The organism is Halomonas sp. NCCP-2165, from assembly GCF_023708045.1.
Taxonomy (GTDB): Bacteria; Pseudomonadota; Gammaproteobacteria; order Pseudomonadales; family Halomonadaceae; genus Bisbaumannia; species Bisbaumannia pacifica.
Genome location: NZ_BRCY01000023.1, coordinates 1 through 50911, shown reverse-complemented (window position 1 = coordinate 50911; position 50911 = coordinate 1). Strand labels below are relative to the sequence as shown.

Annotated in this window: 46 protein-coding genes; 30 read left to right on the top strand and 16 right to left on the bottom strand. The window is 67.7% G+C overall.

What is annotated here, in order from left to right; genetic code table 11:
• Positions 1–289 precede the first annotated feature (289 nt).
• Complete coding sequence (locus tag NFU04_RS12400; protein WP_251309762.1) at positions 290–1858, top strand: BCCT family transporter; 1569 nt, start codon at positions 290–292, stop codon at positions 1856–1858.
• A gap of 155 nt (positions 1859–2013) precedes the next feature.
• Here the strand turns inward: NFU04_RS12400 and gdhA are convergent, their stop codons facing one another.
• Positions 2014–3366, bottom strand: a complete 1353-nt coding sequence (gdhA, locus tag NFU04_RS12395; RefSeq protein ID WP_251309761.1) for an NADP-specific glutamate dehydrogenase — start codon at positions 3364–3366, stop codon at positions 2014–2016.
• Between the two features lie 291 nt (positions 3367–3657).
• On the opposite strand from gdhA, the gene NFU04_RS12390 reads away from it, so the two are divergent.
• Positions 3658–4068: a DUF2721 domain-containing protein gene (locus NFU04_RS12390; protein ID WP_251309760.1), complete on the top strand. Its 411-nt coding sequence runs from the start codon at positions 3658–3660 to the stop codon at positions 4066–4068.
• Between the two features lie 51 nt (positions 4069–4119).
• Complete coding sequence (gene rlmM / locus NFU04_RS12385) at positions 4120–5193, top strand: 23S rRNA (cytidine(2498)-2'-O)-methyltransferase RlmM (RefSeq protein WP_459382089.1); 1074 nt, start codon at positions 4120–4122, stop codon at positions 5191–5193.
• 24 nt (positions 5194–5217) lie between these two features.
• Here rlmM and NFU04_RS12380 read toward each other — a convergent pair whose 3' ends face one another.
• Positions 5218–5502, bottom strand: coding sequence for an antibiotic biosynthesis monooxygenase family protein (locus tag NFU04_RS12380; protein ID WP_251309758.1), 285 nt, complete (start codon positions 5500–5502; stop codon positions 5218–5220).
• A 53-nt stretch (positions 5503–5555) separates the two neighbouring features.
• Between NFU04_RS12380 and tusA the strand changes: the two genes are divergently transcribed.
• Positions 5556–5807: a sulfurtransferase TusA gene (gene tusA / locus NFU04_RS12375; protein ID WP_146802836.1), complete on the top strand. Its 252-nt coding sequence runs from the start codon at positions 5556–5558 to the stop codon at positions 5805–5807.
• 37 nt (positions 5808–5844) lie between these two features.
• Here tusA and NFU04_RS12370 read toward each other — a convergent pair whose 3' ends face one another.
• The 3 genes from NFU04_RS12370 to NFU04_RS12360 all read right to left on the bottom strand — a co-directional run bounded on the left by NFU04_RS12370 (position 5845) and on the right by NFU04_RS12360 (position 9109).
• Positions 5845–6534, bottom strand: a complete 690-nt coding sequence (locus tag NFU04_RS12370) for a hypothetical protein (RefSeq protein WP_251309757.1) — start codon at positions 6532–6534, stop codon at positions 5845–5847.
• A gap of 99 nt (positions 6535–6633) precedes the next feature.
• Complete coding sequence (locus NFU04_RS12365) at positions 6634–7677, bottom strand: DUF3080 family protein (RefSeq protein WP_251309756.1); 1044 nt, start codon at positions 7675–7677, stop codon at positions 6634–6636.
• Entirely contained in the window at positions 7658–9109 is a 1452-nt protein-coding gene (locus NFU04_RS12360; RefSeq protein ID WP_251309755.1) for an MATE family efflux transporter, read from the bottom strand. The genes NFU04_RS12365 and NFU04_RS12360 overlap by 20 nt, the downstream gene beginning before the upstream one ends.
• A gap of 138 nt (positions 9110–9247) precedes the next feature.
• Between NFU04_RS12360 and NFU04_RS12355 the strand changes: the two genes are divergently transcribed.
• Entirely contained in the window at positions 9248–9808 is a 561-nt protein-coding gene (locus tag NFU04_RS12355) for an elongation factor P hydroxylase (RefSeq protein ID WP_251309754.1), read from the top strand.
• A 126-nt stretch (positions 9809–9934) separates the two neighbouring features.
• On the opposite strand, the gene NFU04_RS12350 is transcribed toward NFU04_RS12355, so the two are convergent.
• Positions 9935–10414: a hypothetical protein gene (locus NFU04_RS12350; RefSeq protein WP_251309753.1), complete on the bottom strand. Its 480-nt coding sequence runs from the start codon at positions 10412–10414 to the stop codon at positions 9935–9937.
• Between the two features lie 2 nt (positions 10415–10416).
• Positions 10417–11277, bottom strand: coding sequence for a TatD family hydrolase (locus NFU04_RS12345; RefSeq protein ID WP_251309765.1), 861 nt, complete (start codon positions 11275–11277; stop codon positions 10417–10419).
• Between the two features lie 96 nt (positions 11278–11373).
• Between NFU04_RS12345 and NFU04_RS12340 the strand changes: the two genes are divergently transcribed.
• Positions 11374–13293, top strand: coding sequence for an ATP-binding cassette domain-containing protein (locus tag NFU04_RS12340; protein ID WP_251309752.1), 1920 nt, complete (start codon positions 11374–11376; stop codon positions 13291–13293).
• Positions 13294–13371: 78 nt separating this feature from the next.
• Here NFU04_RS12340 and NFU04_RS12335 read toward each other — a convergent pair whose 3' ends face one another.
• Positions 13372–13830 carry a universal stress protein gene (locus tag NFU04_RS12335; RefSeq protein WP_251309750.1) on the bottom strand — a complete coding sequence of 153 codons (459 nt, stop codon included), beginning with the start codon at positions 13828–13830 and terminating at the stop codon, positions 13372–13374.
• A 109-nt stretch (positions 13831–13939) separates the two neighbouring features.
• Here NFU04_RS12335 and NFU04_RS12330 point away from each other — a divergent pair, with 109 nt between their 5' ends.
• A complete protein-coding gene (locus NFU04_RS12330) occupies positions 13940–14455 on the top strand; it encodes a preprotein translocase subunit YajC (RefSeq protein WP_251309749.1) in 516 nt (171 codons plus the stop codon).
• A gap of 70 nt (positions 14456–14525) precedes the next feature.
• Here NFU04_RS12330 and slyA read toward each other — a convergent pair whose 3' ends face one another.
• Together slyA and NFU04_RS12320 are read right to left on the bottom strand one after the other, a co-directional pair.
• Positions 14526–14969: a transcriptional regulator SlyA gene (slyA, locus tag NFU04_RS12325; RefSeq protein ID WP_251309747.1), complete on the bottom strand. Its 444-nt coding sequence runs from the start codon at positions 14967–14969 to the stop codon at positions 14526–14528.
• Between the two features lie 111 nt (positions 14970–15080).
• Positions 15081–16229 (bottom strand): DUF5924 family protein, encoded by a 1149-nt coding sequence (locus tag NFU04_RS12320; protein ID WP_251309741.1) that lies wholly within the window; start codon positions 16227–16229, stop codon positions 15081–15083.
• Between the two features lie 228 nt (positions 16230–16457).
• Here NFU04_RS12320 and fadB point away from each other — a divergent pair, with 228 nt between their 5' ends.
• The 8 genes from fadB (at position 16458) to NFU04_RS12280 (ending at position 27175) form a co-directional block, all read left to right on the top strand.
• Positions 16458–18629 carry a fatty acid oxidation complex subunit alpha FadB gene (gene fadB / locus NFU04_RS12315; RefSeq protein ID WP_251309740.1) on the top strand — a complete coding sequence of 724 codons (2172 nt, stop codon included), beginning with the start codon at positions 16458–16460 and terminating at the stop codon, positions 18627–18629.
• Between the two features lie 24 nt (positions 18630–18653).
• Positions 18654–19832, top strand: coding sequence for an acetyl-CoA C-acyltransferase FadA (gene fadA / locus NFU04_RS12310; RefSeq protein ID WP_251309733.1), 1179 nt, complete (start codon positions 18654–18656; stop codon positions 19830–19832).
• Between the two features lie 290 nt (positions 19833–20122).
• Positions 20123–21694 carry a quinohemoprotein amine dehydrogenase subunit alpha gene (gene peaA / locus NFU04_RS12305; protein ID WP_251309730.1) on the top strand — a complete coding sequence of 524 codons (1572 nt, stop codon included), beginning with the start codon at positions 20123–20125 and terminating at the stop codon, positions 21692–21694.
• A gap of 21 nt (positions 21695–21715) precedes the next feature.
• Positions 21716–23143, top strand: coding sequence for a quinohemoprotein amine dehydrogenase maturation protein (gene peaB, locus NFU04_RS12300; protein ID WP_251309727.1), 1428 nt, complete (start codon positions 21716–21718; stop codon positions 23141–23143).
• Positions 23140–23502, top strand: coding sequence for a quinohemoprotein amine dehydrogenase subunit gamma (gene qhpC, locus NFU04_RS12295; RefSeq protein WP_251309725.1), 363 nt, complete (start codon positions 23140–23142; stop codon positions 23500–23502). The genes peaB and qhpC overlap by 4 nt, the downstream gene beginning before the upstream one ends.
• A gap of 14 nt (positions 23503–23516) precedes the next feature.
• Positions 23517–24611, top strand: coding sequence for a quinohemoprotein amine dehydrogenase subunit beta (gene peaD, locus NFU04_RS12290; protein WP_251309723.1), 1095 nt, complete (start codon positions 23517–23519; stop codon positions 24609–24611).
• Between the two features lie 117 nt (positions 24612–24728).
• Positions 24729–26438: an ATP-binding cassette domain-containing protein gene (locus tag NFU04_RS12285; RefSeq protein ID WP_251309722.1), complete on the top strand. Its 1710-nt coding sequence runs from the start codon at positions 24729–24731 to the stop codon at positions 26436–26438.
• Positions 26429–27175, top strand: a complete 747-nt coding sequence (locus NFU04_RS12280) for a S8/S53 family peptidase (RefSeq protein ID WP_251309721.1) — start codon at positions 26429–26431, stop codon at positions 27173–27175. Before NFU04_RS12285 ends, NFU04_RS12280 begins: the two co-directional genes overlap by 10 nt.
• On the opposite strand, the gene qhpG is transcribed toward NFU04_RS12280, so the two are convergent.
• Genes qhpG through NFU04_RS12260 form a run of 3 tightly spaced genes read right to left on the bottom strand, consistent with a single transcriptional unit; the run spans position 27170 to position 31388 of the window.
• Positions 27170–28543, bottom strand: a complete 1374-nt coding sequence (gene qhpG, locus NFU04_RS16390) for a flavin-dependent monooxygenase QhpG (protein WP_285835150.1) — start codon at positions 28541–28543, stop codon at positions 27170–27172. The genes NFU04_RS12280 and qhpG overlap by 6 nt on opposite strands.
• A complete protein-coding gene (locus tag NFU04_RS12265) occupies positions 28543–29850 on the bottom strand; it encodes a hypothetical protein (protein WP_251309720.1) in 1308 nt (435 codons plus the stop codon). Before NFU04_RS12265 ends, qhpG begins: the two co-directional genes overlap by 1 nt.
• Before the next feature lie 53 nt (positions 29851–29903).
• Positions 29904–31388 carry an aldehyde dehydrogenase family protein gene (locus NFU04_RS12260; RefSeq protein WP_251309719.1) on the bottom strand — a complete coding sequence of 495 codons (1485 nt, stop codon included), beginning with the start codon at positions 31386–31388 and terminating at the stop codon, positions 29904–29906.
• Between the two features lie 224 nt (positions 31389–31612).
• On the opposite strand from NFU04_RS12260, the gene NFU04_RS12255 reads away from it, so the two are divergent.
• Positions 31613–33583 (top strand): sigma-54-dependent Fis family transcriptional regulator, encoded by a 1971-nt coding sequence (locus NFU04_RS12255; protein WP_251309717.1) that lies wholly within the window; start codon positions 31613–31615, stop codon positions 33581–33583.
• Here the strand turns inward: NFU04_RS12255 and NFU04_RS12250 are convergent.
• From NFU04_RS12250 to NFU04_RS12240, 3 genes are all read right to left on the bottom strand, one after another.
• Positions 33546–34568: a TAXI family TRAP transporter solute-binding subunit gene (locus NFU04_RS12250; RefSeq protein ID WP_251309715.1), complete on the bottom strand. Its 1023-nt coding sequence runs from the start codon at positions 34566–34568 to the stop codon at positions 33546–33548. The two genes, NFU04_RS12255 and NFU04_RS12250, sit on opposite strands and share 38 nt — an antisense overlap.
• Before the next feature lie 194 nt (positions 34569–34762).
• Positions 34763–35227: a flavodoxin family protein gene (locus tag NFU04_RS12245; RefSeq protein ID WP_251309714.1), complete on the bottom strand. Its 465-nt coding sequence runs from the start codon at positions 35225–35227 to the stop codon at positions 34763–34765.
• Positions 35228–35245: 18 nt separating this feature from the next.
• Positions 35246–36607 carry a GGDEF domain-containing protein gene (locus tag NFU04_RS12240; RefSeq protein ID WP_251309712.1) on the bottom strand — a complete coding sequence of 454 codons (1362 nt, stop codon included), beginning with the start codon at positions 36605–36607 and terminating at the stop codon, positions 35246–35248.
• A gap of 306 nt (positions 36608–36913) precedes the next feature.
• Here NFU04_RS12240 and NFU04_RS12235 point away from each other — a divergent pair, with 306 nt between their 5' ends.
• The 14 genes from NFU04_RS12235 to NFU04_RS12170 all read left to right on the top strand — a co-directional run bounded on the left by NFU04_RS12235 (position 36914) and on the right by NFU04_RS12170 (position 50899).
• Entirely contained in the window at positions 36914–37678 is a 765-nt protein-coding gene (locus NFU04_RS12235; RefSeq protein WP_309296794.1) for an FCD domain-containing protein, read from the top strand.
• Positions 37668–38426 carry a cache domain-containing protein gene (locus tag NFU04_RS12230; protein WP_251309708.1) on the top strand — a complete coding sequence of 253 codons (759 nt, stop codon included), beginning with the start codon at positions 37668–37670 and terminating at the stop codon, positions 38424–38426. Before NFU04_RS12235 ends, NFU04_RS12230 begins: the two co-directional genes overlap by 11 nt.
• 368 nt (positions 38427–38794) lie before the next feature.
• Positions 38795–40003 carry an MFS transporter gene (locus tag NFU04_RS12225; RefSeq protein WP_251309706.1) on the top strand — a complete coding sequence of 403 codons (1209 nt, stop codon included), beginning with the start codon at positions 38795–38797 and terminating at the stop codon, positions 40001–40003.
• A gap of 231 nt (positions 40004–40234) precedes the next feature.
• On the top strand, positions 40235–41455 hold the full coding sequence (locus NFU04_RS12220) for a cytochrome P450 (protein ID WP_251309704.1): 1221 nt from the start codon (positions 40235–40237) through the stop codon (positions 41453–41455).
• Positions 41452–42738 (top strand): FAD-dependent oxidoreductase, encoded by a 1287-nt coding sequence (locus NFU04_RS12215; protein WP_251309702.1) that lies wholly within the window; start codon positions 41452–41454, stop codon positions 42736–42738. The genes NFU04_RS12220 and NFU04_RS12215 overlap by 4 nt, the downstream gene beginning before the upstream one ends.
• A 1-nt stretch (position 42739) precedes the next feature.
• The gene (locus tag NFU04_RS12210) at positions 42740–43225 is read left to right on the top strand and encodes a flavodoxin domain-containing protein (RefSeq protein ID WP_251309700.1); all 486 of its coding nucleotides are present in this window, start codon (positions 42740–42742) and stop codon (positions 43223–43225) included.
• Positions 43222–43986, top strand: a complete 765-nt coding sequence (locus NFU04_RS12205) for a type 1 glutamine amidotransferase (RefSeq protein WP_251309699.1) — start codon at positions 43222–43224, stop codon at positions 43984–43986. Before NFU04_RS12210 ends, NFU04_RS12205 begins: the two co-directional genes overlap by 4 nt.
• Positions 43987–44093: 107 nt before the next feature.
• The gene (locus tag NFU04_RS12200) at positions 44094–45536 is read left to right on the top strand and encodes a glutamine synthetase family protein (RefSeq protein WP_251309698.1); all 1443 of its coding nucleotides are present in this window, start codon (positions 44094–44096) and stop codon (positions 45534–45536) included.
• Positions 45533–46240, top strand: coding sequence for a substrate-binding periplasmic protein (locus NFU04_RS12195; protein ID WP_251309697.1), 708 nt, complete (start codon positions 45533–45535; stop codon positions 46238–46240). Before NFU04_RS12200 ends, NFU04_RS12195 begins: the two co-directional genes overlap by 4 nt.
• A gap of 61 nt (positions 46241–46301) precedes the next feature.
• Positions 46302–47006, top strand: a complete 705-nt coding sequence (locus tag NFU04_RS12190; RefSeq protein WP_251309696.1) for a type 1 glutamine amidotransferase — start codon at positions 46302–46304, stop codon at positions 47004–47006.
• Positions 47007–47282: 276 nt separating this feature from the next.
• Entirely contained in the window at positions 47283–48638 is a 1356-nt protein-coding gene (locus NFU04_RS12185) for an NAD-dependent succinate-semialdehyde dehydrogenase (protein ID WP_251309695.1), read from the top strand.
• A gap of 356 nt (positions 48639–48994) precedes the next feature.
• The gene (locus tag NFU04_RS12180; RefSeq protein WP_251309694.1) at positions 48995–49249 is read left to right on the top strand and encodes a hypothetical protein; all 255 of its coding nucleotides are present in this window, start codon (positions 48995–48997) and stop codon (positions 49247–49249) included.
• Positions 49250–49273: 24 nt separating this feature from the next.
• On the top strand, positions 49274–49669 hold the full coding sequence (locus NFU04_RS12175; RefSeq protein ID WP_251309693.1) for a GFA family protein: 396 nt from the start codon (positions 49274–49276) through the stop codon (positions 49667–49669).
• 501 nt (positions 49670–50170) lie between these two features.
• On the top strand, positions 50171–50899 hold the full coding sequence (locus NFU04_RS12170) for a hypothetical protein (RefSeq protein WP_251309692.1): 729 nt from the start codon (positions 50171–50173) through the stop codon (positions 50897–50899).
• The last annotated feature ends 12 nt before the right edge of the window (positions 50900–50911 follow it).

The following is a 50911-nucleotide window of genomic DNA, read 5'->3' as shown; positions in this document are numbered from 1 at the left end:
AGCAGTGAAACCGCTCAGCGCCGATGGTAGTGTGGGGTCTCCCCATGCGAGAGTAGGTCATCGTCAGGCACTTCTTCAGAAACCCCAGCCGTTGGCTGGGGTTTCGTCGTTTAGGGGCCTCCCGTTAGAGTCCCGGAGCCCGGCGCGATTATCGTCAGGCACCTCTTCAGAAACTCCTGCTGTCCAAGTCGGCCCGATCCCGTATCGACACGTTTTATCGAAAGCAACCCAGCTCTAACGAGGCTGGGTTTTTTTATGGCTTCCCAACCTGATGGAGAAAACCGACGGCATGTCCCGTTCAAAAATCGAAACTTCCTCTTCCGCGGAGAGCGGTAGTCGCCCGTCCCTCGGAGATCCCCTGGTACTCGGCCTGAGTATTGGCTTTATTGTGCTCTTCGTCGGTGCTTCCCTCTACGATATCGAGGGAGTGGCCGGTGCTATCTCATCTGGCTTCGCCTGGACGGCGAGGGTGCTGGGCTCCTATTTCCAACTTCTGCTGCTGGCGACCTTCTTCGTGGCGATCGGAGTAGCACTCTCGCCGGCGGCCCGTGCCCGGGTGGGAAATCTCGACACTCCGGAGATGAGTACCTTCAAGTGGCTCTCGATCATCATGTGTACCCTGCTGGCCGGGGGAGGGGTATTCTTCGCTGCCGGTGAGCCCGTCTATCACTTCGTGGTCACGCCACCGGCCTTCGACAGCGAAGCGGGCAGCGCCGAAGCGGTAAGTGGTGCCCTGGCACAATCCTTTATGCACTGGGGCTTCCTGGCCTGGGCGGTGCTGGGATCCTTGACCGCGGTGGTACTGGCCCATGCTCACTATGTTCGCGGGCTTCCGCTGCAGCCGCGCACCCTGCTGGTACCCGTCCTCGGCGAGCGCCTGATGCGTGGCCCCCTGGGCGGGGTGGTGGATGCCTGCTGCGTGATCGCCGTGGTGGCGGGGACCGTGGGGCCGATCGGCTTCCTGGCAACGCAAGTCAGTTTCGGCTTGCATGAGCTGGTGGGGGTCTCCCAGGGGTATGGCACCCAGTTGCTTATCCTCGCCGTGCTGGCCAGTATCTATGTGGCGTCGGCGATGAGTGGCATTCAGCGTGGGATTCAGCTATTGAGCCGCTTCAATGTCCTCCTGGCCCTGGCGATTGCCCTGGTGATCTTCCTGTTCGGGCCGACGCTGTTCCTGATCAATGCCTATACCCAGAGCCTGGGGGCCTATGTCACCTCCTTCTTCACCATGGCCACCATGACCGCGGAGACGGCGCCGGCTTGGTGGATGCAGTGGTGGACGGTGTTTTTCTTCGCCTGGTTTATCGGCTACGGGCCGCTGATGGCGATCTTCGTGGCGCGTATCTCCCGGGGGCGCACCATTCGCCAGATGATCCTGGCCGTGGCGGTGTTGGCCCCTATCGCCACCACCGTCTGGTTCACCTTGCTGGGGGGCTCGGGCATTCACTATCAACTGAGTGGCGCCATCGATCTCACCGAGGCCTTGAATAACTTCCAGTTCGATGTGGCGACCCTGACCGTGGCCCAGGCCTTGCCCGGGGGCACCGGGATGGCCCTGGCGATCCTGCTGCTGACCTCCATCTTCGTGGCCACCACCGGTGATTCCATGAGCTATTCGATCTCGGTCGTAGCCACCGGCCATGATGCGCCGAGTCCGCTGGTGCGCGCCTTCTGGGGCATCGCCATGGCGCTGATGGCGGCGATCCTGCTCTACATGGGGGCCGGCCAGATCGGTGCCCTGCAGCAGTTTATCGTGATCACCGCCATTCCGGTCTCCCTGGTGCTGCTGCCGTCACTCTGGACCGGGCCCCAGGCGGCCCTGGCCATGGCTCGTGAGCAGGGCATCCTGCGCGATTAAAGCGAGCGAATAGGCAACGCAACACGCCCGGCCATTGGCCGGGCGTGTTGCGTTGGGAGGAGCGTTTTGGTCAGCCCACGCCCTGGTCGATCCTGGCGTCGGCGACCGTGCGGAAACCGGTGCAGCTCAATAGGGCGCCCAGCACGGGGTAAGGGTTAGCCCACACCCTGGTCGATCATGGCGTCGGCGACCTTGCGGAACCCCGCAATATTTGCCCCCAACACCAGGTTATGGGGCTGGCCGAACTCCTTGGCGGTGTCGGCGCAACGCTGATAGATGTCCGCCATGATGGACTGCAGCTTCTCGTCCACCTTCTCGAGGCTCCACTGCTGCATGCTGCTGTTCTGGGCCATCTCCAGCTGGCTGGTGGCCACGCCGCCGGCATTGGCGGCCTTGCCGGGGCCGTAGTCGATGCGGGCGTCGAGGAAGCGATCCACGGCGCCGGCGGTGGAGGCCATGTTGGAGCCTTCGCTGATGGCGCGAACGCCATTGGCCAGCATCGCCTCGGCATCCGCTTCGGTCACCTCATTCTGGGTGGCCGAGGGGAAGGCGATCTCGCCCGGAATGCGCCATACCGCGTGACCGTCGGATGGGTAGTCGCGGGCATCGATATAGGTGGCATCCGGGTGATGCTCGACGTACTCGCGCAGGGAGGTGCGCTTGACCTCCTTGAGCAGCTTGAGGGTCTCGAGCTTGATGCCGGCGGGATCATGGAGGCTGCCCTGAGAGTCGGAGCAGGTCACCGGCAGGGCGCCCAGTTGATAGAGCTTCTCGATGGTGTAGATGGCCACGTTGCCGGCGCCCGACACCAGGCAGGTCTTGCCGTTCAGGGTGTCGCCGCGGGCCGCTAGCATGTTCTGGGCGAAGTAGACCGCGCCGTAGCCGGTGGCTTCCTTGCGTCCCAGGGAGCCGCCCCAGTCGAGGCCCTTGCCGGTCAGTACGCCCTCATAGCGGCCGGTCAGGCGCTTGTACTGGCCGAACAGGTAGCCGATCTCGCGACCGCCGACGCCGATGTCCCCGGCGGGCACGTCGGTGGTCGGGCCGATATGGCGATGCAGTTCGGTCATGAAGGCCTGGCAGAAGCGCATGATCTCGGCGTCGGACTTGCCCTTGGGATCGAAGTCCGATCCGCCCTTGCCGCCGCCGATGGGCAGGCCGGTCAGGGCATTCTTGAAGATCTGCTCGAAGCCCAGGAACTTGATGATGCCGGCGTTGACGCTGGGGTGGAAGCGCAGGCCGCCCTTGTAAGGCCCCAGGGCGGAGTTGAACTGGATGCGATAGCCCTTGTTCACGCGCACCTTGCCGCTGTCGTCCTGCCAGCAGACCCGGAACATGATCTGGCGCTCGGGCTCGACGATGCGCTCGATGATGCTGTGATCATGGTAGTGGGGGACCTGGTCGAGCAGGGGGCGCAGGCTGTCGAGAACCTCCTCGGCGGCCTGGTAGAACTCGGTCTGGGCGGGGCTGGTGCGCTTCAGGCGCTCCAGGGTGTCGTGTACATAGGGCATGGGGGTGTCCTGTCGATGGCGCTAAAAAGTGCGACCGCATGGGGCCGCTATCGTTATGAAAAATCCTTCCACATGGCGCACCAATATAATGCAATGCACCCTTATGCAGCAACTGCATGGGTTATACGGAAAAAGGTCGTGAATATGAGGCAAAATCACTTCAAATTGGCGAGCTTTTCTGCACTCATGTGGGGCATTAAGGATAATTCATAGACGTTTATTTAACGAAGAGCCTCGAGTGAATCATGTTTGATAGACTATGGTCGCCACTCGTCGGCGTTGGAGACCCCCGTGACCCTGACTACCCCGGCCCTGTTGTTTCCGGCCATTTCGCTGCTGCTGCTCGCCTATACCAATCGCTTCCTGACCCTGGCGCAGCTGATCCGCAAGTTGGCCGACGAGGAGCGAGACCAGCACCATGAGGTGGCGGCGCGTCAGATTCTGATGCTGCGTCAGCGCATCAGCCTCACCAAGCGCATGCAACTGGCCGGGGTGCTGAGCTTTCTGCTCTGCACCCTGTCGATGTTCGCGCTCTTTCTCTCCCTGGAGATGCTCGGCATGGTGCTGTTCGGCATCAGCTTGCTGAGCCTGTCGGTCTCGCTGATCTACTCCCTGTGGGAGGTCACCATCTCGACCAATGCCCTGAACGTGCAGCTGCAGGATATCGAAGCGCTCAAGCAGTCCCGCGCCCCGCGGGAATGATCTCGACGCGGTGGCGGTGGGCGCTTAGACTTGGCGGCCCCAAAACAGGAGATCAACGTGATTCCCCAGCACCTGCTGCTCTTGTGTCGTCCCGGTTTCGAGCATGATCTGGCCGCCGAGGTTAGTGACAAGGCCGCCGCCCTGGGGTGGGGCGGTGATGCCGCCTTCGTTGCCAATGGTGGCGTGGTCGATTTTCGCGTTGCCGGCGAGGCGCCGGTCAATGGGTTGCATCGTGACCTGCCCCTGGCCCATCTGGTCTTCGCCCGCCAGTCCCTGGTGGCGTTGCCGCCTTTGGTGGGGCTCTCGCGGGAGGATCGTCTATCGCCGATCCTCGAGCAGGTCCAGGCCAGTGGCTGGAGCTTCGAGTCGATCTGGCACGAGACACCGGATACCAACGATGGCAAGGCCCTGGTGGGGCTTAGCAAGGCGCTGGATCGTCCCCTGACGTCGCTGCTCAAAAAGCGCGGCGCCTTGCGGCGCAAGGCCGGCGGGCGGCGCCTGCACTTGTTGTGGACGGCGGGGGATGCGGTGCAACTGGGAATCAGCTTTCCCGGCAATCGCAGCGAGCACCCCGGCGGCATCGTGCGGTTGCGTTTCCCCAAGGCGGCACCGAGTCGCTCGACCCTCAAGCTGGAAGAGGCCTGGCACTGTTTCGTGCCCCGGGACGCGTGGCCGGCGCGGCTCCATGAGGGCATGCAGGCGGCGGATCTGGGTGCCGCCCCCGGCGGCTGGACCTATCAACTGGTGGCCCGCGGCATGCATGTCTATGCCATCGATAACGGCCCCATGGACAAGGCATTGATGGCCAGCGGCCAGGTGGAGCACCTGCGTGAGGACGGTTTCGTCTGGGAGCCACCGGGACGGCTGGACTGGCTGGTCTGCGATATCGTCGACAAGCCGGCCCGGGTCATGGCGATGATCGAGCGTTGGCTGGTGCGGCGCTGGTGTCGCGAGGCGGTGTTCAATCTCAAGCTGCCGATGAAGCGGCGCTGGCAGGAGGTGGCGCGCTGCCTGGCACATCTCGAGGCGAGTCTCGGCGAGGCCGGGGTAAGGGCCGAGCTGCGGTGTCGTCACCTCTACCATGATCGGGAAGAGGTGACGGTACATGTCCGGTTGCTGGACTGAGGTCGTGGCCGCGGAGAGCCGGCTTCAGTAATGCTCGTAGACGCGAATATGCTCGTCTTCGGTGAGCAGCGGCAGGATATGCTGCATCACGCGTTCACGTTCGGTGCTGTTCTGCCAGTCGCGCCAGGCGCTCAGGTCGCGCCACTGGGTGATCAGCAGGCGATGCTCCGGGTGGCGGCGTTCGCGTAGGCTCTCCCCGGCGATAAAGCCGCGGGCATTGATGACGGCGCGCATGGCTTCCCTGGCCGCGGCATCGTATTCTTCTTCGAGCCCCGGCATGATCCGGCGCTCGATGATGATCTTGATCATGTGACTGCTCCCTAGCCGGCTGGCCGAGCCGGCGACGACGTTCGAGGATACTCATGGCCGATACTGCCAACGACCTGCCCAAGGCGGATGCGCATCTGGACACCAGCGGGCTCTACTGCCCCGAGCCGATCATGTTGATGCACAATCGGGTTCGCGACATGCAACCCGGGGAGGTACTGGCGGTGACCGCCACCGACCCCGCCACCACTCGGGATATCCCCAAGTTCTGTAGCTTCCTGGGCCACGAATTGATCCACCAGTCCGAGCAGGACGATACCTACACTTATCTTATCCGCTTGGGCTAAGGCGGCGCCATGGGGCGGCGTAAACGCCGCCTCACGGTTACTTGGCCACCATCAATGCCAGGGCCTCGAGGGTCGCCGGATCCTCCTCCTTGATGCGATTGGCGATCACCCGCTGGAAGAAATAGACCACCCGGTGGCGGCTATGTCCCGGATAGAGGCAGTCGTCGCCCATCAGTACCGGGGTGGCGGTGACGCGGTTCTCGTCCACCAGTAGGGCCTCCACCTCGCCGTTGCTGTAGAGCCGCCAGCCGAACACCTGCTTGAGCTGCCAGGGGGTGTCGTCGTCATCCATGCACAGGGCGTGGGTGCCCTGGTTGTCGGGGAGCTGCTGGATCAGGGTGGTCTCGCCGGTTTCTTCATAGTCGAAATAGGCGGCGGCATGCTCGAGCTCGAAGACCTTGTGTTCCGGGGGGCTGTGGAAGATCTCCTCGGTCTCCGGGTCCCGATAGCCGACGAAGTGGCCATGCTCGGGATCGTCGAGGGCATGGCAGGGCGTCAGGGCCTCCATCCAGGGCACCAGGCCCACGATGTCGCCATCCTCGCGCAGGCCCCAGGCCAGCAAGGGCATGCCGTAGAGGGTGTCGGGGTCTGAGGCCAGGCGATAGAGCATCTCCAGGCCGTCGAGCTCGGGACAAAGGCGCAGCAATCGGCGCTTGGCCAGTTGCCGTTGTCGCATGGTCTCCAGGTCGATGACCTGGGCGGAGCGGGGGGACAGTGGGATACCCATGATTACCCTCCTTGCACGGCGTGGTCACGGCATCGGGTCGACTAGCGGGTCGCCCGCGAAGCGCCTCGGTTCACTATTAGCACAGTCGCCAGTGGAAAGTTAAGCCCCTTGGTTCAGTCCACAGGCCTCGCGGAGCCGTGCCCAGAGCGCCCGGTGGCTGGCCTGGGCCGCCTGGAACTCGGCCCAGGGGGTGGCGGGCGCTTCCAGGGAGAACCAGCGTCGGTGATAGTCGCGGATCGGGGCGCGGGCCACCTCATGGGCGTCATAGAGTCGCGCCAGGGCGCCAAACCAGGTCTCGGCCTGGGTCGCCAGGGTGTCGAGAAAGGGCCTAACCCGGGCGGCGAGCTGCTCCTCATTGACCCGCCGCAAGGCGTCGCGGCGTTCGCAGGCGGCGCCCTGGCGCAACCGGGTGGCGAGCAGGGCATTGGTTTCGGTCAGGCGTTGGTTAGCGAGCATCAGGGTGCGCAGCAGCCGCGCACTGAGCGGGCTCTCCTGCAGCGTCTGGAGATGGCCCTCCAGGGTGGCGGTGTCGAGCCGCCAATCGGGGTTGAACTGGTTGCGGGTCGCGGTCTCCAGGTAGTCGAGGGCGGCCAGGTAGGGGGCCAGGTCATCGACGCCCCCCGGCGTCAGGGGGCGGCTGGCACGGGAGAAGCTGCCCACCCATTCGCTGGAGCCGAGCAGGGCATTCCAGCTGACCCGGGCCAGTTGTTCGCCCTTGATGGCGGCGAGGCGCTCGAGACGCGCCCGGTCGGACGCGTCGAGGGCCTCGGCCACCTCGCTATCCCGGCAGGCGGCCAGTCGGCGCCATAGTTCCAGTTCATAGTGCCAGCGCTGGCTGGGCGGGGCGACACGGCCCAGGGCGCTGTTGCGCTGCGCCACCAGGGTGGTGATATGGCAGCGCCGCAAGGCATGCACGGCGAGGAGGCCTTCGCGTGTCTCGGGGATCTCGAAGAGGCGCTCATCCGGGGCGGGGAAGGCCGGAATATTGTCCGGAGAGGCCGGCGACGGGGGCGTCGTGGTCAGCGCCTCGGCCAGCCGGCGCTGGTAGTCCACCAGCAGGGCGTCGCTGGCGCCCTGCTGGTCACAGCCGACCAGCAGCAGGCCGGCCAGCAGGGTGACGAGTCTAGTCGCTTTGTGCCACATGGCGTCGTCCTTCGCTGACGGCCCGGCTGATCGCCTGAAGACGCCAGCCCAGCAGCAGGGCCGCCACGCTCAGGCCGGCCACCAGGCCGATCCAGTAGCCGTGCACCCCCAGCGGTGCGATCCATGGGCCGAGGCCCCGGGTGCCCAGCCAGTGACCGCCGGCCAGCCCCACCAGCCAATAGGAGATCAGGGTGATCACCATGATGATACGGGTGTCCTTGTAGCCGCGCAGGGCACCGGCCATGGTCACCTGCAGCGAGTCCGAGACCTGATAGAGCATGGCCAGTACCACCAGCGTGAGGGCCAGGCGCTGCACCTCGACATTGTGAGTGTAAAGGGCGATCACCGGTTCCGCGCCGAGCCAGATGATCAGGTTGTTGAACAGCGCGATCCCCAGGCACACGGCGATGCCGTTCCAGGCCACGAAGCGTGCCGAGCGCACTCCGCCGCCCCCCAGGGTATTGCCGACCCGCACCGTCAGCGCCATGCCCAGCGACAGGGGCAGCATAAAGAGTATCGAGGTGAAGTTGAGGGCCACCTGGTGAGCCGCCACCGTGACCTCGCCGAAGCTGGCCACGAAGAGGGCGATCAGGGTAAAGAGGGTCACCTCGACGAAGATCGCCACGCCGATGGGCAGTCCCACCACCAGCAGCTGGCGAATCAGGTGCCAGCTCGGTGGGGTGGGGGCGCGCCAGAGCTCGACCGTGCCGAGGGTCCGGCTGCGCCGGGTATAGCGGCACATGGCCAGCCCCATGGTCCACATGGAGAGCGCCGTGGCGATGCCGCAGCCCCAGGCACCGAGTGCCGGTAGCTGCTGGATCGGTGCCGGCAGCCAGTCGCCGAAGAGTCCGGTGAGGCCGGCTCCGCCGTAGATCAGCACGAAGTTGCTGGGGATATTGACCCCCAGGCCCACCAGGCTGATGGTCAGGGAGGGGCGGGTATGGTTCATGCCGTCGGAGAAGGCACGCAGGGCCTGGAAGAGCGCCACTCCCGGCATGCCGAAGGCCACCGCCGAGAGGTAGCTCGTCGACAGTTCCGCTACCTCCTCGGGGACCCCCATCAGGCGGAAGATCGGCATCACCGTGAACCACAGTAACAGCGCGGCGATCAGTCCCAGGGCGAGCGCCACCCACAGGGCCTGGTGCACATTGGGACGAATTCTCGCCTGGCGCCCGCCTCCCAGCAACTGGGCGACGATGGGGGTGAGTCCCATCAGGGTGCCGGTCATGAACAACATCAACGGCATCCACAGGCTCGACCCCACCGATACCGCGGCCAGGTCGGTGGCGCTCTGGCGTCCGGTCATCATCACGTCGGTGACCCCCATGCCGGCCTGGGCCAGTTGGGCGCCACAGATCGGCAGGGCGAGACGAATCAATAGCGAGGTCTCCCGCCGGCTGGTAGCCAGCAGGGGTGAGGCATGAGCTGCCAAGGGCGTACTCCTTTCAGCGGGGCATCTACTGGGATGCCTGTCCATTCGGGCAAGGCCCCTAGTCTAGCAATAGCCGAGGATATTCGTCGCCGCCCTCGCTCCCTATAATGGGGCCCATTTGCCAGCCGAGGAGAGACCGTGGAGCACCGCCTCGACGACGTGATCGCCCTGTTCGATGGGCTCTTCGCCGACACCTATGCGACCCGATTGGTGCGTGGCGGCGACGAGCCCCTCTATCGCCCCGCGGATGCGGACTGCCCTTACCATCGGGTGATCTTCGCCCGGGGCTTCTACGCCAGCGCCCTGCACGAGATCAGCCACTGGTGCATCGCCGGGGCCAGGCGGCGCCAGCAGGAGGATTACGGTTACTGGTATCTGCCCGATGGCCGCGATGCCGAACAGCAGCACGCCTTCGAGGCGGTGGAGGTGGCGCCCCAGGCCCTGGAGTCGCTGTTCGCCGCGGCGGCCGACCGCGACTTCCATGTCAGCGTCGACAACCTGGGGGAGGTCGAGGTGGATCGCCACGCCTTCCAGGCGCGGGTGACGGCGAGGGCCGAGCGCTATCTCGAGGAGGGGCTGCCGCGGCGTGCCGCGGCCTTCCGGAAGGCCCTGACGGCCTACTATCGCCAGGGGCAGTCACTCGGGGCGGCGATTGCCCGTGGGCGAGCGATGCTGGCCCCCACGGCGCTACCCGCCTAGCATCGCCGGGGCCAGTCACTCGGGGCGGCGATCGCCCGTGGGCGAGCGATGCTGGCCCCCACGGCGCTACCCGCCTAACATCGCCGGGGAGCCGCGGTTTTGCAACGCCACCGCCTTGTCGGCCCCTCAGTCCTCCTCGCGCAGGCGCTGATGCAGGGCCAGCATCACCTGCACCTCCTGGTCGGCGCGCAGCGGCTCCAGGCCCAACTCGCCGAACAACTCATTGCGCAGGCGAAACCACTCGCCGCTGGGCAGGTCGGGGTAGAGCGACTCCGCCGGGGCCAGCTCCACGAAGGGGTCGAGGCCGAAGGCATCGAAGAGCCGCGCCAGGGCCGATTCGTCGTCGCTGATCCCGGCGGTCAGCAGGGTCTCGTTGAAGTGGTCATTCTCCAGCTCGCGGATCACGTCCAGGGGGCTGACGCCGAGCCCCTCGAGCTCCTCCAGGCTGTAGTCTCCCAGGGCGACGAGTTCGTCATGCAGCCAGCTGTCGTCGGGCTGGATCAGGGTGTGCTTGACCTGCCCATCGGGCAGGCTCCAGGCGATGGCCAGGGGCAGGCCGCCTTCTTCTCCGGTCTCGACGGCGATAAAGCCAGGAAAATCGGCCATCTTCAGGATTCCTCTTCGGGCTGGGGCAGGGCAAAGAAGGCACGCGCCGTGGCGCTGGTGGCCTCGGCCAGGGCCGTCGGCGTCTCGCCGCGCCAGTGGGCGATCTCGTCCAGGATAAAGGGTAGCAGCGCCGGTTCATGGCGCCGGCCCTTGAGCTTGGCGGGTAGGTTGCGCGGCAGCAGGTAGGGGCAGTCGGTCTCCAGCATCAGGCGGCTGGCGGGGATGTCCCTTACCAGCTCGCGCAGGTGGTGGCCGCGCCGCTCGTCGCAGATCCAGCCGGTCAGGCCGATATGCAGGTCGAGGTCCAGGTAGCCGTGCAGGGTAGCCCGCTCGCCGGTAAAGCAGTGCACCACCGCCTGGGGAATATCGTCCCGCCAGTGGGTCAGCATCTCGGTCATGCGCCGCCCGGCGTCCCGCTCATGGATAAACAGCGGCAGGCGGCCCTCGGCGGCCTGCTGTAGCTGTGCCTCGAAGGCGCGCTCCTGTTCGGCGGGGGTGGAGAAGTTGCGGTTGAAGTCGAGGCCGCACTCGCCCACCGCCACCACCTCGGGCTGAGCATGGAGTGCCGCCATGGCGGCGGCCAGCTCGCCATTCCAGCGACTGGCATCGTGAGGGTGGACCCCGGCGGTGGCATAGCAGCCGGGGATCTCGCGAGCCAGGGCCACCGCCTGCTCGGCATGCTCCCGGTCGGTGCCGGTGAGGATCAGGGTGGTGACATTGGCCGCCCGGGCTCGCGCGATCACCGCCTCCCGGTCCCGGGTGAAGCTCTCATGGGTCAGGTTGGCGCCAATGTCCACCAGCGGCGCCGGCGCGCGCCGGCGCAGCGCCTCGGGTAGAACGTCATCGAAGTCGGCCAAGGCCAGGATCTCCTTGCTGAGCGGGCGCCTAGTGTAACCAAGCCCACCCGACCTCGGCCATGCGTTACACTAGCGCCTTTGCCGATTCGATGAGGATTGCGTGTGACCCTGTTACGTCTGGAACAGCTGCAGCTCGCCTATGGCCCCCAGGTGCTGCTCGACGGCGCCGAGCTGGTGCTGGAGAAGGGCGAGCGCCTGGCCCTGGTGGGCCGCAACGGCACCGGTAAGTCGACCCTGCTTAGGCTGGTCTCCGGGGAGATCCTGCCCGACGGCGGCACCCTCTGGCGGGCGCCGGGCCTCAAGGTGGGGGTGCTGGCCCAGGACCTGCCGGTGGCCTCCGGGGAGACCATCTTCGACGTGGTGGCCCAGGGCCTGCCCGAGGCCGGTAGCCTGCTCGCCGAGTATCACCACCTGGTGCAGCAGGACGACCCGGACATGAAGCGCATGGCGACCCTGCAGACCCAACTGGAGGCCATCGACGGCTGGTCCTTCAGCCAGCGTATCGATGTGATCCTCACCCGCCTGGGGCTGCCGGCGGACGACCCGATGACCTCCCTCTCCGGGGGCTGGCGGCGCCGCGTGGCCCTGGCCCGGGCCCTGGTGGCCGACCCCGACCTGCTGCTGCTCGACGAGCCCACTAACCACCTGGACCTGGACACCATCGCCTGGCTGGAGGAGCAGCTGCTGGCCTTCAATGGCGCCGTGCTCTTTATCACCCACGACCGTGCCTTCCTGTCGCGGCTGGCTACCGGCATCCTGGAGCTCGACCGCGGGCGCCTCGGCCGCTATCCCGGGGACTACGCCAAGTATCAGGCCCAGAAGGCCCATGAGCTGGAGGTGGAGGCCAAGGAGAACGCCGAGTTCGACAAGAAGCTGGCCCAGGAAGAGGCGTGGATTCGTCAGGGCATCAAGGCCCGGCGGACCCGTAACGAGGGGCGGGTAAGGGCGCTGGAGCAGATGCGTCGCGAGCGCGGTCAGCGTCGCGAGCGCCAGGGCACCGCCAACCTCTCGGTGGACAGCGGCGAGCGTACCGGCAAGCGGGTGGTGGAGCTGATCAATGTCACCCAGCGCTTCGGCGACGAGACGGTGATCCGCGATCTCAGCCTGGAGATCCAGCGTGGCGATCGCATCGGCTTTATCGGTCGCAACGGCGCCGGCAAGACCACCCTGCTGAAGATCCTGCTCGGCGAGCTGGAGCCCAGCGAGGGCCAGGTGCGCCTGGGCACCAACCTCAAGGTGGCCTACTTCGATCAGTTGCGCGCCGGCCTGGAGATGGACAAGAGCGTTTACGACAACGTGGCCCAGGGCAGCGACCGGGTCACCGTGGGCGGCAAGGACCGCCATGTGATCAGTTACCTCCAGGACTTCCTGTTCACCCCGGATCGGGCCCGCCAGCCGGTCAAGGTGCTCTCCGGCGGCGAGTCCAATCGCCTGCTGCTGGCCAAGCTGTTTACCCAGCCGGCCAATGTGCTGGTGCTGGACGAGCCTACCAACGACCTGGACGTGGAGACCCTGGAACTGCTCGAGGAGCTGCTGCTCGACTTCGACGGCACCCTGCTGCTGGTCTCCCACGACCGGACCTTTATGGACAACGTGGTGACTGGGGTGCTGGCCTTCGAAGGCGACGGCCGGGTACGCGAGTACGTGGGCGGCTACAGCGACTGGGTGCGCCAGGGCGGCAAGCTGCCGCCGGCGCCCTGGGAGGGGGCGGCGCGCCAGCGGGCCGAGCCGGTGGCCGAGAGCGTCGAGGCGGCGCCCCAGAAAACGGCCAAGCCCGCCGCCAAGAAGCCCGCCAAGCTCTCCTACAAGCTGCAGCGGGAACTCGACGGCCTGCCGGCGCGTATCGAGCAATTGGAAGCGGAGGTGGCCGAGTTCGAGGCCAAGGTGGGCGATCCCGACTTCTACCAGCAGGAGGCCACCCGGGTCACCGCGACCCTGGAGGCGATGGGCGCCAAGCAGGCGGAGCTGGACGAGGCCATGGAGCGGTGGATGGAGCTGGAGGCGCTCGCCGCCGGGGAGTAAGCGAAATTCGCTACTGCGCTCGATACTGTGACCGCCGGCGGCCAGGATATCGAGCGCAGCAGTCAATCAGTGCTTGCGTTATTCGTCGCTCTCTTCGCCCTTCTTACCGACCCGCACCGCCAGCACATCGCACTGGGCGCCGTGCAGCACCCCGGTGGAGGTGGAGCCCAGCAGCAGGGCGAAGCCGTGGCGTCCATGGGAGCCCACCACGATCAGATCCACGTCATGCTCCTCGGCGAAGCGGTGGATCTCGGTGTCGGGCATACCCACCACCACGTGCTGGTTCTCCTTGGGCACCTGGTGGGGATCGGCGATCTCCGCCAGGCGCTGCTTGGCATGCTCGTCGAGCTGATCCTGGATGCTGGTGAGATCCATGGGGATATCGCCGCCATAGGCGAAGCCCAGCGGCTCCAGGGTGTGCATGATGGAGAGCTTGGCCTGGTTGCGCTCGGCGATGGGCAGGGCGCGTTCTAGGACCTTATGGGAATCCTTGGTCAGATCGACGGCGACCAGGATATGGCGATATTCGTTGCTCATGGGACTCCTCGCATGGCGACAGCGGGCTGATACCCCTTACTCTAGGCGCTCTAGTGGGCCCGGAACAACGACTTATATCAACGTTTTGTGACATTCAGTGAGGCAGCCGATGACCTGGCTAATCATTCTCTTGGCACTGGCGCTGGTGGTATCGCCGGTGATGTGGCTCAAGCCCAGCCCCCGCCAGAAGCGGGTGGCCGGCCTGCGCAATGCCGTGATCAAGGCGGGGGTGGAGGTGAAGCTGGAGGTGCCGCCCCTGCATGATACCGACAAGGCGATGCCCGCCTATCGCTGGCGCTACCCCCAGGAGCGTCCCGGCCCGACCTTCGTGCTGGTGCGCGACAGCGAGTCGGGGGAGTCGCTAAAGCCCTGTCATGCCGGCTGGCGCTGGCGCACCGAGCCGTTGCGGCCCCTGCCGGAGGCGGCTAGGGCGCGCCTCTTCGCCCTGCTGGAGCGGCTGCCCCAGGATGCCCTGGTGCTGGAGTCCAACGAACACACCCTGACCCTCTGGTGGTACGAGTCCCAGACCGCCGAACGCTTCCTGAGCTACCGGGAGGATTTCCTCTTCCTGCGCGACCAGCTGGCGGGACGCCCGGATCGGCCTCGGCCCGCGCCTCGGGCGTGATGCTTGGCCATCAACGACGAAGGCGGCACCCTCAGGGTGCCGCCTTCGTGTCTGGGACCCATCGGCCGGGTCAGGCCTCGCCGTCGCGTCCCTGCAACCGCAGGCCATTCTCCTCGATGCGTGCCAGCAGGCCATCGAGCTGATAGACCTCGTCGTCGCTGAGGCCCGCCAGCATCTCCTGGCGTGCCTCGGCCACCACCGCATCGATCTGCCGCAGCAGGGGGGTGGCCGCCTCGGTGAGGTAGATGCGCTTGGTGCGGCGATCCTGATCGCAGGGGCAACGCTCCACCAGGCCCTGCTCGGCGAGTTGATCCAGGGTGCGCACCAGGGAAGGAGCCTCCACGCCGATGGCCCGGGCCAGGTCGCACTGGGGCTGGCCATCACCGAGGCGCCACAGATGATAGAGGGTGACCCAGCGGGTCTGGGTCAGGCCCAGGGGCGCCAGGCGCTGGTCGAGGATGGCCCGCCACAGGCGCGGCAGGCGAGAGAGTCGGAAACCGATATTCTGGTGCATGGGACGTCGTGTTTGCAGGCTAATAGTTACATTGTCCGGAGGCATCGAGCCCTTTGCAAGCCTGGGCCGCCGCTATCGGCGCCACCCAGCGTGGAAAGTGCGTTGTCGGGGCTAGTCGCGGGCCCTGCCCGGCAGCATGCGCCGCCATTCCAGTCCGGGAATGTCCGTGGTCAGCCGGATCCCGTCATCGGCTCGCTCGCCTCCCGTCTCGTCCACCCTGAAGCGCAGGCTGCCCAGGCGCTGACCGGAGCCGGTGACGATATCGATACGCCAGTCGCCGCCGGAGGACTCGGGAAAATTGAGCTTGTGGCTCCAGGCCCGGTAACCCGCCTCACGACCGCCGCGCACCCTCAGGGGGATGCGGTCGAGCAGTTCGCCCCGATGGCGCCATTCGTGGTAGATGGTCTCCTCCAGGCCGCGGGGCGCGCGAATCGCCGTATAGGCGTAGAGGCCGGTGCGGGCCAGGGCGTCGGGGGTCAGGTCGACCTCGCCCACCGGGGTACGGCTGTCGCGATCCAGCGCCGGGGCCAGGGCGCTGTCGGTCAACCAGAGGTGGGCGGTGGGGACCCAGGCACGCCCCGACCAGGCAACGCCGGCCAGCACCAGCGCCACCCCCAGCAGGGCCAGCCAACTGCGCCAGCCCTTGGGTTGCAGCAGATGGGTGAGGCTCGGCAGGGCGAAGACCACCATGGCCAGCAGGGCATAGCCCAGGCTCTCGGCGGTGGTCAGGGAGAGCAGCAGCGGCAGGGTCACCAACACCACCACGAAGACGCATTGGGCGTGGAAGGCGAAATAGAGCCAGCGCAGGCGCCCGGCTAGCCGATAATAGAGGGGGTCGATGATCGACAGTAGCCCCAGGCCGATCAGCAGCAGGGTGAACAGCGCCTGGCCGCTGGTCCAGACGGTAGTCACCAGCAGGAAGGGGAGGCAGAAGAATAGCGTCTCCTGATGGATCAGCTGGGCGATAAAGGCGGTGACGCCTCTGGGCAGGGTCGGGTAGCCGCGGCGAGCCAGCCAGCGGCCGATCAGTCCCTCGCCGAGCAGCAGCCCCCAGGCCAGTAGCATGCCCAGGGCCAACACCCCGCCCAGCCACTGCTGGCGATCCACCAGGAAGAAACTCAGCACCCCGGCGCCGAAGGCGATGGGCGGCCAGACCCAGAGGTAGGGCCGCAGCCGGGTCAGCAGGGCCTCGATATCGGCCTGCAGCCGCCGCAGGCGTGGATGCGTGTCGAGGGCTGGGGAGACGGGGAGTTCGGGCATCACGGGCCTCGTGGCAATAACGCTCGGCGCAGGCTAGCAGGGTCGGCCGGGGTTAGGGAGTCGCCGCCGGGCGACAGGCGGTGCAAGGATGGCGTAGTCAGTATCGACCATCCGCCGAGAGAGGGGGGCTTGACGTGACGCCCGAGCTGACCCAAGCTAATGCCAAATCAAACGGCCGTATGAATGCATACTGTCTTCCGGCATCCAACCCTGTGTGGAGATACGTGGATGATTTATCAAGGCAATGCCATCACGCTGGCGAAGAACGGCGAGGGGATCGCCCGACTCACCTTCGACCTCAAGGACGAGTCCGTCAATAAGCTCTCCGCTGCCGTGATCGAGGAGCTGGGCGAGGCCGTCAAGGCCCTGCAGGGCGAGAGCGACCTCCGGGGGCTGGTGATCGACAGCGCCAAGGAGGTGTTTATCGTCGGCGCCGATATCACCGAGTTCCACGGCGTCTTCGAGAAGGACGAGGCCTTCCTGGTGGAGATGAACCAGCGGGTTCACGCCATCTTCAATGCCATCGAGGATCTTCCCTTTCCCACCGTCACCGCCATCAACGGCATCGCCCTGGGCGGCGGCTGCGAAGTGGCGCTGACCACCGACTACCGGGTGATGGCCGACTCCGCCAGGCTGGGTCTGCCCGAGACCAAGCTGGGCATCCTGCCGGGCTGGGGTGGCTGCGTGCGCCTGCCGCGGCTGATCGGCGCCGACAATGCCATCGAGTGGATCGCCGGTGGCACCGAGAACAAGGCCGAGGCGGCCCTGAAGATGGGCGCCGTGGACGTGGTGGTGCCGGGCGAGGCGCTCGACGCCGCGGCCCTGGACCTGCTGGCCCGTGCCGCCCGCGGTGAGCTCGACTACCGGGCCCGCCGCGCCGAGAAGACCTCGCCGCTCAAGCTCGGGCCCATCGAGCAGATGATGGCCTTCGAGACCGCCAAGGGCTATGTGGCCGGCAAGGCCGGGCCCCACTACCCGGCGCCGGTGGAGTCGATCAAGGTGATCCAGAAGGGCGCCGGGGAGTCCCGGGAGCGGGCCCAGGCCATCGAGGCCAAGGCCTTCGCCAAGCTGGCCAAGACCGACGTCTGCTTCAACCTGGTGGGGCTCTTCCTCAACGACCAGCTGGTCAAGAAGAAGGCCGGCAAGTACGCGAAGCAGGTCGCGCCGATCCGTCAGGCCGCGGTGCTGGGCGCCGGCATCATGGGCGGCGGCATCGCCTACCAGAGCGCCTCCAAGGGCACCCCCATCCTGATGAAGGACATCAAGGAGGAGGCGCTGGAGCTGGGCCTCAAGGAGGCCCGCAAGCTGTTTGCCAAGCAGGCGGAACGCGGCAAGCTGACCACCGAGCAGATGGCCGAGAAGCTCAGCCATATTCGTCCGACCCTCTCCTACGGTGACTTCGGTCACGTCGACCTGGTGGTCGAGGCGGTGGTCGAGAACCCCAAGGTCAAGGAGGCGGTGCTCACCGAGCTGGAGGACCAGGTGGACGAGGCGGCCATTCTCACCTCCAACACCTCGACCATCTCCATCGACCGCCTGGCGGCGAACCTCAAGCGCCCCGAAAACTTCTGCGGCATGCACTTCTTCAACCCGGTGCACCGCATGCCCCTGGTCGAGGTGATCCGCGGCGCGAAGACCTCGGACGCCGCCGTGGCCGCCACCGTGGCCTATGCCCGGGCCATGGGCAAGACCCCCATCGTGGTCAACGACTGCCCGGGCTTTTTGGTCAACCGGGTGCTCTTCCCCTATTTCGGTGGCTTCAGCCTGCTGATGAAGCAGGGCGCCGACTTCCAGCGCGTCGACAAGCTGATGGAGAAGTTCGGCTGGCCCATGGGTCCCGCCTACCTGCTCGACGTGGTGGGCATGGACACCGCCGTGCACGCCGGCGAGGTGATGGCCGAGGGCTTCCCGGAGCGCATGGGTAGCCTGGGCGGTGGCGCTAAGGGGGAGAGCCAGAGCGCCATCCAGTTGATGTTCGAGAATGACCGCCTGGGTCAGAAGAACGCCAAGGGCTTCTACGCCTACGAGGAAGACAAGAAGGGCAAGCCGAAGAAGGTGGTGGACGAAGCCGCCATCGCCCTGGTCAAGGAAGTGGCCAAGGAGCAACGCGAGCTCTCCGACGAGGAGATCATCGCCCGCATGATGGTGCCGCTGTGCCTGGAGACGGTGCGCTGCCTGGAGGACGGCATCGTCGGTAGCGCCGCCGAAGCCGATATGGCGTTGATCTACGGCATCGGCTTCCCGCCGTTCCGCGGCGGCGCCCTACGCTACATCGACGCCCTGGGCGTGGCCGAGTTCGTGGCCCAGGCCGAACGCCTGGCCGAGGAGCTGGGGCCCCTCTACGCCCCCACCGAGACCCTGCGGCGGATGGCCGCCGACGGCAGCCGTTTCTACGCCTGATCCACCGCCTGAAGGAGAATGAAGATGAGCTTGAATCCGAGAGATGTCGTGGTGGTGGATGGCGTGCGTACCGCCATGGCCAAGGCCAAGAACGGCGCCTTCCGCCACGTGCGCGCCGAGAACCTCTCCGCCGCCGTGATGGAGGCGCTGCTGACGCGTTCCCCGGGCCTCGATCCCGCCGAGATCGACGACGTCATCTGGGGCTGCGTCAACCAGACCCTGGAGCAGGGCTACAACATCGCCCGCAACGCCGCCATCCTGACCGGCATCCCGCGCAGCGTGCCGGGGCAGACCGTCAACCGCCTGTGCGGCTCCTCGATGAGCGCCCTGCATATCGCCGCCGCCAATATCCGCGCCGGCATGGGCGACGTCTACCTGGTGGGCGGCGTCGAGCATATGGAGCACGTCTCCATGATGCATGGCGTCGACGTCAACCCGGCGGTCAGCAAGCACGCCGCCAAGGCCGCCATGATGATGGGTCTGACCGCCGAGCTGCTGGGCAAGATGCACGGCATCGGCCGCGAGGAGCAGGACGCCTTCGGCGTGCGCTCCCACCAGCGCGCCCAGGCCGCCGCCGAGGCGGGCCGCTTCGACAACGAGATCATCGGCGTCGAGGGTCACGACGAGCGGGGCTTCAAGATCCTGGTCGAGCGCGACGAGGTGATCCGTGCCGATGCCAGCCTGGAGAAGATGGCCGCCCTCAAGCCGGTCTTCGACCCGCGTGGCGGCACCGTCACCGCTGGCACCTCCTCTGCGCTTTCCGTGGGCGCCTCCGGCATGGCGGTGATGAGCTACGAGCGCGCCCAGGCCCTGGGCCTGGAACCCATCGCCCGGGTGCTCTCCACCGGCGTGGCCGGTTGCGATGCTTCCATCATGGGCTATGGCCCGGTGCCCGCCTCCAAGCGGGCCCTCAAGGCCGCCGGCCTGACCATCGACGATATCCAGACCGTGGAGCTCAACGAGGCCTTCGCCGCCCAGGGCCTGCCGGTACTCAAGGACCTGGGCCTGCGCGACGCCATGGACGACAAGGTCAACCTCAACGGCGGCGCCATCGCCCTCGGCCACCCCCTGGGCTGCTCCGGCACCCGCATCTGCACCACCCTGCTCAATGTGATGCAGCAGCAGGACACCACCCTGGGCCTGGCCACCATGTGCATCGGCATGGGCCAGGGCGTGGCCACGGTGTTCGAACGCCTGAAGTAAGCCTCACCCCGCCAGCGAATCCTGGTGCCGCAACGCCGCCCCCGTGTCGCCACGGGGGCGGCGTTGTGCGTTACTAGGTGGCTCGCCCCCCGGCGTCGCAAGTCGGCACGCCCAGACTGTCCCAGGCTGCGACACCGGGGCCGGAGGTGGCCCATGACTGCCTCCCTGAGAAAGAACTTATTTTCTTGATATAACAATAAAAAATCGGCAATGGCCCGGAACTTCCATGGCTGCTGATATGGCGGGCCCTGGCCCCCAGTGCCTGACAATAACAACGAGGAGAGATTGCCTTGAGAACGCTGTCCCCCCTGCGAGGCCTCTGTCTGGTGGCCATCGCCTCGACCCCGCTGATGGCCGGCGCCGACCCCGGCGAACAGGCCATCGATCGCTACTGCTCCGGTTGCCACCAGGCGGGTGGCGATGACAACGGCTGGAGCCGCATCAGTGCCCAGCGCAAGACCCCGGAAGGCTGGGACATGACCGTCGCACGCATGCAGACCATGCACGGCCTGGAGCTGCCCCTGGAGGCGCGCCGCGATATCGTCAAGTTCCTCGCCGATACCCGAGGCCTGGCCCCCGAGGAGAGCGCCCCCCAGCGTGCGCTGATCGAACGCCGCCTCAACCGCATCGAGTCCTTCGACCACCCCAGCTACCAGGAGATGTGCGCCCGCTGCCATACCGGTGGCCGCGCCCAGCTGCAGCAGCGCCCCCTGGAAGAGTGGGAACGCCTGGTGCACTTTCATGTGGGCCAGTTCCAGACCATCGAGTACCAGGCCATGGCCCGGGACCGCGACTGGTTCGAGATCGCCCTGGACGAGATCGCCCCCTGGCTGGCCGAGACCCAGGGCCTGGAGAGCGCGGCCTGGGATGCCTGGCAGGCGCAGGACGCCGTGGAACCGGCGGGGGACTGGCAGCTCTGGGGCCACTGGCCCGGCGAGGGCGACTTCTATGCCGATGTCACCATCACCGCCGCCGAGGGCGAGGACGCCTATGCCCTGAGCCTGGACGGCGCCTTTATCGATGGTCGGGAGCTCGACGGCGAGGGCCAGGCCATCGTCTATACCGGCTACGAATGGCGCGCCAACCTGAGCCTCAATGGCCGCGACTTCAGGCAGGTGCTGGACCTCTCCGACGAGCGCCCCGCCGGGCGCATCTTCGACGATCACGACGACGCCTTCGGCATGCGGGTCGAGATGGCGCCCCGTGAGACCGCCACGCCTGGCCTGACGGCCAGCCTGCCGGCATCCCTCAAGGCCGGCACGCGAAGCCGCCTGGTGCTGCTCGGCCACGGCCTCGCCGACGGCGAGATCGACCTGGGCGAGGGCATCAGCGTGCGCGAGGTGGTCGAGCGCGGCGACCACCGCCTGGTGCTCGACGTGGAGGCGGCCGCCGACCTGACGCCTGGCTGGCTGCCGCTGGCCGTGGGTGACGTCGGCGCCGATACCCTGCTGGCCGGCTATCAGGCCGTGGAGCGTCTCGAGGTCAGCCCGGCGCTCGGCGTGGCGCGGGTCGGCAACCAGGCCACCCCGCCGGTCAGCGGCGTGTTTAGCGCCCTGGGCTACCTGGGCGAGGGCGAGGGCGAGGACGCCATTCCCCTGGGTCGGGTACCGGTGCGCTGGAGCGTCGCCCCCTGGGACGAGATCGCCGAGCACGACGAGGACGTCAAGTACGCCGGGGTGATGGACGCCGCCACCGGTATCTTCACCCCCGCCGGCGCCGGCCCCAATCCCATGCGTCGCTTCAATGCCAACAGCGTGGGCAACCTGCGGGTCACCGCCAGCGTCGAGGGGCAGGAAGCCGTCCAGGACGAGGCGCAATTGATCGTCACCGTGCAACGCTGGAACAACCCGCCGCTGCGCTAACACCAGGACCAGGAGATCATCATGGGAATCTTGCAAGCGATACCCCAGAACCTGCATCGGGTGGAGGTGGAAGGCCAGCCGCTGTGGTTCCATATCCCCACCACCAGCCTGTTCGCCCCGGACGCCCTGAGCGAGGAGCTGCTGGCACTGGCCGGGCGCGGGGAGGGGCTCGATAGCCGGGCCCTGCCGGCACGGCTGACCCGGCGCGCCGACGGCGACGAACTCCAGGCCCGCCTGGACCAGCTCAAGGCGCTGAAGCTGATCACCGACGGCGCGGTGCAGGCCTACAACCCCAGCGTCGAGGTGGAGCAGTTCCCGCTCTCCACCGTGGTGCTCAACGTCAATACCGGCTGCAACCTGAGCTGCAGCTACTGCTACAAGGAAGACCTGGACAACCCCAGGGACGGCAAGAAGATGGACCTGGCAACCGCCCAGGCCTCCATCGAGATGATGCTGCGCGAGGCGCCACAACGCGACCGCTACAATATCGTCTTCTTCGGCGGCGAGCCGCTCAGCAATATGCCGCTGATCCGCGAGGTGGTGGCCTGGGCCGAGCAACGCATCCACGGCCTCGGCAAGGCGGTGGACTTTACCCTGACCACCAACGCCACCCTGCTCAACGAGGAGAAGATCGCCTTCTTCGATGCTCACCGCTTCGGCCTGACGGTGAGCATGGACGGGCCCAAGGCGATCCATGACAAGAACCGCATCGCCGTCAACGGCCAGGGCACCTACGACCTGGTGGCCAAGCGCATCAAGCCGCTGCTGGCCGGTTATCGCTCGCGGCCGGTGGGGGCCCGGGTCACCCTGACCCGGGGCATCACCGACGTGATCGGCATCCACGATCACCTGGTCAACGAGCTGGGCTTCGCCGAGGCGGGCTTTGCCCCGGTCACCTCCGGCGACATGGCCGCCTACAACCTGACGAGCGAGGAGCTCAAGACGGTCTTCGACGGCATGGTCGAGCTCGGCGAGCGCGCCGTGGCCGCCGCCATCGAGGGGCGCGATATCGGCTTCGGCAACTTCAACCAGCTGCTCACCGACCTCTGGGAAGGGCGCAGCAAAGCGGTACCCTGCGGCGCCGGCCTGGGCCTGGTGTCGGTGGATCACGAAGGCGACGTGCATCTCTGCCACCGCTTCACCGGCTCGGAGATGCCCACCTTCGGCAACGTCGAGGCGGGACTCGATCACGCCGGCCTCAAGCAGTTTATCGAGGCCAGGAGCGACCGCTCCGAGCGCGGCTGCAGCGACTGCCGGATCCGCAACCTCTGCTCCGGAGGTTGCTATCACGAGAGCTATGCCCGCTACGGCGACCCCATGACCCCCACCTACCACTACTGCGACCTGATGCGCGACTGGGTCGATTTCGGCATCCAGGCCTACGCGCGCATCCTGCGTCATAACCCCGAGTTTCTCGACGGTCCCCTGGCCGGGAGGCAGAACGCATGAGCCATCACAGCGATAACAACAAGAGCCTGACCCAGCTGGGGCTGGCGCCCCTCAACCGCAAGGCCCGCGAGATGGAGCGGGCGGCGACCCCGGAGGCCCTGGAGGAGGTCCAGGCCATGCAGACCATCGCCGGCTGTACCTCCAGCTTCGATCCGGGCTGGGAGGTGGACCCCTTCGGCGGCGTGGCGTCCCTGTGCCAGCCCATGGAGGCGGACCTCTACGGCTGTGCCGACCCCTGCTGGTGGCCGGCCCAGGTGCCGGACACCATGAACACCTACCCCGACTGGGGGCAGGGGGCCGACCGCGCCGAGGACGACTGGCGCAAGCTCGACAGCGTCTATCCGGGAGGCGAGCAGTGATGGAGAGCCCTGTGATGAAGCGACTCAACCTGACCCTGGCGGGCCTGCTGGCCCTCGCCGCCCAGCCCCTGCTGGTCGATAGTGCCGAGGCGGCCGGCGCCGACGAGGTGCGCGAGTACCTGGTGACCATGGCCCGCCCCAACCAGCTGCATGTGATCGATCCCGAGGCCCGGGAGATCGTGCGCAGCTGCGACGTGGAGGGCGACTTCGGCTCCGGGACCCTGCAGCTCTCCCCGGACGAGCGTATCGCCTATGTGCTGCATAACCGCTGGGAAGACCTGGTGGGCGTCGACCTGACCAACTGCGAGGAGGTGTTCCGCGCTCGCCAGTCCACGGGGGGCGTGCGCGCCAAGGCACTCGCGTCGCTGGCGGTCAGCCCCGACGGCAGCCGCCTCTATACCGTGCAGGATCGAGTGCGCCTGCACCGCGATCGCTACGAGGTGCTGGAACCGCAACTGGCGGTCTATGACACCGCGGCGGGACTCGATGCCGAGCCCATCGCCACCTTCCCGGCGCCGCGCCAGGTGACCACCATGGCCGCCGCCGAGGACGGCACCCTGTATCTCGCCGGGGCGGATATCTACCGGGTCGACCCCGAGACCGGCGACACCGAGGTCGCCATCGCCAACCGACACTGGGAGCGCCCGGGCTTCAGCCCCCCGGATTCCCTGGCCATGTGGTCCACCGGCGAGGTGGCGGGCGAGTTCCTGCGTCCCTATACGGTGGCGGCGGACCCTGGCGAGGCGAACGAGGCCTGGCATTGGGGCATCAGCCGGGTCGACCTGGCCAGCGGCGAGACCGAGAACAAGGAGATCGCCCCCTTCGAGTTCATCATCTTCTCGATGGTCTCCGATCCCCGCGATCGCGATACCTTCTACGGCGTCTATACCCAGCTCAGCAAGCTGGACGCCGAGACCCGGGAGATCGTCGAGGTGATCGATCTTGACCACACCTATTACGTGATCAATACCTCCTACGACGGCTCGCGGATCTATCTGGGCGGTGCCTCCAGCGATATCGCCATCTATGATGACGACTTCAATGACCTGGGGCGCATCGAGTTGCCCGGGGATATGAGCACGGCGACGCTAAAGGTCGCCCGCTTCTAGGCACTGCCTGACACTGTCTGCGCTCGCTGACGTTTCAGATGGCACCTTGCGCGATTGCGTGGTCCGTTTGGCCGGGACTCCATGGAGTCGCCGGCCCTTTTTGCTGGAGACCTGCCCATGCCCGAGCTTGATCTCGCCCCGCCCGACCGTGCCCCGGGAAGCCTGCCCTGGGGCTGGCTCTATCGGCCACTCAAGGCACGCCGCCTGGCCCTGGCGCGGCTGCTGGTGCTGAGCCTGGTGGCGACCCTGCTGGCGCTGCTGCCGCCGCTGCTCACCCAGCGGCTGATCGACCAGGGCCTGATGCAGGGCGACTTCGCCACCGTGATCGCCTACGTTGCGGCTCTGGTGGCGGTGGGCCTCGCCGCCCTGGGCCTGCAGGGGCTGACGCGGTTGCAGCATGTGGCGCTCTCCGCCCGGCTGCTGCTGTCGTTGCGTCGCTCCCTGCTGCGCCATCTGCTGCGCCTCGCCCCGGGGCGCTGGCAGGCCCGGGGCCGGGGCGACCTGATGAGTCGCCTCGACGGCGACCTGTCGATCCTCCAGGGCTTCGCCCTGGACGGCCTGCTCGGCGGGCTCTCCAACCTGCTGGGCCTGGTCGGAGCCCTGGCCATGATCGGCCTGTTCAGCCCCCTGCTGATGCTCCTGGTGGCGGTGCTGGTACCCATCCAGTGGCTGTGGCTGCGCGCCTGGCGCCCGGCCCTGACCCGTCGCCAGCAGGCGCTCAGGGCGCAGAGCGGTGAACTCTCCGGCTTCTGGCAGGACACCCTGGCCCATGGGCCCTGGTTCCAGGGCCAGGCGCTCGAGGCTTCTCGACTCAACCGCCTCCAGGGGCTCGGCCACGAGCAGCTGCGGCGCCTGTTGGCGGTGCGCTGGGTGGGCTTCCTCAGCGACATGGGGCCCCAGTTGATCCTCGCCCTGGCTCGGGCCGGGGTACTGCTGCTGGGCGGCTATCTGGTGATCCAGGGGCGCCTGCAGCTCGGCGAGCTGGTGGCCCTGCTGGCCTATCTCGGCATGGTGATGGCCCCCATCGGCGGGCTGTTGGGGCTCTATGGCGGCTGGCAGCGGGCCCGGGTCAGCGCGGCGCGCCTCGCCGAGCTCTTCGATGAGCCCGCCATGCGCGATCCCTACCGGGGCGAGCGGCCCACGGGCCCCGGCGCGATCCGCCTCCAGGAGCTGCGGTTCCGTCATCCCGGCCAGGCCGGCGGGCTGCTGGGTGGCGTCGACCTCGAACTCCCGTCGGGCCACAAGGTGCTGATCGACGGCCCCTCCGGGGCCGGCAAGAGCAGCCTGATCCGCCTGCTGCTGGGCTTGGAGGTCCCCGAGGCGGGGGAGATCCGCGTCGACGGCGTGCCCCTCGAGGCACTCGCCCGCCGCCACTGGCTCAAGCGGGTGGCCTGGGTGGAGCAGTACCCCAGCCTGCTGCGCGGCAGCCTGGCCGAGACCCTGCGTACCCTGGCCCCGGAGGCCAAGGAGTCCGAGCTGATCGAGGCATTGAGCCGGGTGGGACTCGCGGATTGGTTCGACGCCTTGCCCCAGGGCCTGGCCACCGAGCTGGGCGACCTGGGCGGCAAGGTCTCCGGCGGCCAGCGGGCGCGCCTGGCCCTGGCCCGGGCGCTGCTCAAGAAGCCGTGCCTGGTGCTGCTGGACGAGCCCACCGCGGCGCTGGACCCGGCGGCTGCCCGGGCCTTCGATGGCCTGCTCGACGAGGTGCTGGGCGACACCACCCGGCTGATCATCAGCCACCAGGGGGGCCACTTCGGCAACCTGGATGCCCGCTACCGCCTCGAGGGCGGCCGTCTGGTCGCGATGGAGGCGGCGCCATGTCCATGATGCCAAGGCGGCCGCCGACCCTGGGGCTGATCGATAGCGGCGTACCGCCCGGTGCCGACCCCCGACCCCGGCTGGCACGTTTCCATTCGCCGGTGGGCGCCGACCCCGAGGATCGACTGGGTCATGGGCGAGCCATCCTCGCCACCTTGGGGCACTATGTCGCGCCGCCACGGCGGGAGATCGCCCTCTACAAGCTCTTCGAGGATCGGCTTACCGCCGATGCCGCCGCCCTGGCGGCGGCCTTCGCGTGGCACGCCGAGGCGCCGCCGGCCTGGCTGCTGTGCAGCCTGGGCCTGCCCCGGGACGATGCCCGGTTGCGGGCGGCGGTGGCGCGCTTGCGGCACGCCGGCACCCGCATCGTGGCGTCGAGCCCACGCTTCGGGGCGCCGGTCTATCCGGCGGCCTGGCCCGGGGTCATGGCGGTGAGCGGCGACGCGAACCTGGGCCCGGGGCCGCCCCGCCGAGGCCGCGATGGGCGCTGGTACGCCTGCGTCTGGGCGGCCCGAGAGGGGGCGGAGGAGGGCGCCTGGCAGCCCTGGCAGGTGGGGCCGCCGCCGGCGGGCATGCCGCCGCCCCTGGGCGGGGCCAGCTTCGCCGCGGCCCATGCCCTGGGCTATTGGCTGGCGGCGTCGATGGCGCCTGGATCAGCCGCTTCCGGCGAGGAGCGCCGGGGGCTGCCTGAGCGAAGCGTCATTATCAGGGACGAGAATGCCGAGCGCCCAGGGAAGGGGTCATAGCGTCTTCGTGAGGGTTGCCCCGGGATCGCTCTCGCCAATGCCCCGCTTGGCCTGTGGCAGCATCGGCCAGTCGGGGTGATCGTCCCACCAGCGGGCGAGCGCCGGGGCGGCAGGGCCGGCGGCGATCAATAGTGCCCGGGCCGCGTCCGAGTCGCCGGCCTGCATGGCCCGTACCAGGGGCGCCAGGGGCACCCCCGCCACCGCCTGAATGCCCAGGGGCTGGTCCGGGGTCATGACCAGCTCCCGCTCGGCCAGGCGCGGGCCGACGATGGCCAGTCCCCGCGCCACCCGCACATGCTCCCAGGGTTCCGGCAGGTGCAGCGGTCGAGGGTCGGGCCAGTGGCAGCGCGCCGCCCAGTAGGAGGCCGGCTCGCCAGACATCCCGGCGTGATAGGCGGCCTGGCGATAGAAGTCGCGGCCGGCCCGGGCGAAGCGCCAGTACTGGGCGTCCTGGCGGCGCTGATGGAAACGCTCCAGGGGGGCGATGGGCCGGCCCTCGAGCAGGCTATTCACCACCGGCGTTAGGCCATGGGCCGAGGAGAGGGCATTGAAGATACCCTGGCCGGAGAGAGGATCGATGGCCATGGCGGCATCGCCCAGGCGCCACAGCCGGCCCTCCCGGACCCGGGTGCGCCCCAGCAGGCTGGGGCGCTGGTAGTGATGCTGGATGGGACCCTCGCCCCAGAGCTCGGCCAGCTCGGGCCGGCCGGCCAGCCAGGCGTCCGGGGCCCGACGCGCCCGGCGCAGCGTCGCCTCCGGCAGGGCCAGTTGCAGGTACTGCTGGCCTGCGAGCCGCGACCACCAGGCCCAGCCGCCGCCGGGCAGCGACAGGGCGGCGCTGGCGGGCGTGGGCGTGTCGGCCGCACCGCGCAGGATCCAGGCCGGGGTCGACCAGGGGGCGGCGTCGAGGAATTGGCGCCGCGCCGCCGCCCGGCCCCGGGCCTCCACGCCCCAGGGGGCGGTCAGGACGCGGCCATCCGCCAGGCTTAGCCGCACCCGGTCGCCATCACTCCCCAGGGCCCGGATGCGTGCCTCGATCACCGGGATACCGGCCTCGCGGAGGTCCGCCAGCAGGGCAGCATCGAAGGTCGGGCGCGGCAACAGCCACTCGGCATTGGGGGCCCGTGCCTCGCCTCCCCAGGTGACCCGCCGCGGCAGGGGACCCACCGCGCAGGCGGCGGCGCGACGCAGCCCCAGGCCGGCCAGGGCCTGGAGGCTACGCCGGGAAATGCCCTCGATGGCCCGGTAGTCCCGGGCGCGCCCCACCAGGGTGACCCGCCGGCCGGCGCGATGCAGCAGCATGGCCAGGGCGGCCCCGGCGGGGCCACCACCGGCGATCAGCACCTCATCGGCCGCCTTGTCATGCATCAGAAGAAGACCCCCACCAGTAGCTGGGCATAGAAAGCCGTGTCGTCGTCGCCGAGCTGGATGCCGCCCTCGGCCGCGCTCCTGTCGGGAGCGTACCAGCCCAGCAGCGGCGAGACATAGAGCCAGTCGCTGGGCAGCCACTCCGCGTAGAGGTTGAGCTCGCGCCCGCCCATATCGGGCCGGTCGGCGGTATCCAGGCTCTCGAAGTCGTAGGCCAGCAGCCCAAGGTGCAGGCGCTCGTTCACCGAGCCGGTGAGGCCCAGCCGCCAAGCCTCGGCGTTGCTGTTGAAGGGGCCGGCGTAGTTGCCGGCCACCTCGCCCTGGAACCAGGTGCCGTAGCCGCGGGTAAAGCCGTAGAAGAGCGAGTCCCAGTCCTCGGAGAAGCGACTGTAGCGCAGCGACAGGGTCGGCCGGCCAGGCAGCTCGGCGAAGGTCCAGGCCGGCTCCAGGGCCCAGGCGGTCTCGCGGCTGTCCTTGCGCTGATGGGCGAGCTCGCCACGCAGGGTCAGGGCCTCGTCGAGCAGCCGCTGCTCGACGCGCAGATCGTAGACGTCCATGCCGTCGCGCTCGGCCAGGAAGGCATCGGCCTCGCCTTCGTCGACCCCCAGGCCGCGCAGGTAGCTGGCCTCCAACAGGCCATGGGCATGCTCGCGGGTCAGGGTGAAGGCCGCCATCTCGGTGCTGGCCTGGGCCGGGTTGTCCGATTCGAACCAGGCCAGCTGGCCCCGCCAGCCGTCGCGGCCCAGGGCCACCACGGCGGTGCGGTCGAAGGCCCTGCGCCCGGCCAGGTAGTAGGCGCCTCCGCGGTCGAGTTCCGCGCCCAGGGCATCGCCCAGGCTCAGCGCATCGCCGGCCACCAGGAAGCCCTCGCCCAGGGTGATCGGCTGACGGCCGGCGGAGACGTCGAGGGACCAGGGCGAGCCGCCCAGGGCCTCGCCGCGGTAGCCGAGCACGGCGTCCTCCAGGTCCAGCTCGCGCTCGTGGCCGGAGGTGAAGCCGGCGGCGTCGCCGTCGCCCCAGGTGGCGGTGCCCACGGTGCTGACCCGAGCATAGACGCCACCCCGCTTGGGGTTGAGCTTTGCGCCCAGGGTGATCACGCCCTCCTGCCAGCGGTAGCGGCCCGGCTCGGCGGTGCCGGTGGCATAGCCCCGGTCGCTATGGAAGGCGCCCAGCAGCGCCTGGAGGTCGATATCCACGGTGGAATGGCCGAGATCGGCCATCTCAACGGCCTGGGTGGGCAGGGCGGCGGCCAGCAGCAGGCCGCCCAGCGTCATCGGCAGACGCCGGAAGTTCTTGTTGTTATGCATGGGGGATTCCTCGGGGGTGGAAGGACCCCGACCGAAGCCGGGGCCGAGTCAAATCAGACGATCATCACGACCGACTTCTGCTCCGTGTAATGCTCGATCAGGGAGTCGCTCAGCTCGCGGCCGATCCCCGACTGCTTGAAGCCGCCGAAGGGCATGCTGGCGTCCAGCAGGTTATGACCGTTGACCCAGACGCTGCCGGCCTCGATCTCCGGCACCAGGCGATTGACCGCGGCAAGGTCGTTGGACCAGAGGCTGGCGGCCAGGCCGTAGGGGGAGTCGTTGGCCAGTTCGATCAGCTCGTCGAGCTCGCGGAAGGCCTGCACCACCACCACCGGGCCGAAGATCTCCTCCTGCACGCAGCGGCTCTCCTGAGCCAGGCCGGTGATCACCGTGGGCTCGACGAAGTAGCCGCTGTCGCTGCCCTTGCCGCCGCCGGTGACGATGGTGCCTCCGTCGCTGCGGGCCTGGTCGATGTACTCCAGGACCCGGTGCTGCTGCTTGGCGGAGACCAGTGGCCCCAGGGTGGTGGTGGGTTCCCAGCCCGGCGCCAGGGTCAGGCCCCGGGCCTGGTCGGCGAGCCTGGCGACGAAGGCGTCATGGATCGACTCGTGGACATAGATCCGCGAGCCGGCGGTGCATACCTGGCCCTGGTTGAAGAAGATCGCCTGGGCGGCGCCGGCGGCGGCGGCCTCGATATCGGCGTCGGCCAGTACCATCACCGGCGACTTGCCGCCCAGCTCCAGGGTGGTGCGGGTCATGTTCTCCATGGCGGCGTGGCCGATCAGCTTGCCCACCGGGGTCGAGCCGGTGAAGGCCACCTTGTTGATGCCCGGGTGGCCGGCCAGCGCCGCCCCGGCGGTGTGCCCCAGGCCGGTGACCACATTGAGGGTGCCGGCGGGCAGGCCCACCTGCTCGGCCAGCTCCGCCAGCAGCAAGGCGGTGAGCGGGGTGTCCTCGGCGGGCTTGAGCACGATGCTGCAGCCGGCGGCCAGCGCCGGGGCGACCTTCCATACCGCCATCAGCAGCGGGAAGTTCCAGGGGATGATGGCCCCCACCACGCCGATGGGTTCGCGGCGGGTATAGGCGACGATCTGCTTGTCGTCGGGCACGAAGGGCATGGAGGGGGTCATGCTGCGCCCCTCGATCTTGGTGGCCCAGCCGGCGGTGTAGCGGATGAAATCGATGGCCAGGGCCACGTCCATATGCCGCGAGAAGGTCACCGGTTTGCCGTTGTCCAGGGTCTCGAGCAGGGCGAAGTCATCGGCGCGGGCCTCCAGGGCGTCGGCGAGATCCAGCAGCAGTTTCTCGCGTTGGGACGGGCGAGACTTGCGCCAGGTGCGAAAGGCCTCCCGGGCGGCGCGGACCGCGGCATCGATATCGGCGGTGTCCCCCGCCGGAACCCGGCTGATGACCTCGGCGGTGGCGGGGTTGTAGACGTCCAGGGTCTGGCCGCTGGCGGCGGGGCGCCACTGGCCGCCGATAAAGAGGGCGTGACTCTTGTCGAGCCAGGACTGAATGGCGGCGGAGGGCTGCGTCATGGTTGTGCTCCTGTGGGGCTGATTTATGATTGTTGGCGAGCCATTGCAGGCGCCAAGGGTGCCTAGTACTCGAATAGCAAGTCCCATGCCAGCCTTGGGATAAAAAATAATCACAAGGAAAACAGTGGGTTAAGTGATCGCCTCGAAGGCGACCTCCGGGTGTCGCGTCGCCGGACAGAACGGCTGTCGCATCCTGGGACACCGCGACCCACCGGGAGAGACCTATGCCGACCAAGGCCGCCCTGCGGACCTCCGATGTGATGCGCCAGGCCCATGCCCGGTTGCGCCGCGGCCAGTTGCCGGTGGACCTGCTCGACGCCACCATCGGCCGCTCCTGGCAGCGCTGCCTGGAGCACGGCCTGACCCCCGATTGTCGCCCCGAGCTGCCCCGACTCAGCGGCGGCGAGCTGCGCGACCGGCGCGATGCGCATCGTCGCCTGATCGAGCTGGCCGACCCCCTGGTCAGGCGGGTCGCCGACGACCTGCGCGGCTGCCAGCTGTTGCTGGCGGGGCCCGATGCCACCGTGCTCAAGAGTTACGGCAAGCGCTTCGTGATCAACGACCGCTTCTGCATCACTTCGGGCATCAATCTCGACGAGCGCTGGTTCGGCACCAATGCCCCGGCCCTGGCGGTGATCGAGCGCGCCCCGGTGCTGGTCAAGTCCAGCGAGCATCTGCTGTTTCCCGACAACCCGGTCTCTTGCGTGGCGGCGCCGCTGTTCGATGTGGGCGGCGACTGCCTGGGGCTGATCGACCTCACCTTCGCCGCCGATCACCCGCGTCCGGAGATCTTCCTGCGCCGGGTGCAGCAACTCACCGGGGCCCTGGAGCAGCAGCTGTTCCGGGCCCACTACCAGCAGCGCTGGGTGCTCCAGGTGCATGCCTCCCTGGCCGAGCTGGACGGCGTGGCCTGCGGCCTGGTGGCGATCAACGACGCCGGCCTGATCCTGGCGGTGGATCCTCAGGCCGCCCAGTGGCTGGGGCGCGAGGCCGCCACCCTGATCGGCCAGTCGATCGAGGCGTTGCTGGGAAGTGCCTGGGACGAGGTGCGCCGTCAGTGCGAGGGGCGCTCGGCGCTGCTGGGGCTGGACCTGGCCGGTGGCCAACTGGTGGGGCGCCTCAATCCCCCGGAGGCCTGGCAGCCGGCGTCCCTGGAAGGCGAAGCGGATGATGGCGTCCCGCTGGGGGTGCCGGTTACCTCACTCAAGCCTTCACCGCCCCCGGACCGGGCCCTGGAGGATCTGCTGGCCGGCTGGCCGGCATCCCTGGCCCGGGAGGCGCGCCGCGCGTCGCGGGCCCTGGCGGCGGGCTTACCCGTGCTGCTGCAGGGCGAGACCGGCACCGGCAAGGAGCAACTGGCCCGGGCCCTGCATGCCGGCCTCGGCGGGGGCCAGGGCAAGGGCGGCCCCTTCGTGGCGCTCAACTGCGCGGCCCTGCCCGAGAGCCTGATCGAGGCGGAGCTGTTCGGCTACGGCGAGGGCGCCTTTACCGGCGCCCGCAAGGGCGGCTACGGCGGGCGCCTGGTGCAGGCCAACGGGGGCACCCTGCTGCTCGATGAGATCGGCGACATGCCCCTGGCCCTGCAGGCGCGACTGCTGCGGGTGCTCCAGGAGCGGGTGGTGACGCCGCTGGGCGATCACCGCGAGGTGCCCATCGACTGCCGGGTGATCGCCGCCAGCCACCGGGACCTGGAGGCCCGGGTTGCGGCGGGCGACTTCCGCGAGGACCTCTTCTACCGCCTGGCCGGGGTGGTGGTGGAACTGCCGGCGCTCAGCCAGCAGCACCAGCTGGCGGAGACCATTCGCCGGCGCTGGGCGGCGCTGTGTCGCCGTCATCGCCGCGAGCTGGCCCTCGACGCGGCGCTCTGCGAGCGCCTGGCGGCCTACGACTGGCCGGGCAACTGGCGGGAGCTGGAGCACTGCCTGGAGGTGGCCCTGGTGGGGGCCGAGCCGGAGCTGGGTTGCCTGACCCTGGAGGCGCTCTCGCCGCGCTGGCAGCGCAAGCTGGCGGGCCCCGACTCGGCCGAGCGAGTGGCCACGATGCCGGCGAGCGACGCGGGCGGTGACCAGGCCCTGCGGGACCTCGAGCAGGCGCATATGCGGCGTACCCTCGAGGCCCACGACGGCAACGTCACCGCCGCCGCCCGGGCCCTGGGGGTCAGTCGCTCGACCCTCTATCGCCGCCTGGGGCACTGAATTCCTCGGCCGTCGGGGCACCGGCCGCGTCCTCCTCGTCCTCGATCCAGCCCCGTTCCCGGTAATAGCGGAGCGCCCCCTCGTGGAGGGGAGCGCTCAGGCCGTCATGGATCATGCCTCGCGGGGTCAGGGTACCGAAGGCCGGGTGGAAGGCCTTGAAGCGGGTCAGGTTGTCGAAGAGGTCGGCGACCAGGCGATAGACGCGCTCCGGGTCGGCGGAGGCCGAGGCGACCAGGGTCGCACGGACGCCGAAGGTGCGTACCGCCGGCTGGTCACTGCCATAGAGGCCGCCGGCGATCCAGGCCGGCGAGAAGAAGGGGTAATCGGCGATCAGGCGTTCCACCGCCTCGCCCTGGACATCCACCAGGGCCGCGTCGCACAGGCGGATCGCCTGGGCCACCGAGGCGTTGGGGTGCCCCACCGTATAGACCATGGCGTCGATATTGCCGTGGCACAGCTCCAGGGACTGCTGCTCCGCCGGCAGGTCGTTGATCAGCCGGAAGTCGCCGTTGTGCCAGGCCTGCATGGCCATCAGCCGCTGCATGGTGCCGCGCTGGCCCGAGCCGGGGTTGCCGATATTCACCGCCCGGCCCGGCAGGTCGTCGAGACCACGGATACCGGCGTCGCGGCGCACCACCAGGGTGAAAGGCTCGCTATGCAGCGAGACGAGCGAGCGCAGCTCAGGGTCGGGGCCCGCCGCCTGGAAGGCCGCCTGTCCCTGTACGGCATAGTAGTGGAGGTCCGACTGGGCGAAGGCGAACTCCAGCTCGCCGCGGCGAATCGCCTCCAGGTTGGCCTGGGAGCCGGCGCTGGCCTCGGCCCGGCAAGGCTGGGTGGAGAGCCGGCAGAGGGCGCGGCCGGCGAGGTGGTAGACCCCGGCGGGGCTGGCGGTGCCCACCACCAGGGCGGTGTCCTGGGCGCGGGATTCGGCGTGAAACAGCAGGCTGCCCAGGGCGAGGCCCAGGCAGGAGACTAAGGTTCTCATGACTCACTCCTTGCCGGTGAGTCGGCCAGGCGATGCTCAGGCAGGGAGTCGGCGGGGAAGCCGTGGCCCGGGGCGCCCGGTCGGCAACCAGTAATGCATCAAGTTTTTTTGGTTGTGTGATGGTCAGGCAGGCGCCTGGCATCGGGTGTCCTGATTCAGTATGGCGGCTGGTGCCGGGGTCGCCAGGAAAAGCGTCAGAGCACACCGGCCTCCAGCCCGGCGGCCAGAGTGAGGCCCAACTCCTCGACCCGCTCGACGAAGGCCTCCTGCCAGTCGCCGCGCAGGACCAGCGGTTCCTGTGCCCAGCGCCAGCGCAGCCCGGTGACGATGCCCTCCACCGCCCGCCGAGTGCCGGTGCCGTCGTGACCGGCGCGCACGTAGAGGGCGCAGGGCAGGCCCTGGGCCTCCTCCAGCACCGGGTAGTAGCTGCGATCGAAGAAGTCCTTCAGGGCCCCGCTCATATAGCCCAGGTTCTCGGTGGTGCCGAGCAGGATGGCGTCGCAGCCGCGGATATCCTCGGGCCCCGCCTCCAGCGGTGCCTTGACCACCACCTCGACGCCGTCGATATCCGGGTGGCGGGCGCCGCGCTCGGCGGCCTCGCGCAGCCTGAGGGTATTGGGGGAGGGCGCATGGGCGACGATCAGCAGGCGCTTGGCCATGGGGGCTCCTCGATGGGGTCAGTAGGTAATGGCGCCCTCGACGCGGTCGCGGCCCAGTTGCTTGGCCTGATAGAGGGCCTGGTCGGCGCGCTGAATCAGGGCATCGGGGCTCTCGCCGGGGCGGTAGCGGGCGAAGCCCGCCGAGCAGGTCTGGCCATAGGGGACGCGCTGGCGCAGCCGTTCCAGCACCGCCAGGCAGGCCTCGTCATCGGTATCGGGCAGTACCACCACGAATTCCTCACCGCCGAAGCGGACCAGCAGGTCGCTGGGGCGTAGCGTCGCCTGCCAGGCCTCGACCAGGGTCCGCAACAGGGCATCGCCTCCCGCGCGTCCCTGGCACTCATTGAACCGCCTGAAGTGGTCCAGGTCGAGCAGCGCCAAGCTCAGGGGCGTGGCGTGTCGAGCCGAGAGGGCCATCTCCCGGGTCAGGAACTCCTCCAGGCGGCGTCGATTGGCGGCCCCGGTCAGCGGGTCGCGTCGCGCCAGCCGTGCCAGTGCCCGCGTCTGATGGCGAGCCCGCTCACGCAGCCCATAGAGGCGCAGCATCACCAGCAGTCCCACCAGCAGGGCGACCAGGGCGGCCAGGCGGACCGGTTGGGGGCCCCCCCGGGCGGCGAGGATCAGGATGACGCTCGGCGGCACGCTGGCCGCCAGGGTCAGCAGGCCGAGGCGGCCGCGGGAGAGGGCATCGCGGCCCGGCGGCGGCACCTCGGCCGCCAGGGGATGCCAGGCGGCGACGAGCACGAGGGCCTGGGCCAGCAGTCGCAGGGGCTCGGTGAGATCGGCCAGGAGGTCCGCCAGGGGATAGAGCAGCAGCGCCGGCAGCAGCAGGTAGCGGGCCAGGGAGGGGCCGGAAAACGCCAGGCGCAGGGCCAGCAGCCAGACCAGCCAGGCGCTGACCGCCCGGACGAGTGCCCAGCCCGCGTCCCCGCTAGCCGTCGGCAGGAGCCAGGCCAGCAGGGCCAGGACGAGACTGAGGAGCAGCGCATCGATCCAGGCCCCAGGGCCGCCGCCGTGGGTCAGCCACCAGGCCGCCACGGCGAGGGGAAAGTAGCTGGCGAGGGTGATGGCCTCGGCCGCCCAGGTGGCCTGTGCCGCCGGGGCCAGCCAGGTGCCGGTGGCCGGGCCGAGGGTCGCCAGGATCGCCGCGATGGCCAGGAGGGCCCAGGCCGGTCGATGCGCCAGGCGCTGTCGCGATACCACGGCCAGGGTCAGGGCGAGGGCTGCGAAGGCGCCGCCGGCCACCGGCAGTGCAGTGGCCCAGTCGCCGGGAGGCAGGAGGGCCTGGACGATGGCCAGCGTCAGCACCAGCAGGCCGGGCCAGGCGCTATGCAGGGGTGGAACGAGGCGTTGTACGGGCCTGGCCGAGTGGTCTCTCACCGCTCTTTTCCTTCAGGTGGGCGGGCACAATGCTCAAAGCGTAGTCGAGCCACTCGGCCATGAGCCGGCAGGGCTGGACGCACCGCCAACGGCGCCAGGCATCTTGCCTTGCCGGCAGGGTGCTCGGTGGTGTCGTGGTGCCTGCCGGGAAAGGCTCGCATCGCGATCGGTGGCAAGGGATACTGTGACCCAGTGATGATAGAGTGCCGTCAGGTTATTGATCGTTGGCATCAGGCCGATGGGAGAGGGCGAGGCACTATCGCCTCGAATCGATATGGATAGAGAATCTTTGGGCGTGTGACGCAGATGATGATGAAGAGTCCCGCCAATAATGGCTCCTTTATTCGGTTACGCCAGGAAGGCCGTACCGAACAGGTAATACGCCGCATGATGGAGGCTATCGACCTCGGCCTCTATGTGGAAGGGCAACAATTACCCAGCGAAACCGAGCTCGCCATGCAGTTCGGGGTGGCCACGGTGACCCTGCGCGAGGCACTGGGCTACCTGCGTCAGGTCGGGGTGATCGAGACCCGTCGGGGGCGCAATGGCGGCAGCTTCGTTTGTGCCACCGAGGAGCTGTCCGCCGAGCTGATGCTGGAGCGCCTCGACGAGTGGAGCCTGATCGAGCTGCGTGACCTGGGCGATGAGCATCGGGCCATTTCCGGCATGGCCGCGCGTCTCGCCGCCGAGCGTGCCACCCCCGATAGCTACCGCCATATGGCCTTTCATATCGAGGCCCTGGGCGAGGCCGGCAATCGCCGCGAGCGGCGTCGCGCCGATGCCCGCTTCCACATGGAGATCGCCGCCCACTCCCAGTCCGTGCGCCTGACCCATGCCGAGATCCGCCTGCAGTCGCAGTTGGGCGAGCTGCTCTGGCTGCCCGGCAAGGAGCCCCCCGAGGTGGCGACCATCCAGCGGGAACATCAGGCCATTCTAGACGCCATCCGGCAGGGGGAGGCGGCATCGGCCGGGCGCCTCGCCGAGGCGCATATCCAGGCGGGCATTCGCCGCCTGATCACCATGAAGCTGGCGCTAATGGAGACGCGGTCGGGGGACGATGATGAGCACTGAGCCGATGGCCGGGCGCCGCCAGGCGTGTCTGCGGCGTATCGAGGCCGCCCTCGATGGGGTCTTCGACGATATCGAACGCATCGCCGCCGAGCTCGAGCGGCTCTGGGAGGGCCAGGCGGGCCTGGGCAAGGCCCCGGCGTCCGCCGACCTCAAGTCGCTGCGTACCCTGGCCGATGACCGGCTGACCCGGGACAATCGCTGGGTGCTGGGCACCGGCGTGGTGCTGGAGCCTGGGGTGCTGGCGGATTGCGATATGTTCTGTGAGTGGCGCCACCTGGTGGGGGAGGGCAAGCCGGCCCAGCTTGATCTCAACTTCAACCGCAGCAGCGACAGCTACTACAACTACCGGGATATGCCCTGGTTCACCCAGCCGCGGGAGACCGGCCGGCGCGTGGTGGAAGGGCCCTATATCGACCTCTACGGCCAGGACGCCTATATCCTCACTTTCGCCCGACCGCTGCAATGCCGCGGCGACTTCCTGGGCATCGCCGGGGCCGACGTGCACCTGGGGCGCTTCGAGCGCATCCTGGTGCCCGGCCTGCTGCAGCTGGAGCACGACGCCCTGCTGGTCAACGCCTCTGGGCGGGTGATCGCTTCCAATACCCCTTGCTGGCTACCCGGCGAGCGGTTTCGCATGCCGGATAAGGGCTCGCCGCCGGGGTGCCGGGTGACTCCCCTGGCCGGCCAGCACGCCCATTGGCAACTGGTGGAGTCCCTCGATTCGGCGCTGGCCCGGGACGACGGCTAAGCCTGTCGGGCCGGCCCACTGCTACCCTTCGGTGTTTCCGGTCTTCTCATTCCCGCCGCCCCAGCTGTTACCTCCAGTAGCAAAACGATGCTGCCTCGGGCCTCCCACTCCCATCGGGGGAGGGCGAGGCCCGGTTGCCTCATGGGCGTGCATCGACCGACTGACTCGCCCCAAGTTGGTGAAAAAACAAGGAGCTAAGCCTTGTCGTCTCGACGGGAGAGGGCGCCTCTTCATTAAAAATATAAAAACATATGTTATATGGCATGAGCCTTGCAGTCTGTTTGGTGACGGCCTCCCCGTGATGCGAGGGAGGATGAACCAAGCCGCTGGATCCATCGTTACGCCAATAACAACCACGAGGATATGACATGAAACTACTGCGCGACTCCCTGCCGGAGAGCTGGTCACTGGTCTTCTCGGCCTTCGCCGCCGCCTACGGCGTCGGCCTGCTGGCGCTGCTGGCCCTGCCGTTCCTGATCAGCGCCATCATCACCGACTTGGGGCTGAACGAGGCCCAGGCCGGCTACCTGATGTCCGCCGAGTTCCTGCTGACCATGGTGGCCTCGCTGATCATCGCGCCCCTGATGGGGCAGGCGCCGCGGCGCACCCTGGCCCTAGTGGGGGCCCTGGTGGCCATTCTGGCCAATCTCGGCTCGGCCATGGCGACCGAGGTGACCACCCTGGCCATCCTGCGCTGCGTGGCCGGCGCCGGGGCCGGCCTGGCGCTGGCCTGCGGTAACGCCTGCGTCTCCAGCGCCCGGGACCCCGACACCATCGCCGGCTACATGAACGTGCTCTTCGTGGCGCTGATGATCGTGGTGATGCTGGTGTTCGCCCGCACCATGGCCAGCAGCGGCCTCTCGGGGCTCTATTTCTCGCTGGCGGCGACCCAGGCGGTGATGCTGCTCTTCATGCTCAAGATGCCCCAGAGGGCCGCCATCACCCAGGCCATGACGCAGGCGGCGCTGCCCAACAGCAAGATGCTCTCGGCGGCGGCGGTGTGCATGATGCTGGCCACCTTCCTCTTCTCCATGCGTGACACCATGGGCTGGGCCTTCGTCGAGCAGGTGGGCATCCGCGTCGGCTACGACGGCGAGAGCCTGGGCCTGCTGTTCTCCCTGCAGGCCTTCGTCGGCCTGGCGGGCCCGCTGCTGGTGGCACTGATCGGCAGCCGCTTCGGGCTCAGCAAGCCGGTGATCATCGGTATCCTGCTGTGCGGCGGTTCCAGCCTGGGCTATGTGCTGGGCGAGGCCTCCATCGTCATGTACACCACCGGCGTGATGATGATCGCCTTCACCTACTTCTACACCCTGGCCTACCTCACCTCCCTGGCCGCCTCCCTGGATCGCGAGGGGCGCGTGGTGGCCGCCTGCGGCAGCTTCCTGACCCTGGGCATCGCCATCGGCCCCGCCGTCTCGGGCACCCTGATCGCCATCGGTGGCTATGCGCTGACCGGCTGGGCCATCGCCATCACCGTGGGCCTGACCCTGCTGGCGGTCTCGGTGCCCCTGGCCAAGGCCCGCCAGCGCCGCCAGGCGGAGCAGCTGGCCGCCGAGAGCGCCGTCACCGCTTCCTGAGCCATTACGACTCGTCGTGGGGCCGTGATGGCCCCCGGCGAGTCGCACGGAAACCGTCCCGTAAGACACGCCATCTACGACGAACGATTGACAGAGTTTCTGCAAAAATCCTTTGAAACATATAAAACCATATCTTATATTTTTTACATGGCATCGCCCCAGGCAGCAGCACGATAACCACAGACACTCTTGCCCGGATGCCAGGACGATAACCGATAACAAGAGGTGCCTATGTCCACCATGATCGAAGAGCCCACCGACCAGGCTCCCTACCTGGATGTGGCCGACCCGGGATTCTCGATTCGCTCCCAGGTCGTCGAACAGGCGCGGGAGAAGAGCTGGTATGCCCGCACCCCCTATGGCATCGCCGTGTTGCGCTATGACGAGGTCAATACGCTGGTCCGTGACCGCCGCCTGCGCCAGGGAAGCTACGCCTGGCCGGCCCATAACAATGCCCATGGCAGCTTCTCCGACTGGTGGATGCGCATGCTGCTGAGCAAGGAGGGTGCCGATCATTCCCGGCTGCGGCGCCTGGCCAATCCGGCCTTTGCGCCCAAGCTGGTCAAGAAGATGACCCCGGATTTCCAGCGGATCGCCGACGAGCTGATCGACGACTTTATCGATGCCGGCGAGTGCGATTTCGTCGCGGCATTTTCCGAGCCTTATGCCACCCAGGTGATCTGCCTGCTGCTGGGCCTGCCGCGTAGCGAGTGGAGGAACCTGGCGGAATTGGCCTCGGAAATGGGCCTGGCATTGGGCGTCACCTTCAAGCGCGACGAGGCCCGGATCAATGCCGCCACCGACAAGCTCTTCGCCTACGCCAAGGCGGTGGTGGAGAACATCAAGCGGGAGGGGCTGGGGGATGACTTCCTGAGCAGCCTGGTGCGCGCCAACCAGGACGACGACCAGGCGCTGAGCGATCAGGAACTCTACGACATGATCGTGCTGGCGATCTTCGGCGGCATCGATACCACCCGTAACCAGATCGCCCTGGCCCTGGACACCTTTATCCAGCACCCGGCGCAGTGGAAGCTGCTCGGCGAGCAGCCCGAGCTGGCCCGGGCCGCGGTGGAGGAGGTGATGCGGGTGCGTCCCACCGTGACTTGGGTGACCCGGGAGGCCCTGGAGGACTTCACCTTCCAGGGGCTGGAGATCACCCAGGGCACCACGGTGCACCTGTTCAGCCAGTCGGCGGGCACCGACCCCCGCGCCTTCGACGACCCCGGTTTCGATATCACCGCCAAGCGCTGCCCGCACTTCGGCTTCGGTGCCGGTGCCCACCACTGTATCGGCCATTTCATCGCCCGGGGCGACATGACCGTGGCCCTGGCCAAGCTGGCCCAGCGCCTGCTCGATCCCGAGTACGCCGGCACCCCAGAGTGGCTGCCGGATAGCGGCAACACCGGTCCGGTCAGGCTGCCGATTCGCTTCCGGGCGGGGAGGGCGGCATGACGGCCCCGAGCATCGCCATCGTCGGCGCCGGCCCCTCCGGCTGCTACCTGGCCCAGGCCCTGCGCAAGCAGTGGGCCGAGGCGCGGATCGATATCTTCGACCGCCTGCCGGTGCCCTTCGGCCTGGTGCGCTACGGGGTGGCCCCGGATCATCCCGGCACCAAGGCGGTGACCCGCCAGTTCGAGCGCCTCTTCGAGCGCGATGGCATCGGCTTTCACGGCAACCTGGCGCTGGGCCGTGACCTCGCCCTGGACGAGCTGCGCGAGGCCTATGACGTGGTGGCCCTGGCCACCGGCCTGGCCGCCGACCGCCGCCTGGGAATCCCCGGCGACGACCTGCCCGGGGTCTACGGTGCCGGCGTCCTGACCCGTCGCCTCAACGATCATCCGGACGAGCAGGGGCTGCGCCCCGACCTGGGCCGGCGGGCGGTGATCATCGGCCAGGGAAACGTGGGCATCGACGTGCTGCGCCTGCTTAGCAAGCCGGAGGCCGCCTTCGAGGGCTCCGAGCTCTCGCCGGAGGCGCTGGCCGCCTGCCGGACCAAGCCGCTGGCACGCCTCGATATCGTCGGCCGCTCTTCCGCCGCCGAGGCCAAGTGCGACGCCGCCATGCTCCGCGAACTGGGGCGCCTGGCGGGGCTCTCCTTCCATTTCGCCGCGCCGCTGCCGGCACCGGAGAGCGTCGAAGACAAGGCCGCCGGCCAGCGCCTGGCCGCCTTCCACGAGTTGGCCGAGTGCGGCGCCGACGGTGAGGGCTGCCAGATCCACTTTCACTTCGGCTGGACTCCGGAGGCGGTGCTCGGCGAGGCCCGGGTCGGCGGGGTGCGCTTTTATGGCGGCGAGAGCGGTGAGGAGAACCTGGAGCTTGCCGCCGACAGCCTGATCACCGCCATCGGCTTCACCCAGCACGACCCCAGCCTGCCCGGCGCCCCCGAGGCGCCCCGGCCCGACGACCAGGGGCGCCTGGCTGCGGGCCTCTACTGCACCGGCTGGCTGCGGCGTGGTCCCCGCGGAACCATTCCCGAGAACCGCCAGGATGCCCGCGCCGTGGCCGCCATCATCGCCGCCGACCTTGTCGCCGACCGGGCCGAGCGTCCCCTGGGGCGGCCCGGTTTCGCGGCCCTGCCCGCGGCGGTGATCGCCCGGGCCACCGACTTCTCTGGCTGGAAACGCATCCAGGCGGTGGAAGCCGCCGAGGCGCCGGCCGGCCGACTCTGTCGGCGCATTCCCGATCTGGCGAGGCTGCTCGAGATCGCCCAAGCGACCCCCGTGGGAGGACCCTGAGATGACGATTCATGTGATTTACGGCACCGAGACCGGCAACGCGGAAATGGTCGCCGACGACCTGGTGGAGGCCCTGGAGAATGACGCCACCGTCACGGCCCGTGACCTGGCCGACTTCGACCCGGCCGAGGTGGCCGAGCGGGACTTCGTGATCCTGGTCAGCTCCACCTATGGCGAGGGCGAGCTGCCCAACTCGGCCCAGCCCTTCTTCGCCAGGCTGGAGGCTCAGGCCCCCGACCTCAGCGGCCTGACCTTCGCCACCTTCGGCCTGGGCGACAGCTTCTACGAGACCTTCAACCACGGCAGTCGGATCCTCGCCGACAAGCTGCGCGAGCTGGGCGCCACCGAGCTGGGCGAGCGCGGCGTGCATGACGCCTCCAGCGGCGAGCTGCCCGGCGAGGTGGCGGTGGAATGGTTGAAGGGCCTGCTCGGCGCCCACGGTGCGCGGATCATGGCCGGCGAGGCCACCGCGGAGGCCGCCTCATGAGTGTCCTGCGCCTGTGCATCCTCGAGAACGGCCTGGTGCCGGAGCCGCTCGGTGAGCGCTTCGCCGGCTACCCGGCGATGATCGAGGCCTGGCTGGGACCGGCGCTGCCGGAGGCGAGCTTCGAGGCGGTTTCGCCGGTCTCCGGGGAGGCGCTGCCGGACCCCGCCGCCTTCGATGGCTACCTGCTGACCGGCTCCAAGCACAGCGTCTACGAGGGCGCCGACTGGATGCGCGCCGAGATCGACTTCCTGCGCCGCGCCCGGGCCCTGGGCCGTCCGATCTTCGGCATCTGCTTCGGCCACCAACTGATGGCCGATGCCTTCGGCGGCCGCACCGCCAAGGCCGGAGCGGGCTGGGGCCTGGGGGGGCAGGACTATCGTCCCGACGATGGGGCCGAGGTCGATCGAGGCGCCGGCCGGGTGCTGGCCTTCCACCAGGACCAGGTCATGGAGCTGCCGCCCCAGGCTCGGGTGCTGGCCGGCAGCGACCACTGCCCCCACGGCGTGCTGAGTTACGCCTTCCCGGCGCTGTCGGTGCAGTACCACCCCGAGTTCACCCCGGCCTACGTGGAGGCGCTGCTGGATCGCTACGGCGGCCACCTCTTCGATCAGGCCGAGGCCCAGGCGGCCCGAGCCAGCCTGTCGCCGCCCGATCTGGCCAATGCCGAGGTCGCCGCCTGGGTGGCGCGCTTCTTCCGGGAGGCCTGCGTCAGCGCCTCTCCCGCCGCCGGGCGGGCCACCCCTAGCCCCATCGACCCCTAGTACGAATCGACCGAGCACTGCGCGTTTTCCCCTGGCTCCGCCAGGTACAACAACCACAACAGAACCGCCTTCGCCTCCTCAGGGAGCGCTTGGCAAAGGAGAATGACATGACGTCTCTGACAAGTACCGCCCAAGCCACGTCGGCCCTCGACACCGCCCTCCAGGCGGCCCCCACCACGGCCCTCGATCGCCATCGCGAGACCAACAACAGCGCCGCGGTGACGCAGGAACTGAGCGCGCGCATCCGCGACTCCGGGGTCGAGTACCTCTACTACCAGGTGGTCACCCTCACCGGCCGGGTGGTAGCCAAGGTGGTACCGGCCAAGCACCTGCTGCGCAACCTGGACAAGGGCATCCAGTTCCACCGTACCGCCATCTCCGACCTGCAGTGCAACCGCGCCGGCGAGCTGCTGGGCGGCGGCGCCCAGGCCGCCGAGTTCACCGGCATGCCGGACGCCGACAGCTTCCAGGTGCTGCCCTGGGACCGCTCCATCGGCTCCTTCTTCTGCCGCCTCTACGAGCCGGAGCACCGCCCCGAGAACGGCGGCAGCATCCTCGCCACCGACCCTCGCGGCCTGCTGCTGGACACCCACCGCCGCTTCGTCGACGAGACCGGCCTGACCCTGCGGACCGGCCTGGAGCCGGAGATGTCCTGGCTGGGCGAGAAGCTCAACGTCAAGGTGCGCCCCGGGGCCAGCCCCGCCTACCACCTGGGCAACCTGGAGCTGATGCGGCCCATCTTCAAGCGGGTCATGGAGTACGCCGGCGCCATGGGCCTGGACATGATCGAGGGCGACTACGAGGATCCGGGCCAGCTCGAGCTCAACTGGATGTTCGACGACTGCCACCTGACCGCCGACCGCATGATGACCTATCGCCTGATCTGCCGTCAGGTGGCCCAGGAATTCGGGGTCAAGGCCAGCTTCATGCCCAAGCCCACCACCGGCAGCATGGGCAACGGCTGTCACCACAACTTCAGCCTGTGGCGCGGTGACGAGAACGTCCTCGCCGAGCCGGGCCGCCGCGAGCTGCACCTCACCGAGACCGGCCAACATGCCCTCGGTGGGCTCCTGGCCCATGCCCCCGGCGCCATGATGATCATGGCCTCCACCGTCAACTCCTATAAGCGCTACTGGGACACCGGGTTGTTCGCCCCCAACTGCATCAACTGGGGCATGGACAACAAGACCTGCACCGTGCGCCTCTCCGCCAACGGCCGCCTGGAGTTCAAGGTGCCGGACGCCAGCGTCAATCCCTACCTCTCCCATGTGATGCTGCTGGCCGCCATGCGCGACGGCCTGAAGAACGAACTGGACCCGGGCGCCCCGGACAACAGCGACAGCATTCCGGGGGCGGCCGGCGAGATCCGCTACCTGCCGCGCACCCTGGGCGACGCCATCGCCGCCTTCGACCAGGACGCCGTGATCCAGGGCGCCATGCCGGCGGAGATGGCCAGCCTCTATCGCGACCTCAAGGCGGACGAGTGGGCGCGCTACTGCGCCGCCGTGACCGACTGGGAAAAATCCATGTACGAGGACTACCTGCCGTGAACCAGACCGCGACCGATCTCAAGCTCAAGGTCATCTGTGCCGACCTTCCCGCGCCGCCGTTGTTCTGGCGCGACGACCAGGGCCAGCGTCACGGCTACGAGGCCGACGTGGCACGGCTGCTGGCCAGCAAGCTGGCTGGGGATACCGCCTTCGTCTACCGTCAGTGGGCCGACTTCTACCCCGCCCTGGAGGCGGGGGAGGGGGACATCCTGCTCTGCGGGCAGGGCATCTCCGAGTACCGCCAGACCCTGGCCGACTTCACCGCCCCCTATGCGGTCTTCGACGAGTCGGTGATGGTGCGGCGCGGCTCGCCCATCCGCCGCGCCGAGGATCTGGCGGGGCGCCGGGTCGGGGCCATCGACAAGAGCCTCAACATGGCCCTGGCCGAGACCTTCGAGGGCGCCATCCGGGTGCCCTTCTCGGGGGAGTCCGAGGACGTGATGGGGGACATGGTGGCGGCCCTGCGCCGCGGCGAGATCGACGCCTTCGTCGATGACGACGTGGCCCTGGTGCCCCTGGCCGAGGAGGAGGACCTGGCCATCGCCTTTACCGTGGCCAGCCGCAACGCCTGGGGCATCGCCGTGAAGAAGGGCGAGCCCGAGCGCCTGGCCCGGGTCGAGGCGGCTCTGGCCGAGGTCAAGGCCAACGGCGAGCTCCGGGCCCTGTGGGAGCGCTGGATGCCGACCCTCGACTACCCCTTCTGAACCGCCACGGGGAGCGCCGAGCCGGCGCTCCTTCCCCTATTCACGACACCCTGGTGACGCCATGAAACCGAGACGCGCCCTCGCGGTGCTGCACTCGCCCAGCGACGTGCCGGGCACCCTGCCCGAGGTGCTCGCCGAGCACGGCATCGCACTACAGACGCACCTAGTGAGCGACCCCCTGCCGCCCCCGGAGACGCTGGAGATGGTGGTGGTGATGGGCAGCCCTGAATCCGCCTACGACTCGCGCCTGCCGTGGCTTGAGGCCGAACTGCGCTGGCTGAAAACGGTCATCGACGCCGGCGTGCCGACCCTGGGCATCTGCTTCGGCAGCCAGCTGCTGGCCCGGGCCCTGGGCGGTACCGCCCTGGCCGCCGGAGAGGCCGAGATCGGCTGGACGCCGCTGCGTGACCGCCATCCCGACTGGCACCACCCCGGCCCCTGGCTCAACTTCCACTTCGATACCTTCCGCCTGCCCGATCATGTCACCCTGCTGGCCGATACCGCCCTGGCCCCCCAGGCCTTTCGCCACGGTTCGGCCTGGGGTGTGCAGTTCCACCCCGAGATTACGGTGGCGATGTTCGATACCTGGCTCAGCGACTGGCAAAAGAGCGAGGAGGGGCGACGCTTCCTCGACGAGGCCGGCGACCTGCCGCGGCGCCTGCGCGACGAGATCGCCCGGCGTCAGCCCGATAACACCGCCAACTTTCGTCGCCTGATGGGCGATTTCCTGGCCGCCATCGCGGCGCCGGAAAAGGAGATAAGCTGAGATGACCCCCATCGACGGCCAATGACTGGCGGGCCCGGGCCGAGGGCCTGACGATCGTCGGCGAGGCTGATATCGCGGGGCCGATACGCCGTCTCGTTCCGGCGAGACCCGTGAGAAGATCCGCCCCGAGGCTGGCCGCCTGCTGGCGCGGGTGGCGAGTCAATCGGCAAGCGAACGGGGTTGCTGCAAGGCGCCCTCAGACCCCATAAGTCGAGGGTTCGCGGCATACGCAACAGGTTGGCGTTGCCGGGACAATCACTCAAGGAGATAAGTCACATGGGTAAGTATGCGGTCATCAATCCGGCAACCGGTGAGACCATCAAGGAATACCCCACCGCGACCGATGCCGGGATCCAGGACGCCATTGCCGCCGCGCAGAAGGCGTACACGGAGTGGTCGCGCAAGACCACCCTTGCCGAGCGCGCGGCCCTGGCTCAGAAGGCAGCGGATCTCTTCCGTGAGCGCAAGGAAGCGCTCGGCGCCATCATCAACCGCGAGATGGGCAAGCCACTCGCCCAGTCGATCGGTGAGGCCGAGTTCTCCGGCGACATCACGGAGGTGTTCGCCAAGAACGCCGAGGCGTGGCTCGCCGACGAAGTGCTCGATGTCGAGGATGGTCTGCGCACCTTTATCCGCCACCAGGGGCTCGGGGTCATCCTCGGCATCATGCCGTGGAACTACCCGTACTATCAGGTGGCACGCTTCGCCTCACCCAACCTGATTCTCGGCAACACCATCGTGCTGAAGCACGCTGAGAGTTGTCCGGAGTCAGCACTTGCCATCGAGCAGATCTACCGCGACGCGGGGTTCCCCGAGGGCGCCTATGTGAACGTGTTCGCCTCGCACGAGCAGATTTCGACGATCATCGCGGATGATCGCATTCAGGGCGTCTCTCTGACCGGGTCAGAGCGCGCTGGCTCGATCGTCGCCGAGCAGGCCGGCAAATATCTCAAGAAGTGCGTGCTCGAGCTCGGCGGGTCCGATGTGTTCCTGGTCCTCGAGACGGATAACATCGACCACGCCGTGAAGCACGCCGTCGCTGGCCGCATGGAGAACACCGGCCAGGCCTGTAACGGCTCGAAGCGGATCGTCGTCATGGACAAGTACTTCGACGAGTTCACCGAGAAGTTCAAGGCGGCCATCGCAGGCCTATCGTACGAAAACGGCGACTTCGGTCCGCTCTCCTCCGAGGGGGCGACCCGGGGGCTCTCGGCACAGGTGCAGGGGGCTCTCGCTCAGGGGGCCAAACTGCTCGTCGGTGACAACGACCCGAAAGGCAACGTTTACACCCCCTCGATCCTCGCCGAAATCACCCCGGCGATGGACGTGTACAGCCAGGAACTCTTCGGCCCGGTCGCGCAGATCTACAAGGTCTCGAGCGACGAAGAGGCGATCGAGCTCGCCAACGCCTCGCCCTATGGCCTCGGATCGATCGTCATCTGCGACGATCTCGAACGCGCCGAGAAAGTTGGCAACCAGCTGGATGTCGGCATGGTCTTCATCGGCGCATCGGGCCTGGAGGGGGCAGACATCCCCTTCGGCGGCGTCAAGAAGTCGGGCTACGGCCGCGAACTCGGCAAGGGCGGCATGATGGAGTTCGCGAACAAGAAGCTATTTCGCTTCGCTGGCTAATTTCATGGGATTGGGCCATGCCTCACAGGGGGCATGGTCCCTTTTTCTGTGACACCCCCAACCCTGTAGAACTGACCCTCCACCCAGTAGGAGCTAGCTTGAGCTGGCGATTGGCGCCGCAGGCGCCCTGGTAGCGCCCCCGCCAGCATCGACATAGCCTCCACCGACAAGATGGGTTGCCCCTTGTGGGAGCTCGGCTATCCCGAGCGATTGGCGCCGCAGGCGCCCTGGTAGCAACACAGCTTCTCGGCCATATCACCATTCTCAGTGACGACCCCCTTCCTCGGGTATCCCATCACATGCCAGGATAAAAGCGGCCAGTCCAACCCGCGACAACCACAAGGAGGTGCCAGCCCATGCCTTTTCTCGACCTGGAGGTCAGAACCGCCCGCATCGTGCACGGCTTCGACGAGGCGAACCGAGAGATCGCCGAATGCCCGGAAGAAACGGACTTTACCCGCAAGCTGATCGCCATCTCCCGCATCCAGTCGATCAGCGAGCAATACCTGCTGGTGACCGGCTCCCATGGACGGGTGATGTACTGGGAGTATCACGGCAGCCTGGATGAGGTCGAGGCCCGCCTGGCCACGGCCGGCCTGATGCTGGAGTGACCGGCGGCCCATAAGGAGGAAAATATGCAAGGAAGCTGTCTATGCGGTGGGGTGCGCTACGCCATCGAAGCGCTGAGCACGGCCCCACAGATCTGCCACTGTCAGACCTGCCGGAAGGCCCATGCCGCTCCCGCGGTGGTCACGGCGGGGGTAGCCCGGTCGGCGTTTCGCTGGCTCCAGGGTGAGGCGCTACTCAACCGCTACGAATCCAGTCCCGGCAAGTGGCGTCACTTCTGCTCGCGCTGCGGCTGCCACCTGATCGCGGAGCGGGAAGGTCAGGCGCATCTCGTCTTGCGCCTGGCTACCCTGGACGAAGACCCCGGCGTGATGCCCGAGGCGCATATCTGGACCAGCCACGACCAGCCCTGGCTGAGCGGTGAGGGCCTGCCACGCCATCCCCAGTGGCCGCCAGGCCGATAAGCGCCGAGGACAGCCCTACAAAGCTCCACTTTGTACCTGTTGGAGCTGGCTTTAGCCGGCGATCTGCGCCTGATTACCTTGCCAAATTCATTTTCCCATCCAACGCGCCCCATAGGCGGAGTTACCGCTTACCCGCGTGAAAGGCGTCCAATTCCAGCTATGCACGACCATCCCGCCATGGCTAAGATGGAAAGCAATATTCGATTAGTGGATGGGGCGGGGAGGCAGCATGGTGGCAGGGAGCTGGCTGGCGAAGCCGCCGAGTGGGGCGGCGGCTATCGATTCGAAGCGGCTATGCCGGCAAAGGCAGCAGGCACATTCATTGGGGGTATGTGGCATGCACGATGATCGGTATTATGCTGCCAAGCTATATTTTATTCCCTTGTTTTTCAATAAGATAAGAGGTGATCCGGCTTGCGGCATAACATTATTGAACGCGCGTGCGCGTTCAAGTGGGATATGAAGCGTGCGGTCTAATACCTGTTAAAAATAAGAGGTTTCATGGCAAAAAGGGATGAGATTCGAAAAGAATTGGCTGCTCTCTATAAAGAGGGGGTTGAGCTAGCACAGGCCTTACAAAAAGGTGAAGAAATTCAATTTGAATACTCCTATCAGTGCTGGTACACGAAAGCCTTGAAGGCTGTTGGTTCATTGGCACCAGATCGCTTGCAAGAATTTAGAGCTTACTACGAGCCGGATCCAAAGAGAAAGAGCTTGGGGTATGGCACATACGTAATACAGGATCTACTGAAAGGCCTAGCCCCTTCTAGGGTGCATTATCCGGATTTCGATACGAAAGACCGGGCTCTTCGGTGCTTTTTTAATCAACTGACTATTGTTGCGGCGTTGTCCGAACGAATCGACTTAATAATTTCCAATATTGAGAACGAGCTTTACGCTGACTTGCAGGATAGTGAATTAGAAACAGCGGAAAGGCTAGCTAAGGTTAGTCCTAGAGCTGCAGGTGCGTTAGTGGGTGTAGTCATTGAAGGCCACCTGCAAAAGGTGGCGAAGCAGCACCAAGTAAAAATAACCAAAAAGTTTCCGACAATCGCTGACCTAAACGACCCACTGAAAGCGGCCGGGATAATTGAAGTCCCTGAGTGGCGAAAGATTAGTTGTAGGGTCCCGGATGATCAAATGAGCTATAGGAGTTATCCTCTGCTGGCAGCCAGAGAGCTTCTACAGCAATTCATTTGGGAGCAGGTTCATGGACATCAAGCTGCATAAGCAGGCCACCAC

Coding starts and splice junctions, on each gene's coding strand:
- NFU04_RS12400 (WP_251309762.1), top strand. CDS start 290: ATGTCCCGTTCAAAAATCGAAACTTCCTCTTCCGCGGAGAGCGGTAGT.
- gdhA (WP_251309761.1), bottom strand. CDS start 3,366: ATGCCCTATGTACACGACACCCTGGAGCGCCTGAAGCGCACCAGCCCC.
- NFU04_RS12380 (WP_251309758.1), bottom strand. CDS start 5,502: ATGATCAAGATCATCATCGAGCGCCGGATCATGCCGGGGCTCGAAGAA.
- tusA (WP_146802836.1), top strand. CDS start 5,556: ATGGCCGATACTGCCAACGACCTGCCCAAGGCGGATGCGCATCTGGAC.
- NFU04_RS12370 (WP_251309757.1), bottom strand. CDS start 6,534: ATGGGTATCCCACTGTCCCCCCGCTCCGCCCAGGTCATCGACCTGGAG.
- NFU04_RS12365 (WP_251309756.1), bottom strand. CDS start 7,677: ATGTGGCACAAAGCGACTAGACTCGTCACCCTGCTGGCCGGCCTGCTG.
- NFU04_RS12350 (WP_251309753.1), bottom strand. CDS start 10,414: ATGGCCGATTTTCCTGGCTTTATCGCCGTCGAGACCGGAGAAGAAGGC.
- NFU04_RS12335 (WP_251309750.1), bottom strand. CDS start 13,830: ATGAGCAACGAATATCGCCATATCCTGGTCGCCGTCGATCTGACCAAG.
- NFU04_RS12330 (WP_251309749.1), top strand. CDS start 13,940: ATGACCTGGCTAATCATTCTCTTGGCACTGGCGCTGGTGGTATCGCCG.
- slyA (WP_251309747.1), bottom strand. CDS start 14,969: ATGCACCAGAATATCGGTTTCCGACTCTCTCGCCTGCCGCGCCTGTGG.
- NFU04_RS12320 (WP_251309741.1), bottom strand. CDS start 16,229: ATGCCCGAACTCCCCGTCTCCCCAGCCCTCGACACGCATCCACGCCTG.
- fadB (WP_251309740.1), top strand. CDS start 16,458: ATGATTTATCAAGGCAATGCCATCACGCTGGCGAAGAACGGCGAGGGG.
- fadA (WP_251309733.1), top strand. CDS start 18,654: ATGAGCTTGAATCCGAGAGATGTCGTGGTGGTGGATGGCGTGCGTACC.
- peaB (WP_251309727.1), top strand. CDS start 21,716: ATGGGAATCTTGCAAGCGATACCCCAGAACCTGCATCGGGTGGAGGTG.
- qhpC (WP_251309725.1), top strand. CDS start 23,140: ATGAGCCATCACAGCGATAACAACAAGAGCCTGACCCAGCTGGGGCTG.
- peaD (WP_251309723.1), top strand. CDS start 23,517: ATGAAGCGACTCAACCTGACCCTGGCGGGCCTGCTGGCCCTCGCCGCC.
- NFU04_RS12285 (WP_251309722.1), top strand. CDS start 24,729: ATGCCCGAGCTTGATCTCGCCCCGCCCGACCGTGCCCCGGGAAGCCTG.
- NFU04_RS12280 (WP_251309721.1), top strand. CDS start 26,429: ATGTCCATGATGCCAAGGCGGCCGCCGACCCTGGGGCTGATCGATAGC.
- qhpG (WP_285835150.1), bottom strand. CDS start 28,543: ATGCATGACAAGGCGGCCGATGAGGTGCTGATCGCCGGTGGTGGCCCC.
- NFU04_RS12265 (WP_251309720.1), bottom strand. CDS start 29,850: ATGCATAACAACAAGAACTTCCGGCGTCTGCCGATGACGCTGGGCGGC.
- NFU04_RS12260 (WP_251309719.1), bottom strand. CDS start 31,388: ATGACGCAGCCCTCCGCCGCCATTCAGTCCTGGCTCGACAAGAGTCAC.
- NFU04_RS12255 (WP_251309717.1), top strand. CDS start 31,613: ATGCCGACCAAGGCCGCCCTGCGGACCTCCGATGTGATGCGCCAGGCC.
- NFU04_RS12250 (WP_251309715.1), bottom strand. CDS start 34,568: ATGAGAACCTTAGTCTCCTGCCTGGGCCTCGCCCTGGGCAGCCTGCTG.
- NFU04_RS12245 (WP_251309714.1), bottom strand. CDS start 35,227: ATGGCCAAGCGCCTGCTGATCGTCGCCCATGCGCCCTCCCCCAATACC.
- NFU04_RS12235 (WP_309296794.1), top strand. CDS start 36,914: ATGATGATGAAGAGTCCCGCCAATAATGGCTCCTTTATTCGGTTACGC.
- NFU04_RS12230 (WP_251309708.1), top strand. CDS start 37,668: ATGAGCACTGAGCCGATGGCCGGGCGCCGCCAGGCGTGTCTGCGGCGT.
- NFU04_RS12225 (WP_251309706.1), top strand. CDS start 38,795: ATGAAACTACTGCGCGACTCCCTGCCGGAGAGCTGGTCACTGGTCTTC.
- NFU04_RS12220 (WP_251309704.1), top strand. CDS start 40,235: ATGTCCACCATGATCGAAGAGCCCACCGACCAGGCTCCCTACCTGGAT.
- NFU04_RS12215 (WP_251309702.1), top strand. CDS start 41,452: ATGACGGCCCCGAGCATCGCCATCGTCGGCGCCGGCCCCTCCGGCTGC.
- NFU04_RS12210 (WP_251309700.1), top strand. CDS start 42,740: ATGACGATTCATGTGATTTACGGCACCGAGACCGGCAACGCGGAAATG.
- NFU04_RS12205 (WP_251309699.1), top strand. CDS start 43,222: ATGAGTGTCCTGCGCCTGTGCATCCTCGAGAACGGCCTGGTGCCGGAG.
- NFU04_RS12200 (WP_251309698.1), top strand. CDS start 44,094: ATGACGTCTCTGACAAGTACCGCCCAAGCCACGTCGGCCCTCGACACC.
- NFU04_RS12190 (WP_251309696.1), top strand. CDS start 46,302: ATGAAACCGAGACGCGCCCTCGCGGTGCTGCACTCGCCCAGCGACGTG.
- NFU04_RS12185 (WP_251309695.1), top strand. CDS start 47,283: ATGGGTAAGTATGCGGTCATCAATCCGGCAACCGGTGAGACCATCAAG.
- NFU04_RS12180 (WP_251309694.1), top strand. CDS start 48,995: ATGCCTTTTCTCGACCTGGAGGTCAGAACCGCCCGCATCGTGCACGGC.
- NFU04_RS12175 (WP_251309693.1), top strand. CDS start 49,274: ATGCAAGGAAGCTGTCTATGCGGTGGGGTGCGCTACGCCATCGAAGCG.
- NFU04_RS12170 (WP_251309692.1), top strand. CDS start 50,171: ATGGCAAAAAGGGATGAGATTCGAAAAGAATTGGCTGCTCTCTATAAA.